This window comes from Azospira sp. MPR-LB4, assembly GCF_058809525.1.
This window is the reverse complement of the sequence record NZ_CM179521.1, coordinates 2453225-2508049: the sequence shown is the minus strand read 5'-3', so window position 1 is coordinate 2508049 and position 54825 is coordinate 2453225. Positions and strand designations below refer to the sequence as shown.

The window sequence follows — 54825 nt, the reverse complement described above, 5'->3', positions numbered from 1 at the left end:
CGGCGGGGAACTCGTTGTCCCTGTCGATCTGGGCCGCCCGGGGGGCGATTTCCTTGGCTGCGAAGGCGCGCACGGTGTCGCGCAGCATCTCGATGGTTTCACCGTGACCGAAGTCCAGGCTGGGAATGTGCATTTGTCTCGCTCCTTTGGATTTTTTCCTTTCCCAGACCACCCGTGGCTTTGTCGCCTTCGCCTCGCCGTGCTGTTCGCACTGTCTTCGGCTTGGCTTCGCGCCACGAGCGGCCTGGAAAAGGAATTGTTTTGTGATGCCGCTTGTTACGGCTTATTCCTTGTGGCTTGTCTCATGTTTTTCTTTTTTACCGTGCATGGTCATGATGGTCTGCTGCATGACCGCGCACAGAGTCTTCTTGCCGTCTTTCACCGCAAACACCTCGCCCCGGGTCACGGTCAGGGTGCGGCCGTATTTCAGCACCGTACCCTGGGCGATGAGCAGTTCCCCGTCGGCCGGGGCCAGCAGGTTCATCTTGTATTCCACCGTCAGCACGCTGGCGTCGGCGGGCGTCAGGGTGTTGGCGGCATAGCCGGCGGCGGAATCGGCAATCATGCCGACCACGCCGCCGTGGATGAAGCCGTGCTGCTGGGTCACCTCCGGCTTGTAGGGCAGGTGGATCTCCGTGTAGCCCGCCTCCACCACCGGCATGGTGGCCCCGATCAGGGCCATGGCCTGCTGGCGGTGGAAGCTGTCCCGCACGCGGGCGGCGAAATCCGGATCGCTGGGGTGGTGCATGTCGTCTCCTCCGGCGCATTGTTGCGCTCTCTGGGATGCTATTGAATGTTACGTTGACGTAAACGTCAACTACCGCTGAAAACCTTCAGCCGGCCGCCTTGCCGGCGCTGGCCGCTCCCTGGCTGCGGCCGGCCTTTTCCAGGGCTTCGGCCTCCACCAGATGCTCGCGGCAGACGGCTTCGATGGTCTCGATCTCGGCCAGAACGGCCTCGATGTCCTCCCGCTGCTGCTCCAGGGCGGCCCGCCGTTCCGACAGCACATCGAGCAGGCGGGTCAGCTGGTCGGTCTCGTCCCGGGCCACGTCGTACATGTCGATCAGGTCCCGGATCTCGGCCAGAGACAGGCCCAGGCGCTTGCCCCGCAGGGCCAGCTTGAGGCGGGTGCGGTCGCGCTTGGTGTAGACCCGGTTGCGCCCTTCCCGGTTGGGCGCGAGCAGGCCCTGGTCCTCCCAGAAACGGATGGTGCGGGGCGTGATATTGAACTCCCGGGCCAGGTCCGAAATGGTGAAGGTCGGGGTGGCGGCAGCAGGCTCGGCCGCTTCGCTAACGGTGCTCACGTCGGCGCATCTCCGGAGAAAGTGGGGCGGGTTGGGAAAAGTGACGGGAGAGTTAAACAGATGCCCCGCCATTTTTCAATCGATACGACGGATACCCGCCGCCGCCAAAGGCCGGCCGGGATCGCCCCGGGACCAGCCGTCTGTCATGTTGGCGTAAGGGAACTGGGCTTCAATGGCCCTTGTCCCGGGGTATAGTTAAAAACTCCAATAACGCCCCTGCCACCCCACTCCTGTCCATGAAACCATCGCTGCACCTGCCCTTTTCCGAGCCCCCGGCCCCCGGCACCACCCTGGAAGTGGCGCCCGGCATCCTCTGGCTACGCATGCCCCTGCCCTTCGTCCTCAACCACATCAACCTGTGGCTGCTGCGGGACGGCGACGGCTGGGTGGTGGTGGACACCGGCTTCGGCCTGCCCGACATCCAGGCCATCTGGGAAACGGTCCTGGCCGGCCTCGACGGCACCATCGCCGGCATCGTCGTCACCCATTTCCACCCGGACCACCTGGGCCTGGCCACCTGGCTGCAGGAGCGCTCCGGCGCCCCGCTGTACATGACCGCCGGCGAATACCTGACCGGCCACGCCGTTTGGCACGAAATCGGCGGCCACGGCACTGCCCCCATGCTGGCCCAGTTCCGCCTGCACGGCCTCGACGCGGAACGCTGCAGCGCCCTGGAGCAACGGGGCAACGGCTATCGCAAGGGGGTGCCGGCCATGCCCCAGACCTACCATCGCCTGTTCGACGGCGACACCCTGGAGATCGGCAGCCGGCGCTGGCAGATCATCGTCGGCCACGGCCATTCGCCCGAGCACATGTCCCTTTACTGTGCTGATTCCAACGTGTTAATTTCAGGTGACATGCTGTTGCCGAAAATTTCCACCAACATCAGCGTTTATGCGGTCACCCCCCGGGACAACGCCCTGGAGCATTACCTGGATTCCCTGACCCGCTTCGCCCGGGAATGCTCCGACGAATCCCTGGTGCTGCCCTCCCACGGCCTGCCCTTCAAGGGCATCCGCCAACGGGTGGACGACCTGCACGGGCATCACGATGAACGCCTGGCCGTGCTGGAGGAGAACTGCAGCGAACCCCGTAGCGCCGCCGAGTTGCTCGCCGCCCTGTTCCCGCGGGCCCTCGACACCCACCAGACCATGTTCGCCATGGGCGAGGCCATCGCCCACCTGAATTACCTGGAGCAATCCGGCCGCCTCACCTGCCAGCAGGGCGCGGACGGCATTCTCCGGTATGTCCGGAAACAAACCACGCATTGACCAAGAAGGGGATTCACGATGTCGCAGCAGACCCAACAGGAAGACCACAACCTCCCCAACCCGGCCGAGCTGGCCAAGTCCTACGCCGAAGTGGCCCAGCGCGCCTCCCGCCTGCTGACCCATTTCATGGAAAAGAAGGCCGCCGAGGGCATCAATCCGCCCAGTGACGAGATGGGCATCGCCAAGGCCTTCATGGACCTGTCCTCGCGCCTCCTGGCCAATCCCTACAAGCTGGCCCAGACCCAGATGAACATGATGTGGGACTACTTCTCCCTGTGGCAGGGCTCCATGCTCAAGATGATGGGTATGCCGATCCAGCCCATCGCCGCACCGGCCAAGGGCGACAAGCGCTTCCACGACGAGGACTGGGAACAGCATTTCCTCTTTGACTACATCAAGCAGTCCTACCTGATCGCCTCCCGCCACATCCACGACACCGTGTGCTGCGTCGAGGGCCTGCCGGACGAAGCCCAGAAGAAGGTGGCCTTCTACACCCGCCAGTATGTGGACGCCCTGTCCCCCTCCAACTTCGCCTTCACCAATCCGGAAGTGTTCCGCGAGACGGTGAAGAGCCACGGCCAGAACCTGGTCAAGGGCCTCAACAACCTGCTGCAGGACATCGAAGCCGGCGACGGCCAGCTGCGCATCCGCATGACCGACACCAGCGCCTTCGAGCTGGGCAAGAACGTGGCCACCACCCCGGGCAAGGTCGTCTTCCAGAACGACCTGTTCCAGCTGGTGCAGTACGAGCCCACCACCAAGGAGCAGTACAAGAAGCCCCTGCTGATCGTGCCGCCCTGGATCAACAAGTTCTACATCCTGGACCTGCGCGAGAAAAACTCCCTGGTGAAATGGGCCACCGACCAGGGCCACACCACCTACATCATCTCCTGGGTCAATCCGGACGCCCACCTGGCCCAGAAGACCTTCGAGGACTACGTCACCGAGGGCACCCTGGCGGCCATCGCCGCCGTGGAAAAGGATACCGGCGAGAAGCAGATCGACGTGGCAGCCTACTGCATCGGCGGCACCCTGCTGGCCACCACCCTGGCCTACATGGCGGCGAAGAAGGACAACCGGGTGGCCTCCGCCACCTTCTTCACCACCATGATCGACTTCTCCAACCCGGGCGAGCTGGGCGTCTTCATCGACGAGCAGCAGGTCTCCAGCCTGGAGCACAAGATGGCCGAGCGGGGCTATCTGGAAGGCAGCGAGATGGCCATGACCTTCAACCTGTTGAAGGCCAACGACCTGATCTGGTCCTTCGTGGTGAACAACTACCTGCTGGGCAAGGACCCCTTCCCCTTCGACCTGCTCTACTGGAACAGCGACTCCACCCGCATGCCCTACGCCATGCACAGCTTCTACCTGCGCAATATGTACATGGCCAACAAGCTGAAGGAGCCGGGCGGCATCAGCATCGCCGGGGTGCCCATCGACATTTCCAAGATCAAGGTGCCCGCCTACTTCATCTCCACCGTGGAAGACCACATCGCCCCGTGGAAGAGCACCTACCTGGGGGCCAAGCTGTTCTCCGGCCCGGTGCGCTTCGTTCTCGGCGGCTCCGGCCACATCGCCGGCATCGTCAATCCGCCGGCCGCCAACAAGTACGGCTTCTGGATCAACGACGCCGCCAAGCTGCCCGCCACCGCCGACGACTTCCTGGCCGGCTCCACCCAGCATCCGGGTTCCTGGTGGACCGACTGGAACGAATGGGTCACCGGCCTGGACGGCGGCAAGAAGGTGGCGGCGCGCAAGCCCGGCGCCGGCAGCCTCAAGGTGCTCGAGGAGGCCCCCGGCTCCTACGTCAAGTTCCGGCTCGACACCCAGAAGAAGGAATCGGCCTGATCCTGGCAGGCCGCAAAAGCAAAGGGCGCCGACGGCGCCCTTTTTTTTCAGCCGGCGTGCCGGCCGGCTCCGCCTACATCTGGGCCACCTGGTTGCGGCCGTGGCGCTTGGCCTGGTAAAGGGCGCTGTCGGCCCGGGCCAGCACCGCATCGAAATTCGGATCGCCGGCCCGGAAGCCGGTGACACCGATGCTGACCGTGTAGGCGATGGTGAGGCCGTTGCAGTGGGCCGGCTGGCCGGCGATGGTCTGGCACAGGCGCTGGCCCAGGGCGAGGCCGCCGTCCTGGTCGGTATCGGGGGAAAGGATGCAGAATTCCTCGCCGCCGATGCGGCCGAAGAGGTCCACCTGGCGCAGCAGGATGCCGGTGCGGCGGGAAAAGTCCCGCAGCACCGCATCGCCGACACCATGGCCGTAGGTGTCGTTGATGTGCTTGAAGTAGTCCAGGTCCAGCATCAGCACCGAGGCCGGATTGCCGGCCCGGTTGAAGCGCGCCATCTCCTGATCGGCCAGGCGCAGGAAGCTCTGCCGGTTGCATAGCCCGGTTAGGGCGTCGGTGGTGGCCAGCTGGCGCAGTTCGTCCTCCAGCTGCTTGGCCTGGGTGATGTCCAGCATGAAGCCGCTCCACACCGCCGACTGGCCCGGTTCGATGACGTTGGGGCGAGACGAGAGGCGCAGCCACTTCTGCCGCCCCGAGGGAGTGAGGATGCGGATCTCGCTGCTGAACTGACTGGCACTGCGGTTGGCGGCCTGTTCCTCCTGGCGCAGGCGGGGCAGGTCCTCCGGATGCACCAGCTGCCAGAAGCACTCCATGTTGGCCATCAGCACCTCGGCCGGCACTTCGAAAATCTCCTCGCAGCGGGAATTGAGGTAGAGGAAACGGCTGTCACCGTCGCCGTGCAGGATGTAGTCGTAGAGCACGCAGGGGACGGTGCGGGCAAGGCGCTCGAAGCGCTCCTGGCTGGCGGCCAGCTCCCATTCGGTGCGCTTGCGCTGGTCGATGTCGGCAATGTTGCCGACCAGGCCGGTGGTGCGGCCGTTGGCGTCCACCAGGGCCTTGCCGGTGAGGTTGCCCCAGAACTCGCTGCCGTCCCGGCGCCGGTAGAGGCGCTCCACGTCCACATGGCCGACACCCCGGGCCATGGTGTTGAGCATGTTCTGCCGCCCCGCCTCCCGTTCCTGGGGATGGATCAGGCTCACGTACTCGCTGCCCACCAGCTCGTCCAGGGTGTAGTGGAAAAGGTCGGCCATGCGGCGATTGGCATGGACGATGCGGCCGCTCATGTCGAGCAGGAAGATGCCGACGCTGGAACTGTCGTAAATCGCCTGCAGCAGCGAAGTGTCATCAGCGATGCGCTTCTTCATCCGTGGGGGCCCCTTCTTTGCGGCTGCCTTTATAAAGAAAGCGACAGCCTGGGAGCATGGTATTCCTCCTGCCGGGTTTCTGCACGGCCGGCGCTACCGTGCTAGCCTGAAGGCAAACGGCAGCATGGAAATACCCCACATGTACCTTCCCGACTACGATGGCGGCAGCATCGCCAACCTCATGGCCTCCCTGGCCCGGGCCTGCGGCAGCTGGGCCAGCCCCTGCCCGCCCCTGGCCGAACTGCCCCCGGCCCGCCTGGCCGCCGTCAGCAACCTGGTGCTGATCGTGGTGGACGGCCTCGGCTACGATCTGCTGGCAGAACGCCCCGGACCACTGCGGCCCTATCTGCGCGGCCATCTCACCTCGGTCTTTCCCAGCACCACCGCCGCCGCCATTCCCACCTTCATGACCGGCCTGCCTCCCAGCCGGCACGGCCTCACCGGCTGGCACATGTGGCTGCGGGAAGTGGGCGCCCTGCTCGCCATCCTGCCCCTCAGCGCCCGTCCCGGAGCGCCCCTGGCGGAGCCCCTGCCGCCCCGGGCCGAGCTGCCCCAACGCCTGTTCCGGCACGACACCCTGTACCAGACCATGGACCGCACCAGCTACGTGGTGTCACCCCATTTCATCGCCGACAGCCCCTTCAACCGCTACCACAGCCGGGGCGCCGTGAAGCAGCCCTACCACGGGCTCGACGGCCTCTTCGCCGCCCTCGGGCAGCTCACCGCCAAGGCCGGCCGCAAGTTCGTCTACGGCTACTGGCCCGACTACGACAGCGCCGCCCACGAACACGGCTGCCGCAGCCCCCAGGCCCTGGCCGCCATGGATGCCTTCGCCACGGCCTTCTGCGCCTGGCTGGAGCAGATCCGGGGCAGCGACACCCTGGTCCTGATCACCGCCGACCACGGCTTCATCGACTGCCCGCCGGAGCGGCAGATCGCCCTGGCCGACCATCCCCTGCTGGCCGAATGCCTGGCCCTGCCCCTGTGCGGCGAGCGGCGGGCCGCCTGGTGCTACCTGAAGCCGGGCAAGGCCCCCGTGTTCGAGGCCTACGTGCGCCAGCACCTGGCCCATGCAGCCCGGGCCGTGCCCCGGGAACAGCTGCTGGCCGAAGGCTGGTTCGGGCCCGGCCCCTGCCACCCCGAACTGGCGGCCCGCATCGGCGACTACGCCCTGCTCATGGCCGACGACTGGGTCATCCACGACACCCTGCCCGGGGAAGCGCCCTACACCCTGATCGGCCACCATGGCGGCCTCAGCCCTGCGGAAATGCGGGTGCCCCTGCTGGTGGCCCGGCCCTAGGCTGCGCCCATGCACGCGTGGAACCTGAGCCCGGCCCAGGCCCGGGCGCTGCAGCTGGAACTGGCGACCCGGGTGGAACGGCAGGACCGGCTCGGCCCCCTGCGACGGGTGGCCGGGGTGGACGTGGGCTTCGAGGACGGCGGCGCCGTCACCCGGGCCGCCGTGGCGGTGCTCGACTTCCCCGCCCTGACGCCGGCGGCCCAGGCGGTGGCCCGGGTGCCCACCACCTTTCCCTATGTGCCCGGTCTGCTCTCCTTCCGCGAAGGGCCGGGGGTGCTGGCGGCCCTGGAGCAGCTGGAGGCCCTGCCGGATCTCCTCCTGTGCGACGGTCAGGGCATCGCCCACCCGCGCCGGCTGGGCATCGCCAGCCACCTGGGAGTGCTGCTTGATGTGCCCAGCATCGGTGTCGGCAAAAGCCGGCTCACCGGCTGGCACGAGGCCGTGGGGCCGGAGAAGGGGGACTGGGTGCCCCTGTGGGACAGGCGGGGCGGCAGCGAAGTGATCGGCGCCGTGCTGCGCAGCCGCCGCGGCTGCCTGCCCCTGTACATCTCCATCGGCCACCGGGTCAGCCTGGCCACCGCCATCGAGCTGGTGCTGGCCTGCACGCCCCGCTACCGGCTGCCGGAAACGACGCGTCAGGCCCACCGCCTGGCCTCGGGCTGAGGCCGGCGCCGTGCCGCTGCAAGGGGAAGGTGAAAGGGAAACGGCGCCGGGCGGCTAGTCCCGGGCCGGCTGCTCGGCATCGTTGAGTTCGTAGGCGTCGGCCACGTAGCCGTGGCCCTTCATCAGGACCACGATGATGCAGGCGATGGCCAGGGTGAACACCAAGGTCCAGTGCAGGACGACGACGCTGATGGCCAGGATGTCGGCCGTCTGCAACTGCTTCCCCACCTGGGCCAGGGAGCCTTCCAGGGGCACCAGGCGCATGGCCAGGGCGGCCAGGGCCGGCAGCAGGGTGCCGATGAGGGCGATGCGGGGCAGCTTGCGCAGCAGGGTCCATTCGAAGCCCGAGGCTTCCCGCCGGCTGCCCGGCAGACGATGCAACATGCCCATGATGCCCTCCCGCAGAAACGGTGCCGCCGGCCGGCGGCACCTGTTCCTGAGAATAGCAAAAGGGGCCGGGGGTTCCCCGCGACCCGTTGCCGCAAGCCTCAGTCGGTGACCAGCCCGGCCACCGAGTCGGTCAGGCCCACGGCCAGGGTGCCCAGCTCGGCCACGGCCTGGCTGGAGGCGCGGATGGCGGCGTGGTTCTCCTCGGCCATGTCGGCGATCTCCTGGATGTTGCGGGCGATCTCGGTGCTGGCGTCGCGCTGGCCGGCGGTGGCATCCACGATGTCGCGCACGTGCTCGGCGGAACGGCCCACGGCGTGGCGGATTTCCGCCAGGCTGCGGGACAGCTCCTCCACCCGGCGGGTGCTGCCGTCCACCCGGGCGCTGTTGTCGTCCATGCCGGCCACGGCTTGATGGATGTCCTGCTGGATGGCGCTGATGGTGCTGCCGATCTCCCGGGTCGAGACGCCGGTGCGGTCGGCCAGCTTGCGCACCTCATCGGCCACCACGGAAAAGCCGCGGCCGTGCTCGCCGGCCCGGGCCGCCTCGATGGCGGCGTTGAGGGCCAGCAGGTTGGTCTGGTCGGCGATCTCCTGGATGGTCTGCACCACCTTGCCGATTTCCCGGCTGCGCTCCTCCAGGCTCTGGATCAGCTGCACGCTCTCGCGCACGCCGCTGACCACGCCGGCCATGTCGGCGGCGGCGGCCTCGGCCTGGACGGCGCCGCGGCCGGCAGCGGCGTCCGCCTCCTCGGTCATGCGCGCCGTCTCCCGGGCGTGTTCCGCCACTTCGGCGACGCTGACGCTCATCTGCTGCACCGCCGCCGCGGTGCGGGCGGCGGCCTCGCTCTGGCGGCCGGAGGCATGTTCCACCTGCTGGCTGGCCCGGGCCAGGTTGTCGCTGGCCTCCACCACGGCGCGGGCCGCCTGGCCGTTGCCGCGGATGAGGCCGGCGAAGGTTTCCGCCATGTGGTTGAAGCTGTGCCCGGCCTCGGCCACCTCGTCGCCGGAGACCAGTTCCACCCGGGCCCGCAGGTCGCCGCCGGCCATCACGGCGGCGGCGCCGCGCAGGCTGTGGATGCCGCGCATGATGGAGATGTAGGCGCCGGTAAAGCCGTAGACGATCACCAGCAGCAGCAGGGCGAGCCCCCCCAGCACCAGGTTGCGCACCAGCAGCAGCCTGCCCTGGCGCTCCGCCAGGAGACCGTCGATGGCCGGGGTCAGGGCCCGGGCCAGGTCCAGCACGGCGGCCATGGCCACGTCGCCCCGGGCGGCGTATTCGGCGGCGCCGATGTCGAAGTCGGTGGTGTCGATGACCTTGGTGGTGAGCACTTCCTGCAGGCCCAGGGAGGCGGTGCCGACATTGCCCGCCGGGCCTTCCAGGCCGGCCTTCAGCCCGGGCCGCAGCTGGGCGGCCTTGTCCACGTTCTCCAGGGTCCAGCCGATGAGGGGCTCCAGGCCGCCGCGCACCACCGTCAGCCGGTTGCGCAGGCCCGACTTGAGGCGCTTGCGCGCCACCGCGCCGAGGCCCGCATCCCGGGCCAGGCCCAGGCTTTCCACCAGCAGCGGCAGCTTCACCGAGAGGGTGTCCACCAGGGCGGCAGCGGCCACGTCGCCGTCCCGGCGCAGGCGGCTGCCGTCGGAGATCTGGCCGAGCCACTGGCGGCTCAGCTGGGACAGTTCCAGATAGGCCTCGAGACCGCCATCCGCCTCGTCTTCCGGGCGCAGGGCCGCCACCGCCTGCCAGCGGCCCTGCAGTTCGGCCCAGGCCGGGGCGGGACCGAGGGCGCCGGCCTGTTCCTGGGCCAGCTTGCCGACCCGGGCCAGGGCCTGTTCCACGGCGGCCCGGCGCTGGGGCAGGCGCTGCTGGAAATCCGCCTCGCCGGCGGCGGCGCCCTGGAAGGCGCCGTGCAGGTCATGCAGCGCCAGCATCAGTTCCAGGGCCGGCAACTGCAGGGCCAGCCCGGCCCGTTCCTGCTCCAGCTCGGCCAGGGCGCTCTGGCGGTCCGCCAGCAGCAGGCCGCCGAGGAGGATCAGGGGCAGGGCGAACAGGGCGCCGGTGGCCAGAAGCTTCTGGCGGTAGGAGAGGCGGCCAACCAGCCAGGCGGCGGGGGCGAATAGCGCTTTCATGGAGTCCGGTCCGAAAAAGTGTGACTTTTTTCAGGTTAACGGCCCAATGTGTCACGCCGATGAAATGCGTTTGTAATGATCACGGGCGCAGTGCCCGTCTGTCAGCAAAGAGGGACGGGCCTCTTCAGGACCCCTACCCCATGGTTCAGCACGGACGCGGGCCCGCGGGCATGGCAGCCGAAAAACCTTGCCCCCATTGGCTGACAGCCGGGCATCGTCTCAGTCGCCGGTGGGGGAGATGCGGAACTCCAGCAGGCCGTTGCCCTGACGCAGATGTTCGGCCAGGCGCTCAAAATTGTGCTTGCCGTAGGTCTTGATGATCATGCGGTACTCGTACACGGCGCCGGACTCGGACAGGCGGTAGCTCATGTTGGCGATACTGAAGCCGAAGCCCTGTAGCAGCTGCCGCACCGTATCCTCCACCGGGGCACCGCTGCCCGGATAGCGCAGAACCAAGTGGGCATAGGCCTGGCTCGGCACCCGGTACTCGATCCAGCGGAACAGGGCCAGGGTGCCCAGCACGGCGGCGGTGGAGATGAGGGCGGGAAAGTAGAAGCCGATGCCGTAGAGGATACCCAGGGCGGCGGTGATCCAGATGGAGGCGGCGGTGGTGAGGCCGCGCACCGTCAAGCCTTCCTTGAAGATGACGCCGGCGCCGAGGAAGCCGATGCCGGTCATGATGCCCTGGGCCATGCGGGTGGGATCGGTACGGATGGCTTCCAGGGGCATGGCGGTCATCCAGCGGCCCTGATAGGTGGTGACCACCATCAGCAGGGCCGAGGCCAGGCACACCAGGGCGTGGGTACGGAAGCCGGCGGGCCGGCCGTGGAAGCTGCGCTCCAGTCCCACCAGACTGCCGGCGACCCAGGCGCTGCCCAGGTGCAGGATGATTTCCAGGTAGTCGTTGGACATGGCATTCCTCCCTCTGGCTCAAGGGGAAAAAATGCCACCGCGCCGAAAGCGGGGCAAGCCCGGGTTTACCCCGGAGCGTGCTGGGGACTCAGGCCGTGCGGCCGGGACGGGGCAGGCCGGCAACCAGGGCGGAGAGGCGCTCCAGGCCGGGAATGCGGCCGACGCTGGGGGGCCACTCGATGGCGTCGAGCATGTTCTTCACCACCAGGCCCAGTTCGGTGTCGCCTTCGATGGAGAGCTGGCGATTGAAGAACAGGGTGTCCGGGTCCTCCTGGCGGCTGACCAGCTGCAGGTAGGCGGAGAGGTCGGCGCGGAAGGTCAGGTCGGGCTCGCCGGCGGCGCCGAAGACGGGACGGAACCAGCCGTTGGCGTAGGTGAAGCGGGCTTCGCCGCCGGTGTCGTTCACCGCCACCAGGAAGGTCTTGCCCGCCAGGCTCTGCAGGCTGTCTTCCGGCAACAGCTTCAGCTTGGCCGCGGTGTTGAGGCCGGAGACCAGGGCCAGGGCGTGGGGCCACTGGGGCAGGCGGGCACCGATCTTGGCGACGAACTCGGGCAGCTTGAAGGTGGGAATGGTGAAGTGGCTCATGTCAGGCTCCTGCATGCAGTTCGGTGGTGGCCGCCGCTGCCAGATCGATGCCGGCGCGGCCGAACCAGTAGCCGTCGCACAGGCCGTGCTCGGCCCACTGGGGCTGTTCCGCCACCTCTTCGCCGCGGCGGGCGCGCTCGAAGGCGGCGACGATGGCGGCAGTATGCGCCGGTTGGGGGCTGATGCGCACGGCGTCGATGCCCATCTGCGACAGTTCGGGCATCAGGTGCAGCAGGCTGTAGGTCTGGGCCGACATGGTCTGGATGCCGTTGATGACCAGGAAGGGCTGCTTTTCCCGGGTCAGCAGGGTCAGGCCCTCGCTGTGGTCCAGGCACTTGAACTGGCAGTCGTCCTTGTTCAGGTTGTAGTGCCGGGCGGTGAAGCAGCGGGCGGAGAAGGCCAGGGGAATCTTGCCGAAGGCGAAGACCTCCGTCTCCATGCCTGCCGGACGCGCCTGGTGCAGGGTCTGCACCAGTTCCCGGGTCGCCTCCAGGGGCGGCACCCAGCGCTTGGCGCCGAGGCCGGCGAAGTAGGCCAGGGCCGATTCGTTGTAGATGTTGAGGTGGGGGCCGCAGACGAAGGGCAGCTGCTTTTCCCGAGCCAGGCTGACGGCGCCCAGGTCGTTGGCCTCGAGGGAGCAGTTGCCCTCCTCCACCAGACGGCGCAGGGCCTTCAGGTCGCTTTCCGATTCCAGCAGGGCCTGGGCCGAGATCACCACCTCCTTGCCCGATTCGGCCAGGTCCCTGGCCAGGCCGATCCAGTCGCTGGTGCGCAGCTGCTGGCGGCGGGAGCACACCACTTCGCCCAGGTAGATGCGGTCCAGGGGCGTCTCCAGCATGGAGGCGTAGAAATTCATCACTTCCTGCTTGGGCCAGAACCACAGCAGGGGGCCGAGGGAGAGTTTCATGGTCATGTTCGTGCTTTCCTCTCTCAGCGCCAGGGCCGGTTGTAGGCGCCCAGGGTGGCCTGGTGGCCCTCGGAAACCTTGGTCAGTTCGGCCTGCCAGGAAGGCTTGACGCTGTAGCGGTCGTTGCCGTCCTTGAGGCTGTCCAGGGCGGCGCGCAGGGTGCGGGTGACCTGGGCGACGTAGGCCGGGCTGCGCTGGCGGCCTTCGACCTTGATGGCGCGGACGCCGATCTTGACGATCTCCGGCAGCACCGAGAGGACGTTGAGGGAGGTGGGTTCCTCCAGGGCGTAGTAGGTCTCGCCCTGGACCTCGAAGCGGCCCTTGCACAGGGTCGGGTAGCCGGCGTTTTCCTGGTCGCCGTAGCTGTCGATGAGGATGCCGTTGAGGCGGGCATCCATGCGGCCCGGATTCTTTTCCCAGCGCACGTACTTGGCCGGGGAACAGGCGCCGACGGTGTTGGGGGATTCGCCGCAGGCATAGGAAGAGAGCCAGCAGCGGCCCTCGTTCATGACGCAGAGGCTGCCGAAGCCGAACACCTCGATCTCCACCGGGGTGTTCTTGATGACGTGCTCTACCTGGGCCAGGGTCAGCACCCGGGGCAGCACGGCGCGGCGGATGCCGAATTCCTTGTGGCAGAAATTGACCGCCTCGTAATTGGTGGCGGAGCCCTGCACGGAGAGGTGCAGGTTGAGGTCCGGGTACTTCTCCCGGGCGTAGGCCAGCAGGCCCACGTCGGCCAGGATCAGGGCGTCCACGCCGAGGCCAGCGGCCACGTCCACCGCCTCCCGCCAGGCCTGCACGCGGCCGGGCTGGGCATAGGTGTTGAGGGCCAGCAGCACTTCCTTGCCGCGGCTCTGGGCGTAATGCAGCCCTTCGGCCATGGTCTTCTCGTCGAAATTGAGGCCGGCGAAGTTGCGGGCGTTGGTGTCGTTCTTGAAGCCCAGGTAGACGGTGTCGGCGCCGTTATCGACGGCAGCTTTGAGCGCCGGCAGGCTGCCGGCGGGGCAGACCAGTTCGGGCAAGGGATTGTTCGACATGGCAAAAATGGGGAATCCGGGGAAGCCGGGAGTATAGCCCCGCCCCCGCGCAACCCCTTGATTTCGGTCAAACAGGGGGCAGGGAGCGCCCGGCGGACTGCAGCCGGGCCGGGACAAACGTGTAAGCTGATGCGCTCCCCATGCCCCGAATGAATCCCATGAAGTGCGTCGATGCAGCCTGGAAAGCCCACGAGGCAGAACTGATGCGGTTCATCGCCGCCCGCCTGCCCGACCGGGAGGAGGCCCGGGACCTGCTCCAGGAGGTTTTCCTACGGGCGCTGCGGCAACCCGATGCCCTGTGCGGGGTGGAAAATCCCCGGGCCTGGCTGTTCCAGGTGGCCCGCAACCTGCTGATCGACCGCTTCCGCCTGCAGCGGCAGCAACTGCCCCTGGACGAAGACTGGCCCGCCGCCGAGATCCCCGAAGTCCCCCCGGTGGACAGGCTGGCCGACTGCCTGCCCCGGGTTCTCGGCGAACTGGCGGAGGCCGACCGGGAGGCCATCCGCCTGTGCGACATCGAAGGCCTGAGCCAGCAGGAATTCGCCCAGCGCCAGGGACTCTCCCTGGCCGCGGCCAAGTCCCGCGTGCAAAGGGCCCGCCGCCGGCTGCGGGCCCGCCTGGTGCAGGCCTGCCAGGTGCGTTTCGACGGCGAAGGCCAGGTCTGCTGCTTCGTGCCCCGGCCGCCCCTCCTTCCCCGGGACTAGCTGCATCCTTTTTGCCCCTGCTTCGTCTTCTGTGCGAGATGCCCCGTTGCCGGCCACGGCCGGGGCCAACACCGCCTTTCGCGAACAGGAGTGAAGATGAATGTGGAAATGAACACGGCGGCCCCGGCAAGGGGCCTGGGATGGCGCTGGCTATGCGGCACGGCGGCAGCCGCCGGACTTTGGTTCTGGCTCTACGGCAATCTGACGGCCATAGCCGATTTCGTCGTTGCCGCCCTGGGACAGAGCCGTCAGACGGCCCTGGGCGAAGCCCTGCACTTCTTCGTCTATGACACGCCCAAGGTCCTGCTGCTGCTGACCGGCATCGTCTTCCTGATGGGCGTGGTCCAGACCTTCTTCGCACCGGAGCGCACCCGCGCCCTGCTCTCCGGCAGGCGCACCGGGGTGGGCAACGTCCTGGCGGCCGGCCTGGGCATCGTCACGCCCTTCTGCTCCTGCTCCGCCGTGCCCTTTTTCATCGGCTTCCTCTCGGCGGGTGTGCCCCTGGGAGTGACCTTTTCGTTCCTCATCGCCGCCCCCATGATCAACGAGGTGGCCCTGGCCCTGCTCTTCGGCATGTTCGGCTGGCAGGTGGCCCTGCTCTACCTGGGACTGGGGCTGCTGGTCGCCATCCTGGCCGGACTGGTGATCGGCCACCTGAAGATGGAGGCCCACCTGGAAGACTGGGTGCGGGCGATCCAGGCGGGCGCCCCCGCCAGCTTTACCGGCGGCGGCATGAGCTGGGTGCAGCGGGGCCGCGCCGGCCTGGACCATGTGCGGGACATCGTCGCCAAGGTGTGGCCCTACGTGGTGGCCGGCATCGCCCTGGGCGCGGGCATCCATGGCTACGTGCCGGAGGACTTCATGGCCTCCTTCATGGGCAAGGACGTGTGGTGGGCGGTGCCGGCGGCAGTCGTGCTCGGCGTGCCCATGTACACCAACGCGGCCGGCATCATCCCGGTGGTGGAGGCCCTCATCGGCAAGGGCGCGGCCCTGGGCACAGTCCTGGCCTTCATGATGAGCGTCATCGCCCTTTCGGCGCCGGAGATGATCATTCTGCGCAAGGCCCTCAAGCCCCGCCTGATCGCCACTTTCGCCGGCGTGGTGGCCCTGGGGATCCTCCTCGTAGGTTACGTCTTCAACGCCGTTCTATAAGGAAGCATGATGAAAGAAGTGAAAGTCCTGGGCACGGGCTGTGCTAAATGCAAGACCCTGGTGGCCATGGTGGAACAGGCGGCCATGCGTACCGGCACCGCCATCGACCTGGAAAAAGTCGAGGACATGGCCCGCATCATCGGCTACGGCGTCATGGCGACGCCGGCCCTGGTGATCGAGGGCCGGGTGGTCCACAGCGGCAGCCTGCCGGAGGCTGGTGCCATCGACCGGCTGCTGCAGGAATCCTGACATTTCCGGTCCGCCAGGTGTCGGCGGCGTGCCAATGAAAAACCGGCTCCGGGTCGCCCCGGGCCGGTTTTCTCTTTTGATTGTTTCTCTGTTGGGGAGGTACGGAAGCTGGGAGAGTTACACCCCCGTACCGGTGCGACGAAACCGTGCAAGCTTTGCTGTCACGACCCGCCTTCGCTCCCCGTCGCACGGGAGAGTCGGCAGACCGGCGCTCAGAATTTGACCGCGATGTCCTCGTCCAGCAGCATGTACTGGCAGGCCAGGCGCCAGCCCGGGGCCAGGTCCTTCACCACCAGTTCGTCCAGCTCGGCCTGCTTGACCTTGCCGGCCAGCACCAGGGCGGTCTTTTCCTTTTCCGTCAGGTGGGCGGCCATGGGCTGCTTGTTGCCCAGGTGCAGCACTTCCACGGCGCAGGAGCCGCAGTTGCCGTCCTGGCACTCGAAATCCACGGGGATCTTGTGTTCCTTGGCCAGGCCGAGGATGGTGGAACGGTTGCCGGCCACGGCATACACGGTCACGTCCTTCTTCTGCTTGGGGGAGGAAAACGTCACGTTCGGCATTGAATCACTCCTGTAAAAAAATCCCGCCCGCCATCGAAGACCTGATGGACGGGCGGGCAGATCGTCACCGCACGACGTCGAAACTGGTGCCCTTCGGATCCTTGTCGAGCACGTCGAAGATCTTGTCGAGGATCTTCACGAGCACGTTGAGGCCGCCCTGGTAACCCCAGATGGGGAAGCGATGGTGGTGGTGCCGGTCGAAGATCGGGAAGCCGATCCGGATCAGGGGCACGCCCGTGTCACGCTCCAGGAACTTGCCGTAGGAGGAGCCGATGAGGAAGTCGGAAGGCTCGGTGGCGAGCAGGGAACGCATGTGCCACAGGTCCTTGCCGGCGTAGATCTTGGCTTCCTTGCCGAAGGGGCTGGCTTCCAGCAGGGCGCCGAGCTTGGTCTCGAAGTCCTTGGTGGAATTGGTGACCACGATGTGCTTGGGCTCGGCGCCGACTTCCAGGAGGAAGCTGACCAGGCCGTAGACCATGTCGGGGTCGCCGAACAGGGAGAAGCTCTTGCCGTGCAGATAGGCCTGGGAGTCGGCGATGGCGTCCACCAGACGGCCCCGTTCCTTTTCCAGCTCGGCCGGGATGGCCTTGCCGGTGACGCGGGAGACTTCCATGAGGAAGGCATCGGTGGCGGTGACGCCCACCGGGTTGTGGAAGGCGACGACTTCCTGGCCCTTTTCCTTGATGAACTCGCCGGTCTTGGCCGTGGAGAAGCCCTGCAGCAGGAAGGTGGCCTTGGCATTGACGGCGGCAATGCCGTCGTCGATCTTGGTGCCGCCGTCGTACATACGGAATTCGCCGTCGGCCGGGGTATCGAAGACGTCGGAGGGATCGGAGAGGACGGTGAAATCCACACCCATCAGGCCCAGCAGGCGCTTGATTTCCCGGTTGTTGCCGACGCAGTAGCCGTCGAAGCCGCCGTTCACGTTGATGGCGGCGCCTTCCTTGCGTTCCTGGCCGGCCCACAGGTTGGTCAGCACGCCCTTGAGCATGTTGTCGTAGCCGGTGATGTGGCTGCCGACGAAGGACGGGGTGTGGGCGAAGGGCACGCGGAAGTCTTCCGGAATGGAGCCCTTCTGCTTGGCGTTCTTGATGAAGCCGTCCAGGTCGTCGCCGATCACCTCGGCCATGCAGGTGGTGGAGACGGCGATCATCTTCGGCTTGTACAGCGCGTGGGCGTTTGCCAGGCCGTCGATCATGTTGTTCAGGCCGCCGAACACGGCCGCGTCTTCCGTCATGGAGTCGGAAACGCAGGAGGAAGGCTCCTTGAAGTGACGGTTCAGGTGGGAACGGAAGTAGGCGACGCAGCCTTGGGAACCATGCACATAGGGCAGGGTGCCTTCGAAGCCGGAGGCGCAGAGGACTGCGCCCAGGGGCTGGCAGGCCTTGGCCGGATTGACGGTCAGGGCTTCGCGCTTGAAGTTGATTTCCCGGTATTCCCAGGACTTGGTGAAGGCCTCGACTTCCTTGACCTTGTCGGCGGAAGCGCAGTCCTCGAACTGCTTCTTGCGGGCCATCAGGTCCTGGTATTCGGGCTGTTTGAACAGCTCGTTGTGGTCGAGCACTTTCTCAGCGGATTGCGGCATTTTGAATCTCCTTTTTACGCGCCGGGCGGTCATCCCCGCACCGACAGCGCTTCAAGTTTCCGGCTCCCCTAACCCTCTGCCGACCGGCAGCAGGCATGGGAGACGGACTTCGTACTTGCAGGCGGCCTGGGCTTACTTCTTCCAGGGGGCCTTGGTCATGCTCCAGACCGGGCTGTTGATGGCCATGTCCATGTCGCGGGCGAAGATGGCGAAGCCGTCGTAGCCGTGATACGGGCCGGAGTAGTCCCAGGAGTGCATCTGGCGGAAGGGGATGCCCATCTTCTGGAAGATGTACTTTTCCTTGACGCCGGAACCCACCAGGTCGGGACGGATCTTTTCGGCGAACTTCTCGAACTCGAAGCCGGTCACGTCGTCGTAGATCAGGGTGCCGTCTTTGACGTAGTGGGTGGTGCGCTGGTAGTCGTCGCCGTGGGCGAATTCGTAACCGGCACCGACCACTTCCATGCCCAGGTCCTCATAGGCGCCGACCACGTGACGGGGACGCAGGCCGCCCACGTACAGCATGACCTTCTTGCCCGTCAGGCGCGGCTTGTACTTGGCGATGATGCCGTCCACCATGGCCTGGTACTTGGCGATGACCTTCTCGGCGTTTTCCTTGATCGTGTCGTCGAAGTGGGAAGCGATTTCCCGCAGGGAGGCAGCGATCTTGGAGGGGCCGAAGAAGTTGTACTCGACCCAGGGAATGCCGTACTTCTCTTCCATGTGCCGGCTGATGTAGTTCATGGAACGGTAGCAGTGCAGCAGGTTGAGCTTGGCCTTGGGGGTCTTTTCCATTTCCGCCAGGGTGCCGTCGCCGGACCACTGGGCGATCACGCGCAGGCCCATCTCTTCCAGCAGGATGCGGGAGGACCAGGCGTCGCCGCCGATGTTGTAGTCGCCGATGATGGTGACGTCGTAGGGGGTGGATTCGAAGCCCTTGTTGTCGGCCTTGTCCAGGACCCAGTCGCGCACCATGTCGTTGGCGATGTGGTGGCCCAGGGACTGGGAGACGCCGCGGAAGCCTTCGCAACGCACCGGCACGATGGTCTTGGAGATTTCCTTGGTCTTCTTCTTGGCCACGGCCTCGATGTCGTCACCGATGAGGCCGATGGGACATTCGGACTGGATGGAGATGCCGCGGGCCAGGGGGAAGATTTCCGTGATCTCGTCGATCACCTTGTCCAGCTTCTTGTCGCCGCCGAAGACGATGTCCTTCTCCTGGAAGTCGGAGGTGACCTGCAGGACGGTGAAGTTGTCCACGCCGACGGTGCCGGAGGCGTAGTTGCGACGGGTGCCCCAGGAGTACTGGCCGCAGCCCACGGGACCGTGGGAGATGTGCACCATGTCCTTGATCGGGCCCCACACCACGCCCTTGGAGCCGGCATAGGCACAACCGCGGATGGTCATGACGCCGGGCAGGGACTTGATGTTGGACTTCACGCCGCAGTCGGGCTTGCCCTCTTCGTACACGTTGAGGTGCTTGGCGCGCTTCTTGGCGGCCTTCTCCGGGTAGGCTTCGAGCACCTCCTGGATCAGCGCCTGGTTGCGCGTTTTGTCGTCGAGTACCGCACTCATGTGATTCTCCTAAATATTGCGTTAGCCACAGAGATCACAGAGAGCACAGAGTTTTTTCGGGCGTCACAGTTGCTCCGTGACCTCTGCGCCCCCTGTGGCTCGTAGTCTTCAAGCGGCGGACTTGGACTTGCCGACGATGGACTCGTCTTCCTTGCTCATGATGCCGAACTCGAGCAGCAGGTCTTCCAGCTCGTCCATGGAGATGGGGGTGGGGATCACGCCGTTGCCGGCATTGGCATGGACCTTCTGGGCCAGGGCGCGGTATTCGCCGGCCTGCTTGGACTCGGGGTCGTACTCCAGCACGGTCATGCGGCGCAGTTCGGCGTGCTGCACCACGTTGTCGCGGGGGACGAAGTGGATCAGCTTGGTGCCGAGCTTCTTGGCCAGGGCGTCGGCCAGCTCGTATTCCTTGTCGGTCTTACGCTCGTTGCAGATCAGACCGCCCAGACGCACGCCGCCGGCATTGGCGTACTTCAGGATGCCCTTGGAGATGTTGTTGGCGGCGTACATGGCCATCATTTCGCCGGACATGACGATGTAGATTTCCTGGGCCTTGTTCTCGCGGATGGGCATGGCGAAGCCGCCACACACCACGTCGCCCAGCACGTCGTAGGAAACGTAGTCCACGCCGTCGTAGGCGCCGTTCTCTTCGAGGAAGTTGATGGCGGTGATAACGCCGCGGCCGGCGCAGCCGACGCCGGGTTCCGGACCGCCGGACTCAACGCAGCGGATGTCGCGGTAACCCACCTTCAGCACGTCTTCCAGTTCCAGGTCTTCCACGGAGCCGGCGTCGGCAGCCAGGGAGAGCACGGTGTCCTGGGCCTTGGCGTGCAGGATCAGACGGGTGGAGTCGGCCTTCGGGTCGCAGCCGACGATGAGGATCTTTTGGCCCATTTCAGCCAGGGCCGCCAGGGTGTTTTGGGAGGTGGTGGATTTGCCGATGCCACCCTTGCCGTAGAAGGCGATTTGACGCAATGCACTCATTTCATTTCCCCTCGATGGTTGAAGTCACAAAATCAATCCCGGCGGTGCCAGGCTTGACCTACTATGGCAAGGGCCGTGCCAGGTCCTCGTTTGCGCCGCAATGCCTTGATACGACTGGAAAATGTGTTTTGTACCGGGCCCTCGCGGCCATGTTGCGAACACGACAAAGGCCCCCGCCCCTGTCGTAAAGACCGCATTCCCCGGCCCCGGACGACGCCCCCAAAGCGGACCGAGCCAGGAGGCGCGCCGGATGGACCTCGCCGCCACCCCACGGCCGGGAGGTCCGTCCCTCCTGCCTCCCCGGCCGGGCATCGCCCAGGCCGCCGCCCTCGCCGGCCGGGTGCGCCAGAACGGGGAATAGATGTTGCTTATGTGCCGGGCATGAAGCCCGACCTGCCCACCGTCCCCCTCGCCCCGCCGCCCCCCGGCCACAGCACCAACCTGGTGGGCGTGCCCTCGGGCCTCCTCGCCAGCCCCGCCTTCAACGAGCACCCCCTGCGCCTGCACATCAGCGGCGTGCGGGAGACCAGCCCGGCCCTCTTCCGCATGCTGGAGGATTCCACCTGCGCCGAGGAGGCCATGGACGCCTTCCAGAAATACATGGCGGCCGTGTTCGGGGTGAACGAGGGGCCGGAGCGACGGCCCCGGGACGACGGCACAGCGCGGCCCGGCCCCCGCCTGTTCCGCTCCAGCTACCGGCGCCTGCTGCAGGGCTGGGGTTTCGATGCCAACAACCCGGAAGGGGCGGTGCTCAAGGGCTGGGTGGAAAGCCGCTTCGGCCTGTTGCCCACCTTCCACAAGGAGCCCCTTGGCCGCTATCCCTCCCGGGCCTGGATGACCTATGTGGAAGAGAAGATGTGCGCCCGCTTCCACAACAACTCCATCCAGCTGCAGCTGGACCTGCTCTACGAGTACTGCCAGTGGATGCTGGCCCGCTACATCTTTCCCAGCCGCCGCCACCTGACCCTCTACCGGGGCGTTAACGACCTCTCCGAACACCACGTGGTCAGCACCCTGTCGCGGCGGGAGGCCATCGTGCGGCAGAACAACCTGATCTCCTTCACCGACGACCGGGAGGTGGCCGACCAGTTCGGCGACACCATCCTGGAAGTGCAGGTGCCCCTGGTGAAGATTCTCTTCTTCAACGGCCTCCTGCCCGGCCCCGTGCTCAAGGGCGAAGGCGAATACCTGGTGATCGGCGGCGATTACCGGGTGCAGATGAGCTACTACTGAAGGAGCCTGCGCCGTGTTCCTCACCCAGCCCCGCCATCCCCCCGCCCCGCCCGGCTCCCTGCTCGACCGGGTGCGGGCCGCCTACCTGGGCTTTGCCATCGGCGACGCCCTCGGCGCCACGGTGGAATTCCTCACCCCCGGCGAAATCGCCGCCCAGTACGGCGTGCATGAACACATCACCGGCGGCGGCTGGCTGCGCCTGAAACCCGGCCAGATCACCGACGACACCCAGATGAGCCTGGCCCTGGGCGACGCCATCCTGGAACACCCGGAATGGAACCTCACCTGCGTCGCCGAACACTTCCTCGCCTGGCTGAAAACCAAGCCCATCGACGTGGGCAACACCTGCCGCCGCGGCATCGTCCGCTACATGCACAAGGGCACCCTGGAATCCCCCTACAGCGACGGCGACGCCGGCAACGGCGCCGTCATGCGCAACCTGCCGGTGGTCATCGCCACCCTGGGGGACGACGACGCCTTCGCCCGCTGGAGCCTGGAACAGGCCCACCTGACCCACAACCATCCCCTCTCCGACGTGGCCACCCTGACCCTGGGCTGCATGACCCGGGCCCTGCTGCGGGGCGAAGGCAAGGAGCGGGCGCGGCAGCTGGCCGACGCCCTGGTGGCCGGCCACCGCAACTTCCGCTTCGATCCCTACCCCAAGCGGGCCACCGGCTATGTAGTGGATACCCTGCAAACCGTCTGCCACGCCTTCTTCAGCACCGACAGCTTCGAGGCCTGCCTGGTGAAGACGGTGAACCTGGGAGGCGACGCGGACACCAACGGCGCCCTGGCCGCCATGCTCGCCGGCGCCCACTACGGCAAAGCCGCCATTCCCTTCCGCTGGCTGCGGCGCCTGGACCGGCACGCCCGCATGGCCGTGGAAGCCCAGGCAACGGGCCTGCTGGCCCTGTCCCAGCGCCGCGCCGCCCCCTGAGCCATTCCCCGGGCACCCCTCCCGGGGGTCGGCAGCCGGCGCCATATGCGCTATGGTTACGTCTCTTACGGCGCAACCCCCAAGGGCATTTCCCATGACCACCGGCTCCAGCGATCAGCACCAGGTTTTCGAACAAATCGGCAAGATGACCCGGGACCTGCACGAAACCCTGCAGGCCCTGGGCCACGACAAGGCCCTGGAACGCACCGTGGACGCCATTCCCGACGCCCGGGAGCGGCTCAACTACGTGCTCTCCATGACCGAACAGGCCGTCTCCCGCGTGCTCAACGCCGTGGACAGCATCAGTCCCACCCAGGACCGGGCCCAGGAAGGCGCCCGCCAGCTCCTCGCCGACTGGGAGCGGGTGGCCGACAAGCGCAAGGATTCCCGGGACTACCAGGAAACCCTGGCCCGCACCCGGGCCTACCTGCAGCAGAGCGACGCCGAGGCCGCCGCCAACAAGGCCCAGCTCACCGAAATCATCCTGGCCCAGGAATTCCAGGACCTCACCGGCCAGGTCATCAAGAAAATCGTGGACCTGGCCCAGGACATGGAAAGCCAGCTCCTCACCCTGCTCGCCCGCACCGCCCCCGGCGAAGGCAAGCAGCCCAAGGACGGCCTCCTCAACGGCCCCGCCATGGATTCGGACAAGAACCAGAAACAGGCCTTCGGCTCCCAGTCGGAAGTGGACAACTTCCTCGAGAGCCTGGGGTTCTAGAACGGGGAGGCTCCACCATGCCGACCGGGAATGATTCGCCGGCCGACCCAAGAAAAAAGGCTGCCCGAGGGCAGCCTTTTTCATATCGCCACCGCTGGGGCGAGTACTCCTGATAAATGGGTGCTTTCACAGCAGTTCCCGGATGGCATCGCACACCTCCCGCCGGGGTGCCAGGCCCAGGACGGACTGGAGCTTGGTGACGGGATAGCGGGTGCGCACCCGCATGGCGTCGATGCGCTCCGGCGTCAGGGGCAGGCGCAGGAAGGGGCTGGCCAGGGCGACAATGCGCCGCACCAGGGTTTCATTGAGGCGCAGGCGGGGACGGCGGACCCCTGCGGCATCGGCGATGGCATTGACCAGATCGCCGTAGGCGCAATCGTTGGAGAGATTGAAGACATGGCCCCGGGCCCGGGGATCGCAGCCGCAGGCCAGCAGCGTCTCCACCACGTCATCCACATGGATGTAGGTGGCCACCACGTCGTCCGGGCCGATGTAGAAAAACAGGCCCTTGCGGATGAAGGCGATCATGGAGCGGAGGGACTGGTTCGGCATGTCGGCGCCGAAGACGTTGGCCGGACGCAGCAGGGTGCAGGTGATGTAGCCTTCCCGGGCGGCATCCAGCACCAGCTGGTCGGCCTCGGTCTTGGTGACTTCGTATTCGCCCACCGGCGCCGGCGCCGTTTCCTCGTCCACGATGCGGGGCTGATGCCGGTCCGGCCGGCGGTCGGGCCCGTAGGCGCCGACGCTGCTCAGTTGCACCCAGTGCAGGGGCTGGCCGCCGGCGGCAAACTGCTGCCTGGCGGCTGCCAGGAGACGGGCCGTGCCATCCACATGGAGGGGCCGCATCCGGGCTGTGTCGTTGATTTCGCCGGCGCAGTGGAACAGCACCCGGGCCCCGGCCAGGAATCCACCCAGCGCCACCTGGGGATCGGTCAGGTCCCCGGCGTGAAAGCTGAGGCCCTGGGGGGCGCCGGTCACCCCGACGCTCTTGCGGGTCAGGGAGCGAACCTGGTCACCCCGGGCCAGCAGGGCTGCTGTCAGGCGTTTGCCGATGAAACCGGAGCCGCCGGTGATGCAAACTTCCAAGGGAAGGGTCCTTTCCAGAAGAGGGGCGAAATGCTGATCAGGCGCAAGCATACAAGACGGAGCCGCCCTGAGGTCGCCCGGGCACTCCCGTGCCGGCCCGGAGAGCTGCCGGAGGGCGGCCCGTCGGTCCCCTGGCGACTGGGCCGGCGATGGCCGGAAGGAAGGACAAATGGAGGATTTTTTTGTATCTTTGCCCTTCCCCATCCCGTCCGCTCCGTCCATGTCGCCCCTCTTTCTCGACGACCTAGCCCCCGGCCAGCGCTTCACCACGCCAGGCATCACTCTCACCGAAGCGGAGATCATCGACTTCGCCTGGCGCTACGATCCCCAGCCCTTCCATCTGGATGTGAACGCCGCCGCGGAATCGCCCTACGGCGGGCTCATCGCCAGCGGTTTCCAGAGCCTGGCCCTGGCTTTCCGCCTGTTCATCCAGAGCGGCATCTTCAGCCGCTCGAGCATCGGCTCCCCGGGCATCGACGAGCTGCGCTGGCTGGCGCCGGTGCGGCCCGGCGATACCCTGCATACGGAAATCGAGGTGCTGGAGGTAAAGCCCTCTTCCTCCAAGCCGGACCGGGGCATCGCCCGCCTCAAGTACGTGGCGGCCAATCAGCGCGGCGAGGCGGTGCTGAGCTTCATCGTCATGCACCTGCTCAAGCGGGCCGGCGCGTGAAGCCGGAGGACCTGCAACTGCTGGTGACCCGGGAGATGCCCTTCGGCAAGCACAAGGGCACGCTCATCGCCGACCTGCCGGGCAACTACCTCAACTGGTTCGCACGGGAGGGCTTTCCCCCCGGCGAGATCGGCCGGCTGCTGGCCCTGATGCAGGAGATCGACCACAACGGCCTCTCCCATCTGCTCCAGCCCCTGCGCCAGGGGCGCTAGCGGCGCCACAACACAGGGCCCCGGCGGGGCCCTTTTCTTTTCAATGGATGTTGAAGCAGCCCGCCGTCTCGGCGTCGTCGCCCAGGCGCGCCAGTTCGCGCCGGATGTGGCGCAGCAGCTGGCTGCCCACGGGCAGGCAGTCCTTCGGCCGCACCTGCCAGCCGTCGGGACCGGGGCTGATGTCGGCCACGGTCTCCGCCAGCATTTCCGGGATGCCGTCCTCAATGCCGTAGTAGCGCTCGATCCAGCGGATGCGATGGAAGGGGGCGGCGGCCAGGAGGGCTGGATGCTGGGTCAGGGCGGCGGCGATGACCCGGTCGATGGCGACGGAAATGGAGACGCCCGGGTTCTCCGGCAGTTCGTGCAGGATGGCCAGGATGCCCTCCCCCTCCGGCGGCGCCGCCAGGGTCAGGCCGCACAGGGAGGGCCGGCCGCCGAGGCGGTAGCGCACCAGCAGCATGGGACTCAGGCCACCGCGCAGTCCAGGGCGGCCTCCAGGGCCGCCGCCACTTCGGCCAGGGGCCGGTCGATGACCGTGATGCCCTGCTCGGCGATGAAGCGCAGTTCGTTGCGGGTCAGCTCCGCCGCCGGCAGCACGGCGAAGTGGGGGCCGGCGGAGCGCTTCATCACCTGGCGCGCGTAGGTGCGGGTCAGCTGGTCGCGGAAGCGGCAGCCGAAGAAGACGAAGCCCCGGCTGGCGCGGCGGCTTTTCACCGCCTCGGGGATGGGGGTCTGGATGTCGATCTCCGTCAGCACTTCGACGAAGTCGGAATCGGAGATGATGAAGTTGCCCGCCGGCTGCACCCCGCCCAGGGGCTTGTACACCAGGGTGCGGCAGGCCGCCGCCCCGGCCTCGGGGAGGGGGGCGCCGGCGGCGTCGTAGCAGAGATACCAGCCTTCCCGCACCTCGGCCCGGCTGACACCCTGGATCTGGGCCCAATCACTGTTGCCGGCGAAGGCGCCGGCGAGGGCCGTGTCATAGCCCGTGTCCACCACCATGGGCGGCGCCAGGCGGGCCAGCAGGCGGTAGAAGGCGGGCACTTCGGCCGGGGTGGCGAAGGCCTCCAGCATCAGCTTGCGCAGGGTCTTGCGATGGCGGAAGTTCTCGATGTACTGGGCCGTGGCCGTGGGGTTGCGGCGGATGCGCGAAGGCACCGTGGCCCGCTTGGAGAGGAAGGCGGCGAGAGCCTCCGGCGCCAGGGGCAGGGCGGCGTTGGCCGGTGCCAGCAGCACCGCCTCGGCCCCCAGGTAGGGAATCAGGGCGCCGCTGCCAAGACCGTCGGCAACGGTGGCGAGCAGACCGTCGGTGCTGTCGGCGCCCATGGTCTTCACTCCTCGCTCAGCTTGGCGGCTTCGATGGTGATGGGCATGGGGGTGTCCACCGCCATCTCCGGCAGCTGCAGCTTCCAGCCGTTGCCCAGGGTGATCTGGCCGCCCCACAGGGTGGCCTTCTCGGTGAACACCACGTCCTGCTCCAGGTCCTTCTTGGGGACGTAGACCGACAGGTTGCCGTTCTTGTCCTTGCGCAAGGTGATTTTCATGTTGCCCTCTCCCACTTGGTCTAAAGATTCGATTTCGCGTCCCTTCATGCCGACCAGGCAGCCCCGGTCCACGAAGTCCACGCCGTAGATGTAAAACTGCTGCAGAAAGGTGCCGATACTGGTGACGTAGCCCACGTCCCCCTTGTGTACCAGCACCTCGCCGATTTCCCTGAGGGGATAGGTGCCGTCGTTCTTCACATACTTCCGGGCGACGACTTTCTCGCCGAAATGGAACTGGGGCGGGCCATCCAGTTCCACCACATCGCTGTCCCGGGCCGACATGATCCCGGCCTCAGCCCTTGTGGCTGGAGCAGCCAGCCATGGCACCCTGGGGCGCCTGGTCCCGCTTCATGAAGGTGACCACGCCGACGCCGCCCGCGGCGGCACCGTCACCGGCCCCGCAGCCGCAGACGTGGGGGCCGTTGGGGTTGGTGAAGGAGAGGCCGGAGGACGAGGGGCTTTCCTTGAAGTCGATGGTGTAGCCGTGCAGCAGGCTGCAGCTCTCGGCGGTGAGGAACAGGAGGGCCCCGTTCTGCTCGATCACCGTGTCGCCGGGCGTCGGCGTCTCGGCCACGGTGAAGCTGGAATCGAAGCCGGAACAGCCGCCGGGCTTGACCGAGAGGCGGAAACCGGCGGACGCCGAGCCTTCGCCGAAACGCACCATCTGGCGCATGTACTTGGCGGCGCGGGGCGTGATGTTGACGCACATATCCTTACCTCCGGGGGTTGGGGTTTTTTTGTTTAGCCACAGAGGGCACAGAGAACACAGAGCAACGTCGACAACTTCCCGCGCTGCCGGCCTGACCTTCGGGCACAGCGCCCAGGGATTTTCCCTCTGTGTTCTCTGTGTCCTCTGTGGCTGCCTTCAGGCCTGGTAGCGCGGCACGCTCTTGTCCACGACGATGCAGTCGGCCGGGCAGGCGGCGATGCACTGGGGATCGTCGTAATGACCGATGCACTCGGTGCAGCCGTCAGCCTTGATGGCGAACAGGCCGTTCTTCTCGTAGATGGCGTCGTTGGGACATTCCTGTTCGCAGGCACCGCAGGCGGTACAGGCGGAGGCGTTGATCTTGTAGGCCATGATGGGCTCCTTGTCTTAGGGGGTGACGGATGGGTTGGATGGCCTCAGGCGACCAGGCTGGTGGCGCCCTGGCGCCGCTCCAGACGCTGCTGGAACCAGGCCAGGGCCGAGGCTTCGATGTATTCGTGGGCGTAGTCCTGCACCGGCTCGATGCCCGCGGCCTGCAGTTCCTTCATGGGGCAGTGGCCGATCTTGGCCACCAGAACGGCGGCGCAGTCCTGGAGGGCGTCGAGGATGGAGGGCATGGCCTCCTCTTCCTCGTAGCCGCCGGCACAGTAGTGCTCCACCTTGCGATGGCCGACGAACTTGGCGCCGGCGGCGGAGACTTCGTACACCTGGAACTCGCTGGCGTGGCCGAAGTGCTGGTTGATGCGGCCACCGCCCTTGGTGGCCACGGCCACCAGGGCCTTCTCCGAAGCGCCGGCCAGGCCGGCCTTCTTTTCAGCTTCGGCGGCACGCTGATCGGCCCGCTCCTTCTCTACGAAGTCCCGGTAGGCCTGGCGGGCGGTGGGGTCGTAGGTGGCGGCAATGGCGTCCAGCTTGTCGCTGGTGAATTCCTGGCTGCGGTCCTCCCCCAGCATGCCGACGGCGTCGGCGCGGCACTGGCGGCAGTGGCGCATCAGCTTCATGTCGCCTTCGCACTCGTCCTGCAGGGCCTTCAGTTCGGCGGCGGTGGGGCCGCGCTGGCCGGTGAGGCCGAAGTGGGTACCGTGGGCCGGGTCGGAAATGAGCGGCATGATGTTGTGCAGGAAGGCGCCCTTGGCCTTCACCACCTTGTTCACTTCCTTCAGGTGATGGTCGTTGATGCCGGGGATCAGCACCGAGTTCACCTTCACCAGGATGCCGGCGGCGGTGAGCATCTCCAGGCCCAGCATCTGCCGCTCGTGCAGGATCCGCGCCGCTTCCAGGCCGTGGTAGCGCTTGTGGTTGTGGAAGATCCAGGGGTAGATGTGCTGGCCCACTTCCGGGTCCACCATGTTGATGGTGATGGTGACGTGGTCCACATTGAACTTCTTGATGGTCTCCACGTGGTCCGGCAGGGCCAGGCCGTTGGTGGAGAGACAGAGCTTGATGTCCGGCGCGCTCTGCTGGATCAGCTCGAAGGTCTTGAAGGTCTTGGCCGGATTGGCCAGGGCGTCGCCCGGGCCGGCGATGCCGACCACGGAAAGCTGGGGAATCTCGGCGGCCACCGCCAGCACCTTCTTGCCCGCCATTTCCGGGGTCAGCTTCTCGCTTACCACGCCGGGGCGGGATTCGTTGGCACAGTCGTACTTGCGGTTGCAGTAGTTGCACTGGATGTTGCAGGCCGGGGCCACCGCCACGTGCATGCGGGCGAAGTGGTGGTGGGCCTCGCTGCTGTAGCAGGGGTGGTCCTTCACCTTCTCCCAGATATGGGCGGGCATGTCGGCCGGACCTTCGCCGGAGCCGCAGCTGGAGGAGCTGCAGCCGCCGGCGGACGCGGCGCCGCTGTGGGCGGAAGCGATGGGGATGATGCGGCGGGAAGCCGGGGCTCCTGCCGCCGTTCCACTCATGCCGCTCATGCCAGTTTGGGCGCTCGGGTTCTGCATGGTCCGCTCCTGTCGGGGTTGGGGCTCGTTGTCTCGGGGCCCTTGACTGCAGGCCCTGCAACACCCCTAGAGCAACCCATGTGCCAGGTCCGGAATTTCCATTTTTATTGATATTAAACAGTCACTTGGGCAACCGGTGTCGGCTTGTACCCTTTGTCGCGGACACGACGCCCCTGTATCGAAGCCGACAATGGCCCGGGACGCCGAGCGCCCCTCGTCGTGCCGCCGAAACCCGCGTGGATAGGGCATCTCCAAGGCATGACCGGCACTGGCACAGTTCTCGCACTGGTGGTGGCGTCATTCAATCCAACCTACTTATCCCTTGAGGCTGCCATGACCCAAAACGCCGTACTCTCCAAACTCTCCGGCAAACTGCTCTCCCCCCTCATCAGCGGCCCCACGGGCAAGGCCGGGCGCTTCGGCTTCCGCGGCGAACTGGGCCTGGAATTCCCGGAAAGCGTCGCCGGCGAAGCCCGTCCCCCCATCACCAAGGCCGACCAGGTGATCCTGGCTGCCGAAGGCGAACAGCTGGTGTTCTTCGCCGCCCACGTGGACTCCCTCGCCCACCTGGACCACATCGTCGCCATGATGGGCGATTCCCTGGTGCCCGCCGGGAAGTACTTCCTCTTCGCCGGCAACGTGGACTTCTCCAAGAAGTACGCCGTGGAAGTGGGCGGTGTCAGCTGGAACGTGTATCCCCTGGACGAAGCCACGGTGTGGAATGAGCTGCTGGACCTGCTCTACCTGGAACGCAGCGACCTGAAGAAGGCCTCCGCCGAAGCCAAGGTGGATGCGGTGGTGGATGCGGCGGCCAAGTACAACGGCAAGCTGCCGGTGATCCCCTACGCCCAGGCCCTGGCCGAAATGGGTCCGGTGAAGGTGGCCGAGAACCGCCCCGTCTGATCTCTCCTCGGTCCGCACCCTGCCCCCGGGGCGCGGACCTTTTGCTTACGTCGCTCCCGCCGGCGGCCGTTCCCAGCCACGGGTGCAAGCCAGGGCCGGCCTTCCGGCCGGGAGTGGCGTATCCCTTTTTGACGCTTCCCGACGGCAACGGCCATGGCCCACGTCATCTTCTACGAAAAGCCCGGCTGCGGCGGCAATGCCCGGCAGCGGGCCCTGCTCCAGGCCGCCGGCCACACCCTGACGGTGCGCGACCTGCTGGGCGAGCCATGGACGGCAGCCACCTTGCTGGCCTTCCTCGAGCCCCTGCCGGTGAGCGAGTGGTTCAACCGGGCCGCTCCCCGCCTCAAGAATGGTGAAGTGCAGCCCGAAACCCTGGGCCGGGATGCTGCCCTGGCCCTGCTGCTGGCCGAGCCCCTGCTGATCCGCCGCCCCCTGTTGCAGGTGGGGGATGAACGAAGGGTGGGTTTCGATACGACGGCCATCGCCCAATGGATCGGCCTGGAAGGCGCAGGGGATAAGGATGTCGGCGAGGGCTGCCCCAAGGGCGAAGAGCACCGGCCCTGTCCGCCGCCCACGGCCTAGAATCGCCGTCCCATAAGACCCTCCGGGCATCTCCCGGATGAGCCGCACCCTACCCCGCGCCCCGCCCGAATTCCGCCAACGACCCGGCCCGGGGTGGCGAACCACCCGGCCGACCTGGCGCACCGATCGCTATGGACGGGGTACGCCGGAAGCTACAGGCGCTTCACCTCGATATTGAATTTCTTCAGGGCGTAGCCGATCTGCCGCGGCGTCAGGTTGAGCAGCCGGGCCGCCTTGGCCTGGACCCAGCCGCAACGTTCCATGGCCTCGATCAGCCGTTCCCGTTCCGAGACGAAGGCGTCGCTGCCTTCGGCCAGGTCGTCGTCGCCGTAGTCGGGCGGTGCCGCCGCAGGCATGGCCGGCCGGGCCGGCGCCGCCACCACCGGAATGGGGTCGCGGAAGTGAACCGGCTGGGATTGGGGCTGGATCGGCTCCCGGGCCGGGAAGGTGGTGTGGCCGCCGGGATGGGTGCCCGGCATGTCCATCACCGGATGGCAGGCCCGGGAGGCGGAGGATTCGAGCAGCACGGAGGAGAAGCACTGGCCCTTCTGGCAGCGCATGTCCGACTCCCGGATGAGGGCGCCCCGGGTCATGGTGGCGGCCCGCTCGATGCAGTTCTCCAGCTCCCGCACGTTGCCCGGCCAGTTGCAGTGCTGCAGGATCTCCACCGCACCGGGCGTGATGGTCAGCTTGCGGTTGTTCTCCCGGTTGAAGCGGGAAAGGAAGAAGTCCACCAGCAGGGGGATATCCTCCTTGCGCTCCCGCAGGGGCGGCAGCAGGATGGCCACCACATTGAGGCGGAAATAGAGGTCGGCGCGGAAGTCGCCCTTCTGCACCATTTCCTCCAGGTTGCGGTTGGTGGCGGCCACCAGGCGGAAGTTGGCCTTGTGGGTCTTGTTGCCGCCGACCCGCTCGAACTCGTGCTCCTGCAGGACGCGCAGCAGCTTGGCCTGGAAGGAGGAGGAAATGTCGCCGATCTCGTCCAGGAACAGGGTGCCGCCGTCGGCCATCTCGAAGCGGCCCTTGCGCTCGGCAGTGGCGCCGGTGAAAGCGCCCTTCTCGTGGCCGAAGAGTTCGGATTCGAGCAGGGTCTCCGGCAGGGCGGCACAGTTCACCTTGACGAAGGGGCCCTTGGAACGGGGCGACAGATAATGGATGGCGTGGGCGATGGCCTCCTTGCCGGTGCCCGACTCGCCCCGCAGGAGGATGGTGGAGTTGCCCGGTGCCGCCTGGTGCACGTCGGCGAACACCTCCTTCATGCGCTTGGAGCGGCCGATGACGTTTTCCACGTCGTACTTGCCCTGCAACTGCTTCTGCAGGCGGTGGGTCTCCAGCATCAGCTGGGCCCGCTCGGCGGCAATGGCCTGGTGCAGCTTGAAGGTCTGGCCCACCAGGCTGGCCACCAGGGACAGCAGGCGCACGTCCCGGTCGAAGCTGGCGGGCTTGGAGGCGCCGGGAGGCCGGTCCACGCTGAGCACGCCCACCACCTCGCGGCCGATCTTCACCGGCACGGCGATGAGGGCCACCCCGGCGCACTGGGACAGGTCCCGGCCGGTACGGTTGATGAAGACCGGGTCGGCGGTGATGTCGGGCACCACCATGGGGCTGCCGTGCTTGAGCACCTGGCCGACGATGCCGCTTTCGGCGTCGAGGATGATGTCTTCCTGGACGGCAAAAGGCACCCCGGCTGCACCAAGTACGTGCAGTTTTCCTTCGCCCTGCACCATGCTGACCATGGCATGCCTCATGTGGAGGTGGGTCAGCATGACGTTGAGCGCCTCCCGCACCGACTTCTGGAAGTCCAGCGAGGAGGTGAGAATCTTGCTGATCTCATAGATGGTGACCAGTTCCAGGTCAGCATCCCGATCCAGTTTTGTTGCCGTCATAACCAGCTCCTGAAGAGTTCTTCTGCCTCCCCCGCGAACTCTTTTTCTTGTGCCTGAATCAGAGCAGGTTCCATGCCACGATCGTGACCTAATTCACGCTTGGCCCCCGTCGCCGCCGCCCACCACCTCCACCCGGTTGCGGCCGCCCGCCTTGGCCCGGTACAGGGCCTGGTCGGCCCGGGCGATGAGGGCATCGGCCTCGTCCCCCTCGCCCCGATAGCTGGCCAGGCCGACGCTGACGCTGACCGCAATCTCCAGCACCACGTTGCCGGGCAGCACCACCCGCACCGGCGCCGCGCCGACGGCCGCCCGCAGGCGCTCGCCCACGGCCGCCAGGTCCTCCTCCCGGGTCTGGGGCAGGATCACCAGGAATTCCTCGCCGCCGTAGCGGATCGGCACGTCGGCCTTGCGGATGGTGTCCATCAGGCGCCGCGCCGTCTCCCGCAGCACCTGGTCCCCCGCCGGGTGGCCGTGGCTGTCGTTGATGCGCTTGAAGTGGTCGATGTCGAGCATGGCCACCGCCAGTTCGATCTCGTGGCGGCGCGAGGCGTAGGCCGCCTCGTCGAGCCGGGCCAGGCCGTAGCGGCGGTTGCGGCAGCGGGTCAGGGGATCGGTGACGGCGCCGGTGTAGTTGCGCGAGTTTTCCACCGCCAGGGTCAGGTGGCCGCCCAGGTTGGCCAGCAGTTCCTCGTCGGCCTGGACCCGGGAAGCCCCTTCCATACTGCACACCAGGAGGCCGGAAAGGCGGCCGCCGCTGCCCAGGGGCACGGCGAAATGCAGGGCGCCGCCGCCCACGCCCAGTTGCAGTTCCAGGCTGGCCACCGCCGCCTGGGCCATGGACAGGGGAAAGCCGTCCAGGGCCTCCCGGGCCAGGAGCTCCTGGCCCAGCAGGGCCGGCGCCAGGGCGCCTTCGCCGGTGAACAGGGCATCGCTGCGGTCACTGGCGCAGACCCAGGTGCCGTCGGCCGATTCGGCGAAGAAGGCGACGAAGGCCGGCGCCAGCTTCTGTTCCAGGACCCGCACCACGGTGGAGGCCACCGCCGACATTTCCATGTTGCGGGAGACCTCCACCACCAGGGTGTACAGCAGGCCCGACTCCAGGTTGGAGGATTCAAGACGGGCCACCTGGTCCTCGATGCGGTCCACCATGTGGTTGAAATGGGCCGCCAGATGGCCCAGTTCGCCCCGTTCGGCCACCGGCGCCCGGGCCTGCAGGTCGCCGCCGGCCAGGCGCCCGGCCGTATCCACCAGCACCTCCACCGGCTCCAGCACGGAGCGGCGGAATAACCAGTAGATCAGCACCAGGGACACCAGGCCGCAGGCCAGGCCGATCAGCAGCAGGCCGCGGCGCCGCTCGGCGGCAGCCTGATTGAGGGGAGTCAGGTCGAAATCCACCAGCACCAGGCCCCGCAGCTTTTCCCCCGGGTCCTGGTGGCAGCCCTTGCATTCGGGCCGGGCCGGCACAGCGCTGACCACCCGCAGCCAGTGCTGGCCCGCCGCATCCACCACGGCCCGGGTGACGGGAAACTGTTCGGGCACCATGCCGTCGCAGCCGGGGCAGGCCGGGTTGCCGGCCACCTCGATGCTGCCGCCGCGCAGGGACGGGTCAGTACTGGCCTTGACGCTGCCGTTGCGGGCCAGCACGGAAATGCGGCCGACGCCGGCCGTCTCGATGTAGGTGGAAGCTTCCCGGGTGACGCCGTCCCAGGCCGCGGCACCGCCGCCGGCCAGCATGCGCCGCACCAGGCCCTCGGCCACCAAGCTGGAAATCTTGTGGGCGTGGGCCGTGTGCTGTTCGCCGTAGAGGCGCTCCTCCTGCCGGGTCACCAGCCAACCCACCACCACCAGGGCCGCCACCAGCACCAGCATGGCGCCGACGCCGATGCGCACGGAAATGCGCTGCCACCAGGGCACATGTCCGGGCACCTCCCGGCCGGGGTACGCTCCTGCCACCACGATCCCACCTCCCTTGATCCCGCCGGGTTGTTCCCGGTTCTAGGCGTTTGGCATTGTACGCCGGCCGCAGCGCGGGAGGGTCATGGCAGCACGGTGGTCAGGCGCCCTCCGCCTCCGCCAGGTGGGCCAGCAGGGCATCCACCACCCGGGCATCGAAACGGCTGCCGCGGCCCAGGGCCAGCTCCCGCAGCCCCTCTTCCCGGGAACGGGCGGCCCGGTAGGGGCGGTGGGAAATGATGGCGTCGAAGACGTCGGCCACGGCGATGATGCGGGCTTCCAGGCAGATGTCCTCGCCCGCCAGCCCCTGGGGATAGCCGCTGCCGTCCACCCGTTCGTGGTGCTGGTGCACCATGTCGGCGATTGGCCAGGGAAAATCGATGCCGCACAGGATTTCGTAACCCACCTGGGGGTGGTAGCGGATGATTTCCAGTTCCGGCGGCGACAGCTTCCCCGGCTTGCCGAGAATGTCGAGGGGGACGGATATCTTGCCGATGTCGTGGATACGGGCGCCCAGCTGCAGCCCCTGGCGCTGCTCTTCATCAAGCTCCAGGCGGCGGGCGATGGCCTCGCACAGGGTCGCCACCTGGTTCTGGTGGCCGGCGGTGTAGGCGTCCCGCTTCTCGATGGCCAGGGCGATGGCATCCACCGTCCGGCTGAAGGAGGCCGCCAGCTGGGCGCTGTGGTGCAGGGCCGCTTCCTGGGCGGCGCGCAGGGGCGTCAAATCCTCGTGGGCCACCACGGCCCGGATCGGGCCGCCATCGTCGGGGAAAGGGGAAACGGTGAGCAGGAACCAGCGCCGCTCCGTGGGCGAGTGGCAGGGATACTCGATCTGGAACTTGGGCGACCGCCCCTTGAGCACGGCCCGGATGCCGCCGGCAATGCGGCGGGCCAGTTCCATCTCTTCGGCACTGCACCGGGCACAGGGCTGGCAGCCCTGCATGCCGTCGAGCAGTTGCAGGTAGTTGAGGCCCAGGCCGTAGCCGGGGGAACGGCCGCAGTTGCTGTCGGCGAAGCGTTTCCAGGCCTCGTTCACCGCCACGATGGTGCCCGCTCCGTCGAGCAGGGCGATATGGGCGGTCATGGCGTCCATGATGGGCCGGAAGCGGGCTCCGGCTTCCTCGAATGGCGGCCTGGCAACGGGCTCCCCCAGGGACGGGAGGGGTTCGCAGAGTGTCATGATGGCTTGGCCTATTACTTATGGCTTAGTTCATCATACGCCTTTGATGCGGCCAAACCAGCCCTTGCGGTGGCCGCCCGGCGGACTAGAATGCGGCCCGTTGCCCGGCCGCCCGGCCGGCTCCCCAACCTGCCCGGCAGCACCCGGAGAACGACCATGAAGATCAACGACATTCCCCTCGGCGGACGTTTCGTCCTGGAAGGCCAGACCTACGTCAAGACCGGCCCCATGATGGCCCGCGGCGAAGGCGGCGAAACCCGGGTGGTGCCCCGCTACATGGTGCTGCAGGCCGCCGACGGCGCCGTTGCCGGCACCCCTGCCGCCGCGGCGCCGGCGGCGGACCGGGCCGCCCTGGGCCAGGCCTGGTCCCGCTTCTACGCCGAATGCCGCCAGCTGGTGCCGCCCCAGGCCCAGGGCCAGCTGGAAGCCGCCCGGCAGCGCTTCCTCGCCGCCAGCGGCCTGGAGGACGGGCAATAGGGCCGGCCGCGGGAAATGCCGGGAGCGGAAACAGGACGGAAGGGAAAAGGGACGGCGGAAATGAAAATGGACACCCGGAGGTGTCCATTTTCTGAAACTTGGCGCGCCCGGCGCGATTCGAACGCACGACCCCTGCCTTCGGAGGGCAGTACTCTATCCAGCTGAGCTACGGGCGCAAAAGGGACGGCAAGAATACCCGGTTTTTCCCCGGGCGTCCATGCCCGCCCTTGGGATCACTCTGACTTTGCGGATATAATTCGCCCCTCGCACCCTCCCCCCGGCATGAAATAAAAGGAATTTTCCCCATGGCTGACCAACAAAACCACTCCAGCAAGTCCATCATGTACTGGTCGATCGCGATTGCGATCGTCCTCATGGTGGCCCTCGTTCCCCTGTCCAAGCTGGGCAAGGGCACCGCCGGCGGCGCCAGCGCCGAAGACGCCGATGCCCGCATCGCTCCCGTGGCCAAGGTGGCCCTGCAGGTGGCCAGCGCCGCCGCTCCCGCCGGCCCCGTCGATCCCAAGGCCACCTACAACGGCGTCTGCGCCGCCTGTCACGCTTCCGGCGCTGCCGGCGCTCCCAAGGCCGGCGACAAGGCTGCCTGGGCTCCCCGCATCGCCGCGGGCAAGGACACCCTGTACAAGAACGCCATCGGCGGCAAGGGCGCCATGCCTCCCAAGGGCGGTTCCAGCCTGAGCGACGACGACTTCAAGAAGGTGGTGGATTACCTGGTCGGCCTGTCCAAGTAAGCCGCGACGGACCGGAGCTTTCCGGTCCCGCAAAAAAGGGCGCCGGATCGCAAGATCCGGCGCCCTTTTTTCATGCTGCAGCGGCCTTCGGGTTGGCCGCGTAAACCTTACTTCTTGGCGGGTTCGGCAGGCTTTACTTCGGGCTTGGCGGCCTCGGCCTTTTCAGCCTTCTCGCCGGCCTGCTCGGCCTTCTTCTCCACCTTCTTGTGGCCGTGCTTCACGGCCGGCTTGGCCTCGGCCTTCGCTTCCGCCTTCACTTCGGCCTTCGGTGCTTCCACCGCAGCCTTGGCCGGTGCGGCAGCAGGCGCCGCAGGAGTAGCGGGGGTGGCCGGCGTGGCGGGAGCCTGGGCGAAAGCGGTACCGAAAGCAGCGAAGAGGGCAACAGCGATGAGGTTCTTGGTCATTTCTCTATCTCCTGAAATTTGGCTTGTCCTTCCGGTCGCGAAACCATTTCGCTCCCTTGAGGGCAATAACGCCAACCACCAACTTCCGGTTTGCAGGTGAACGGTAACTCCCCGTAACGCCGTGTAACGCGGCCGGGAGCAGGAATAGGGAAAGAGACGGGACGGGCTCAGCTTTCGCCGCTGCCCAGCATGTTGCGCAGGTTGGCGAAGCGGGCCTTGCTGGTGGCCTTGTCCGGCTCGGCGGCCGCCTTGCCGCCGCTGATGCGCAGGTCGTTGCCCATTTCGGCGATGAAGCGGGAGGGTTCGCAGGGATACATTTCCTTGCCCTGCTTGCGCTTCTCGCACCAGGAGAGGTGCAGGTGCTGCCGCGCCCGGGTGATGCCGACGTACATCAGGCGCCGTTCCTCCTCCACCGTGCCCGACTCGACCGAGCTGCTGTGGGGCAGGATGCCCTCCTCCACCCCCACCAGGAAGACGTTCTTGTATTCCAGGCCCTTGGCGGCGTGCAGGGTGGACAGCTGCACCGCGTCGAACTCGCTGTCCTCGTTCTGCTTGTCCAGCATGTTGATGAGAGCGATGGTCTGGGTCAGGTCGATGAGGGTCTTTTCGTCCTTCTCGCCCTTGCCCGCCAGCCACTGGGAAAACTCCCGCACGTTGCCCCATTTGCTGTCGGCGGCCCGGGTCTCCTCGTGGTCGTAGAGCCAGGCCTCGTAGCCGATGGCGGTGAGCATGTCGTTCAGCACTTCGCCGGCGGGCTCCCGCAGTGCCCGCTGCTCGACCCGGTTGATGAACTCGCAGAACTGCAGCAGGGGCTCCAGCTGGCGGTGGCTGACGCGCTGGGCGAAGCCTTCCTCGAAGGCGGCGGCGAAGAGGGAGATGTGGCGTTCGCCGGCATAGGTGCCGAGGGCCTCCAGGGTGGTGCCGCCGACGCCCCGCTTGGGCGTGGTGACGGCGCGGATGAAGGCCGGATCGTCGTCCTGGTTGGCCAGCAAGCGCAGGTAGGCGATGACGTCCTTGATCTCGGACTTCTCGAAGAAGCTGGTGCCGCCGGACATGACGTAGGGCACCCGGTTGTTGCGCAGGTGGGTTTCGAACAGCCGGGCCTGGTGGTTGGAGCGGTAGAGGATGGCGTAGTCGGAGAACTTGCTGCGCTTCTCGAACTTGTCGGCTAGCAGCTTCATCACCACCGACTCGGCCTCGTGCTCGTTGTCGCGGCAGACGCTGCCGCGGATGGCCTCGCCGTGGCCCAGGTCGGACCACAGCTTTTTCTCGAACAGCTTTTCGTTGTTGCCGATGACGTTGTTGGCGGCCTGCAGGATGCGGGCGGTGGAGCGGTAATTCTGCTCCAGCATGATCAGCTTCAGGTTGGGATAGTCCCGCGGCAGGCCCCGCAGGTTTTCCACATCGGCGCCGCGCCAGCCGTAGATGGCCTGATCGTCGTCGCCCACGGCGGTGAACATGGCCCGGGGCCCGGTCAGCAGCTTCAGCAGCTGGTACTGGCAGGCGTTGGTGTCCTGGTATTCGTCCACCAGCAGGTAGCGCAGGCGGTTCTGCCACTTGTCGCGGATCTTCGGGTGTTCCTGGAAGAGCTGCATCGGCAGCAGGATCAGGTCGTCGAAATCCACCGCCTGGTAAGCCTTGAGGGTGGCGGCGTAATCCCGGTAGGCCTTGGCGGCGAGGACCTCGATCTCGCTCTTGGCCTCGGCGGCGGCCTGGTCCGGCGACTTCATGGCGTTCTTCCAGCCGGAGACGAGCCACTGGATGCTGCGGATGGTGGCCTTGTCCACGCTGGCCGAGAGGTCGGCGAAGATGCTGTAGCAGTCGGTGGAATCGAAGATGGAGAACTTGGGCTTGTAGCCCAGGGCCTTGGCCTCCTCCCGCAGGATGCGCACGCCCAGGGAGTGGAAGGTGCAGATGGTGAGGCCGGCGGTGGAGCCGCCCTGGAGCAGCTGGCCGACCCGTTCCTGCATTTCCCGGGCCGCCTTGTTGGTGAAGGTGATGGCGGCGATGTTGGCCGGGTTCATGCCGCATTCCTGGATCAGGTAGGCGATCTTCTGGGTGATCACCCGGGTCTTGCCCGAGCCGGCGCCGGCCAGGACGAGCAGGGGGCCGTCCAGGTAGTAGATGGCTTCGCGCTGGGGCGGATTCAGGCTGTGCAGGGGAACGGGGCTGGACACGGGATCAGGGGGCTTTCGGCAGGGCAGAAACGCCGCGCCCCGGCAGAGCGGGGCGCGGGTGATTCGGTGGGGCAGATTTTAGTCCATTTCGGAGCGGCCTGTGCCGCGCCGGGAGGCATTGCCAGGAAGAAGGAGGGACGCCACTCTCCGGCATGCACCGCCGGAAAGCCGCGTCCCTCCTGACTCCCGGGCCGGGTTACTTGAGCAGACTGCCGAAGACCTTGCCGATGACCTTGCTGCCGGTGCCGATGGGGTCCTTGCGGATGGCCTTCTCCTGCTCGGCGATGATCAGGTAGAGGCCGTCCAGGGCCTTGCGCGTGACGTAGTCGTCCAGGTTGGCGTCCTTGGCGTCGATGAGGTGGAACTTGGCGGCCTTGCCGGCGAACTGGTTGTACTTGTCCGCCAGCTGCACCTTGGCCGTGGCCTTCTTGACGATGGGCAGGAACTTTTTGGCCAGGGGCTCGGAGGTGCTGCGCTTGAAATACTGGGTGGCCGCATCGTCGCCGCCGCCGAGGATGCCCTGGGCGTCCTTCACGCTCATTTCCTTGACCGCCTTCACCAGCAGGGGCTTGGCTTCCACCACCGCCGCCTCCGCCGCCCGGTTCATGGTTTCCACCAGCTGGTCGGCCTGCTTGCCGGCGCCGAATTTCTTCATCATCTCGGCGGCATCCTCCAGGGCGCCGGGCAGGGGAATGCGCACCTTGTCGTTGCCGAGGAAGCCGTCGGTCTTGCCCAGCTGGCTCACCGCCACCTCGGCGCCCCGGGTCAGGGCTTCCTTGAGACCGGAGACGGCCTCGCCGTTGCTCACCTGGGCGGCGGCCGGCATGCTGATGACAAGGGCCGTCAAAATGCCCACAATGCAGCGTCCGCCGAAGCGATTGATGACCGTGTTCAATTCCATAGCCTGCTCCTGATGATGATGTCCCGGGGCCACAAGCTTATCCTGCTGCTCGCCGTGCTCGCAATGAGCGGCGCCATGCTGACCTTTCTCGGCAAGCGGCAGGCCGCCCCGGCGGTCGAACTGAAGGTGCTGGGCGCCCCCGGCGTCAGCCTGGCCCAGCTGCGCGGCAAGGTGGTGATCCTGCAGTTCTGGGCCACCACCTGCGGCGACTGCGACCACACCCTGGCCGAACTGGCCCAGCTGCACCGCCGCTACCAGGCCCGGGGCCTGGAGACCCTGGCGGTGGCCATGGTTTACGACCAGCCGCGCCAGGTGGCCAGCTACGCCTACGCCAACAGCCTGCCCTTCCGCGTCGCCCAGGACGATGGCAGCGCCGCCCGGGGTTTCGCCCTGGGCAGTGCCAATCCGCCCCTGACCTTCCTCCTCGACCGCAGCGGCCGCATCGCCCAGCGCCTGCCCGGCAAGCCCGATCCCGGCCGCCTGAGGGCCATGGTGGAAAAGCTGCTGGCGGAACGGCCTTGAGGAAACCCCCCTGGCCACAGAGGGCATCCCCCAACGGGACTTCCTTCAGGGCGCAGAAATCACAGCGGGGAAAAACCCTGGGCGGCACGGCCTGATGCACCCCAGGCGTGATGGTGGCATTGTCTTTCCTCTGTGATCTCTGTGCCCTCTGTGGCTAAAAGCAAGCCCTCACCGCCGCAGCTTGCGGTAGAGGGTCCGTTCGCTGACTCCCAGGGCCGGGGCCAGGGTGCGCACGTCGGCGCCCGGGCGGGCCATCAGCCAGGCCAGATAGCGCTGCTCCAGTTGCGCCAGGGGCAGCGGGCCCGGCACCCGGAAACTGTCGTCCGCCCCGCCGCCCACGCCCTCCGCCAGGGCCTTGCTCTCGCCGCCGTCATCCGCCACCTCGGCCAGCTTGGCGGCGCTGATTTCCTCGCCGTCGCTCATCAGGGTGGCCCGTTCGATGAGGTTGCGCAGCTCCCGGATGTTGCCTTCCCAGTTGCGGCCCGCCAGCCAGGCCAGGGCCTCGGCGGAGAAGTGGCGGCCGGGCCGGTGGTCCACCCGCTCCAGCAGGGAGGCGGCCAGCAGGGGAATGTCCTCCCGCCGTTCGGCCAGGGACGGGGTGTGGATGGGAAAGGTGTTGAGCCGGTAGTAGAGGTCGCGGCGGAAACGCTCCTGGCGCACCATTTCCTTCAGGTCCCGGTGGGTGGCGGCCACCAGGCGGAAGTCGGCGCGCAGGGTGTCCACGCCGCCGACCCGACGGTAGGTGCCGGTCTCCAGCAGGCGCAGCAGCTTGACCTGGAGGGCCGGCGGCAGTTCGCCGATCTCGTCCAGGAACAGGGTGCCGCCGCTGGCCGACTCCACCAGACCCAGCTTGCGGAAGGCGGCGCCGGTGAAGGCGCCCTTCTCGTGGCCGAACAGTTCGCTCTCGAACAGGTTTTCGGTGAGGCCGGTGCAGTCCACCGCCACGAAGGGACTGTCCCGCCGCCCGCTGGCCTCGTGCACCGCCTGGGCCACCAGTTCCTTGCCGGTGCCGGTTTCCCCCAGCAACAGCACCGTGGCCTGGGCCGGCGCCACCCGCAGCACCTTTTCCAGCATCTGCTGGAAGGCCGGCGAGCGCCCCACCAGGCCCTGGGCGGCCGGCCGGCTGCTGGCCTGCTGCACCATGCGCAGGGTTTCGACGAAGTAGACGATGCGCCCTTCCTGGTCCCGCACCGGCGTGGTTTCCACGTCCACGTGCTCCTCGCCCCGGGGCGTGTGGTGCAGGTGCAGGACGCGGCGGGAGGCGCCCTCCTCCTGGGACAGCTTGAGGGGGCAGGATTCTCCGGCCTGGTCGCAGGGCACGGTGAAGTGGTGGGAAACCTCGTAGCAGCGCCGCCCCAGGATGGAGGCGACGCCGCCGCTGCCGCTGCCGGCGTATTCCCGGCGGTAGGCCTTGTTGGCGGCGACGATGCGGTAATCCGCGTCCATCACGATGCGGGGCTCGGGCAGGCCGTCGAGGAAGGAGATGAGCTCGTTGAGCTGGCTGGCCGAATAATCCATGGGCGAATCTTCTGCCGATTCTGTCAGTTGTGCAATTATTTGCCGCCATATTTGACAAGCAATGGCCCGCAAGCGCCCGCCCCGAGCCCCGGACAAAACACAAGCCATTGATTAAATGGAAACTCCAGGCAGGCGCCGGGGCTGGCACGGCTCTTGTTATGGAATGGACAGGAAACCGGTTTCAAGCCCCGTCCGCAGCCTCTCCGACACGGCATCCTCCCCTCCCGGGCGTGGGACAAGACTCCGGTTTCCACCACTTTCCAACCAGGAGTCGTTTGTGTTCATTTTCCGGCAGCTGCGGGACAGCAGCAGCGCCACCTACACCTACCTGATCGGCTCCCGGGCCAGTCGGGCAGCCCTGCTGGTGGACCCGGTGGCCGAGCAGTCGCCCCTCTACCTGGGCCTGCTGGGCGAACTGGAACTGAACCTGGCCTGCGTGGTGGACACCCACCTGCACAGCGACCACCTTTCCGCCGCCCCCACCCTGATCCGGCATACCGGCTGCCTCTACGCCGCCGGCCTGTGCAGCGGCATCGGCGGCACCGACCGGCAGCTGGCCGACGGCGACAGCCTGGACCTGGCCGACCTGCACCTGGAAGTGCTGGCCACCCCGGGCCACACCCCCGGCTGCATCACCCTGCTCTGGGAAGACCGCCTGCTGACCGGCGACGCCCTGCTCATCGGCAGCTGCGGCGCCACCGGCGAACCGGGCGGCAATGCCGGCACCCATTACGACAGCGTCACGCGAAAACTGCTGCCCCTGCCCGACGAACTGTTAGTCTTCCCCGGCCACGACCGGGACGGCCGCCGCGTCAGCTGCATCGGCGACGAGCGCCAGGGCAATCCCCTGTTCTGCGGCATCAGCCGCGACGAATTCATGGCCCAGGACCGTTCCCAGCCCATGGGCGAACGGGCCGAGGCCATGCTTGCAGCCAATCGCCAGGGCGGCGGTTCGGTCCTGCGTGAACGGTCGCCCGTATCTCCAAATAACTAAAGCCCGAGAGGAAATGATCCATGAGCGCTAACGCCCCAGAGCAGCCGCAGCCCGACAACGGCGATACCGGCAGCCTCTACGAAAAGCACAAGACGATCCACGCCCGCACCGCCCACGGTCGCTTCGCCAACTGGCGGATCTTCCTGGTGCTGTTCACCCAGCTGCTGTTCTACGGCACCCCCTGGCTGATGTGGAACGACCGCCAGGCCGTGCTGTTCCACCTGGTGGAGCGCAAGTTCTACATCTTCGGCCTGGTGCTGTGGCCCCAGGACGTCTTCTACCTGGCCATCCTGCTCATCATCTCGGCCTACGGCCTGTTCCTGGTGACCGCCGTCGCCGGGCGCCTGTTCTGCGGCTACGCCTGTCCCCAGACGGTCTACACGGAAGTGTTCATGTGGATCGAGAACTGGATCGAGGGCGACCGCCCGGCCCGCATGAAGCTGGAGAAGGCGCCCATGGACGCCCGCAAGCTCCGCATCAAGGCCACCAAGCACGCCCTCTGGCTGATCCTCTCCGTCTTCACCGGCTTCACCCTGGTGGGCTACTTCACTCCCATGAGCGAGCTGCTGACGGAGCTGAAGACCTTCAGCTTCGGCCCCTGGGAGACCTTCTGGACCTTCTTCTACGGCGGCTTCACCTACATGATGGCCGGCTTCATGCGCGAGCAGGTGTGCAAGTACATGTGCCCCTACGCCCGCTTCCAGAGCGTCATGTTCGACCCGGACACCCTGATCATCACCTACGATCCCGAGCGCGGCGAACCCCGGGGCACCCGCAAGAAGGGCGCCGATCCCAAGGCCCTGGGCCTGGGCGAGTGCGTCGATTGCGGCATCTGCGTCCAGGTCTGCCCCACCGGCATCGACATCCGCAACGGCCTGCAATATGAGTGTATCGGCTGCGCCGCCTGTATCGACGCCTGCGACGAGGTGATGGACAAGGTCAATTACCCCCGGGGCCTGATCCGCTACTCCACCGAAAACGCCATGGCCCGCCATCTCACCAAGAAAGAGATCCTGGGCCACGTGGTGCGGCCGCGCATCCTCCTCTACTCCGTGATCCTGGCCGCCATCACCCTGACCACCGCCTGGTTCATCGCCCACCGCATCCCGCTCAAGGTGGACGTCATCCGCGACCGCGGCGCCCTGGCCCGGGAAACGGACATGGGCCTGATCGAAAACACCTTCACCCTGCGTTTCATGAACACCGACGAGCAGGCCCACCGCTACCGCATCAAGGCCACCGGCCTGGATGGCCTGGAAGTGGGCGGCGCCGCCGAAGTGGACGTGCCGGCAGCCACCACCACCTCCCTCATGACCTCCCTGCAGGTCCAGCCCGACGCGGGCAAGAAGGGCTCGAACCCCATCATGTTCGAGATCGAGGCCATGGATGGCTCCAACATCCGCATCCGGGAAAAAGCCGTCTTCATGCTTCCCTGAGAGCCTCTGACGAGGCTTCCATTCGGCCGGGTCGGCATCAGCCTTCCCGGCCTTTTTTTTGCCCGCAATTTGTCGAGAAATGCCAACTATTTCAGGGTTTCCCCTCTGCCTTTTGGCGTAACTTGGCCCCCATGCTGCAATGCAGCGGTGTGAGCCAAATAACAAGACAGGGGGTTGCATCATGATTTACCGGCTGCTGATGATGGGTCTGGTCCTTTCCTGGGGTGCCGTGCAGGCGGCCGACAACAGCGCTTCCGCCGCCCGCGCCTTCTGCGACAGCGGCAAGCTGGCCAAGGGTGCCGAAATCGCCGTGTTCCGCGGCTGCCTGGGCTGCCATACGGTGGACAGCAAGCGCATCGGCCCTTCCTACCAGGAGATCGCCAAGAAGTACCCCCACACGCCGGACGTGGTGGCCCAGCTGGCGAAGAAGATCCGCGACGGGGGCAAGGGCAACTGGGGCGAACTCTCCATGCCGGCCAACCCGGTGAGCGAGGCCGAAGCCCAGACCCTGGCTGAATGGGTCCTCTCCCTGGACGAGCCGCCGGCGCGCTACAGCAGCAATCCCTGAGCCCTAACTCCGGGGCCCGAGCATGGCCTCGGGCCGCACCCAGGCATCGAACTCCTCGGCCGTGACGTAGCCCAGGGCCAGGGCCGCCTGGCGCAGGGTGCTGCCGTCGCGGTGGGCCTGCTTGGCCACTGCCGCCGCCCGTTCGTAGCCGATGTGGGGCGCCAGGGCCGTGACCAGCATGAGGGAGCGTTCCAGCAGCTCATCCATGCGCTCCCGGTTGGGCACGATACCCACCACGCAATGGCGGCTGAAGCTTTCCATGGCATCCCCCAACAGGCGCGCGCTCTGCAGGAAGTTGTGGGCCAGCAGGGGCTTGAACACGTTCAGCTCGAAATTGCCGGAGGCGCCGCCGATATTGATGGCCACGTCGTTGCCGAAGACCTGGGCGCAGACCATGGTGAGGGCTTCGCACTGGGTGGGGTTCACCTTGCCCGGCATGATGGAGCTGCCCGGCTCGTTTTCCGGCAGGGCAATCTCCCCCAGGCCAGAGCGGGGACCGGAAGCCAGCCAGCGCAGGTCGTTGGCGATTTTCATGAGGGCCCCGGCCAGGGTCTTGAGGGCGCCGTGGGCAAAGAGCAGGGCCTCGTGGCCGGCCAGGGCGGCAAAGGGATTGGCTGCCGGCACGAAGGGCTGGGAGCAGCCATGGGCGAGCTTCTCCGCCACCCGTGCCCCGAACTCCGCATGGGTATTGAGTCCCGTGCCCACCGCCGTGCCGCCCGCCGCCAGTTGCCGCAATCCGGGCAGGGAGGCCTGGATGCCGCGCTCCGCCTGCTCCAGCTGGGCGACGTAACCGGAGAACTCCTGCCCCAGGGTGATGGGGGTGGCGTCCTGCAGGTGGGTGCGGCCGATCTTGATCAGGTCAGCGAATGCCTCCGCCTTGGCCGCCAGGGCCTGGCGCAACTCCGCCAGGGCCGGCAGCAGGCGGCCGTCCACGGCCAGGGTGGCCGCCACGTGGATGGCGGTGGGAAAGATGTCGTTGGAGGACTGGCCCAGGTTCACCTGGTCATTGGGATGCACCAGGCGCCCTTCGCCCCGGGGGCCGCCGAGCAGCTCCGAAGCCCGGTTGGCCAGCACCTCGTTCATGTTCATGTTGCTCTGGGTGCCGGAGCCGGTCTGCCACACGGAAAGGGGAAATTCCGCCGGGTGCCGACCCGCCAGCACCTCATCCGCCGCCGCCGCGATGGCCCCGGCCACGGGCGGGGGCAACAGACCCAGTTCACCATTCACTTGCGCCGCCGCCTGCTTGACCAGGGCCAGGGCACGGATCAGTTCAGGCGGCATGGTCTCGCTGGAAATGGCGAAGTGTTCCAGGGAACGCTGGGTCTGGGCGCCCCACAGGCGTTCCGCCGGCACGGCGATGGGACCGAAGGTATCGTGTTCGAGACGCTGGGACATGGGCCTTGCTCCGCTTGCACTGCCGGATTGGACCGGTGCCGGGCCGGAGGGTTGCGGCGCGGAGCTTCAGCCGGCGGCCCGCAGCCAGTCGGCCACGGTGCCGGCGGTGGGAATGCGGCCGGAGGACACCAGCTTGCCGTTGATCACCAGGCCCGGCGTCTGCAGCACGTCGTGGGCGATGATCTCGCCCATGTCGGTGATCTTCAGCACCTCCGCCTCGACGCCGGCCAGGGTCACCGCCTGCCGCGCCACCTCCTCCAGTTTCTTGCAGTTGGCACAGCCGGGGCCAAGCACTTTGATGGTCAGCATGGTCACACTCCTTTTGCGGAAAAACGGTTGGCCGCCGCCAGCAGCAGGCCCAGGCCGGCCATGGCGCCACCGATGCCCAGGACCAGCAGCAGGGGCGGGGCGCCATCCACCCAGGCGCCGTAGGTGAGGCCGGCGGCAGCGCTGAACAGGGCCACCAGGCCCACATAGGTCCAGGTCTTGGTGCGGCCGATGATGGCGGTGATGATGAGGATGCTCTGCAGGGACAGTTCCGGGTCCGACATCAGGTAGGCCAGCAGGGGGCCCCGGTGCATGCCCAGGTCGAGGAACATCTTGGCGATGGGCACCTCCACCAGGGTGGGGAAGTACATGAAGACGCCGAAGCCGACGCCAGCCAGATTGCCCAGCAGGGTGTTGCTGCCGGCCACCATCTCGATCCATTCCGGCCGCAACACCACCCGGATCATGCCGACGACGAAGACGCCGATCACCAGCAGGGGGAATATCTGTTTGACGAAGCGCCAGGACTCCCACAGCCAGGCCCGGCGATCCTCCGCCGTCAGGTGGCGGCTGCCCAGCCAGGTCAGTACGGCCAGAGCCAGGGCGACGCCGAGGAACTTGCCGCCCAGCCCCAGGCGCAGGCCGCCGGGCACCGCCTGCACCGAGAGGGCGGCCACCAGCAGGGTCAGGGCCACCAGGGAGAGGCACAGGCGGGTCCAGCCGTTGGCCCCGGCCTCGATGTTCTCCAGGCCTAGGCGGGCGCTGAGGCCGATGCCGCCGAGCAGGCCGATGAGCAGCACGCCCTGGAGGGAGACGCCCTCCTCGCCGCGGCTGGCGTCATAGGGCACCAGGCGGTCGAGCAGGGCCTGCCAGTCGGCGCTGCCGGCCCAGGCCAGATCGAACTGCCACAGGCTGCCGGTGAGCAGGCCGACCTTCAGGGTACCGGCCAGGAGCAGGCCGATCCACACCAGGAGGAAGGCCAGGGCGCCCCGGGACAGGCCGGCGGCGGCCTGGGCGCTGAACAGGGCGTCCGTGGCCCGGTCCCGGGCACTGTCGTCGGCGCGGAAGAGCAGGGCCATGATCAGGCCGATGCCGATGGCGAACGTCAGGGACAGCAGCAGCCGGGCCACGGCCAGGTCCACGCCGATGATGCCGCCGGTGTAGACCAGGGCCAGGATGTTGGCCGCCGGCGCGAAGAAGAGGAAGGTGGTGGCCGGGCCGAGGCCAGCCCCCTTGCGGTAGATGCCGGCAAAGAGGGGCACGATGGTGCAGGAGCAGACCGCCAGCACCGAACCGGCGGCGGCGGCGGCCGGGTAGGAGACCGTCTTGGGTGTCTGCCGCCCGAGAAAGCGGGTGATGGTTTCCTTGGGAATGAGGGCCGCCATGGCCCCGGCAATGCAGAAGGCCGGCAGCAGACAGAGCAGCACATGAGCCGCCAGGTAGGCCGCCAGGTTCCCCAGGCCGCCCCGGATCAGGGCTTGCAACAGCGACAGCAGGTCTTCCAAGACTATCCTCCGCCAAGACTCACCCCCCCAATGGTACGCCCCGCGGCGGGCCGAGGTAAGCGGCGACGGCAGCGACTCAGGGGCGGGCGGTCCGGGCTGCCACCTTCTGCCGCCAGCGGCGCAGGCCGGTGTAGAACAGCAGCAGGGGCAGCAGGCCGGCCAGGGCCGTCAGCAGGCGTCCGGGCAGGCCGAAGGCCTCGCCGTTGTGCAGGGGATGGAGCCAGTTGAAAAGGCTGTCGGCGACGCTGCCCTGCTCCGGCCGGCGCAGGGCCAGGACTTCACCGCTGGCGGCGTCGATCCACATCAGGGTGTGGGGAAAGCGCCGGCTCGGGTCCCCCGGCTGGTAGATGCGCAGGCGGTAGTTGCCGCCGCCCGCCGGCGGCGTCTCCAGCCAGCGCACCTCGCCCCCGGGCAGGTGTTGGCGGGCGATCTCCAGGGCCTGCTGGGGAGCGATGAGGATGGCGCCGGATTCGGCCGCAGGGGCCGGCAGCGCATCCACGGGCGAGAACAGGGCGAGGACGGGCTTGAACCAGGCCGGCTGCTCCAGCATGGCGCCGCTCAGGGTCAGCAGCAGCAACAGGGGCAGGCCGTAAATGCCGCCGAGGACGTGCCAGTCGTAGATGCGGCGCTGGCTGCTGCGCCCCGCCCCCGGCCGCAGGGCCGCCCCCAGGCGCCTGGGCGACGGCCACCAGAGATAGACGCCGAGCCCCAGCAGGAGCAGCAGCAGGAGGGAAGCGGCGCCGAGCAGGGTGCGCCCGCTGCGGTCCAGCAGCAGGGTGAAATGGAGGTCGTAGAGCCAGGTGGCGGCGAAGTCGCCCCAGAAGCGCTGGCTGGTGATCTGCAGGCGGTAGGGGTCCACCGTCACCAGCAGGGGGGCGAAGCCCAGGCCGGCCTTTTCCTCGGGCTGGTAGTAGCGGGCCGTCAGCGGCTGCCCGGGGTCCATGGGCAGTTCCAGGCGCCAGCCGCCGTTGCGCCCGGGATGGGCCGCTTCGAGCAGGGCGTAAATCCGGTCCAGGGATTGGGGCTGGCAGGGAGTGCCGGCGGGAGACTGGCACGGCGGCGGCGCCACCACCAGTTCCGGGTTGAGCAGCCGGTCCCCTTCCACATAGAAGACCAGCAGGGAGCCAGTGAGGCCGAGCAGGCAGAACAGCAGGCCCAGGCTCAGGCCCAGCCACTGGTGCAGAGCCAGCAGCCAGGCCCGGCAGCGCCGTCGCCAGGACCTCATGCCGCCTCCAGGGGGTCCGCCGGCCGGCCTCAGAACTTGACGTTGACGGTGGCGTAGGCGGCCCGGCCGTCGCCCCGGGAATGCAGGTCGCGCACCGTGTTGTCGTACCACCAGACGTACTCGTAGTAGCGGTCGGCCAGGTTCTTGATCTGGAATTCCAGGGTGGTATCGCGCCGCAGCTGGTAGGCGGCGGAAACGTTGAGCAGGTTGTAGCCGCCGAACTTGGCGGTGCTGTTGGTGCGCTCCAGGTAGTAGCTGCTCTGGCCGTTGGCCCACAGGGACAGCTTCAGGTCCGGCGTCGCCTGGTAATCCGCCCCCAGGGAGTAGATGCGGTGCGGCACGTGGTCCACTTCCTTGCCCTGGGAGGCCGGATTGGCGGCCTCGGCCTGGGTGATGATGGCCCGCTGGAAGGCGACGCCGCCCCACAGGCGCCACTGGCTGCCGAGTTTGGCGGACAGTTGCAGGTCCAGGCCGCGGCGGCGGGTGTCGCCGATGTATTCGGAGTCGTTGGAAGCGCCGTTGAGCACCCGGCGGGCCTCGTTGCTGGCCTTCTGCTGCCACAGGGCCACCCGCCCTTCGACCCCAGCGACGGGTGCCAGCTTCAGCCCCAGTTCCCAGCCGTCGTTGAGGGAGGGTTCCATGTTGTCGCTGCGGCCCACCTTGTAGGAGCCGGTGCCGACACCCACCTGGAAGGTGCGACCGGCGTTGCCGTAGAGGCTGTAGCGGGGGTCCGGGGTATAGACGACGCTGAACTTGGGCTGGTTGATGAGACCGTAGTCGTTGATGTCGTAGGTGCGGCCGTTCAGGTTATTGGTGTAGCTGCCGCGGATGGCGTCCACCCGGTAGCCGGGAATCAGCTTCCACTGGGGCGTCGGCTGAATCACCGCCTGCACATAGGCGCCATAGATGTCGAAATCGAAGGCCTGGTTCCAGCGGGTGGTGGTGCGTACCCGGTTGGCGGTCAGGTAGCGTTCGCTGTGGTTCTCCTGCCACTGGGCGTCGACGCCGCCTTCGATGGCCACCGCATGGGCCCAGCTGACCTCGGGACGATAGGTGAGGTTGGAGAGGAAGCCGTAGTGGTTTTCCTCGGTCAGGCGTTCCTGCTGGGAGGCCGCGGCGGAGAAGCGCACCCAGCGCTTGTCCGTGTATTCGTTGGCATAGACCCGGGTGGTCCAGTAGAGGCGGTCGTTGATGGCCGTCTCCAGGTGGCCGCTGACCTGGTTCATGCGGCGAATGCCACCGTCAGTGGCATTGCGGGCCAGGGACTGGTCCGGGTTGTTGCTGTTCTCTCCCGCCGTCAGATAGCCCGGCTCCTGGGCCTCGCTCTCGTAGTGGCGGGCAATCAGGCCGACCCGGGTGGAACCGCTGTCGGGGGTGTAGAACCACTTGCCGGCGAAGGTGGAGCGGTCGGCCTGGCTGTGGTCCCGCTGGCCGTTGCTGTGCTGGGTGGCGACGAAGTAGTTCTGGGACAGGCCGTCCTGCTCGATGGCCTTGGACAGCTGCAGCTCGTTGCTGCCGAAGCTGCCGGCCCCCAGGCGCAGGCGGGTGTCGTTGCCGCCGATGCGGGTGATCACGTTGGCGTTGCCGGCAATGCTGTGCAGGCCGTTGCGCGAGTCGTTGGTGCCGCGCACCACTTCGATGGCGTCGATGTCCTGGGCGAAGACCATGTCCAGGTAGGGCATGTTGCCGTCGTTGCTGTTGCTGGGGATGCCGTCGATGAGCAGCTTCACCGCGTTGATCTCGCCCTCGCCGTTGAAGCCGCGGATGGAGAACTTGCCGCCCCAGTTGCCCTGGCCGAAGCTGGTGACCTGGGCCCCAGGCACCAGATTGAACAGTTCCCAGGCGAACTTGGCGTTGCGCGATTCCAGGTTCTCGCCCGCCAGCACGTCCACCGAACTGAGGATGCGGCGGGTCGGCAGGGGACCTTCTTCCTGGCCCCGCACCGTCACCTCGCCCAGGACCAGGGAAGCATCGCCGGATTGGGCCAGGGCGGTCAGGGTGAAGGAACCGAGGCAGCAGAGGGAAACGGCGCGGGCGATCTGGGTCAGCATGGGGCCACCGGGGCAAAAAAGGAGGGGCGATTATAGGAGCCGCCCCTGCCCTGGCCCTGCGACAAAAAGTCGCATTTCCGTACGGTGTTGTACGGGGTTATGCCTCCTTCATTGAGGCTGCCGGCGGCCCCGCCTCCTGCAGACGGGGTTCGGCGTCGATCAGGGCCTGCAGGGTATGCAGGGCCTCTTCCAGGTTGAAGTCGTCGATCTGGGCGGCCAGGGTGCGCACCTCCGCCCCCAGGGCGGCCTCCAGCGTGGGGCGCAGACTCTGGAAGGTGCGGGAGGCGTCCAGGTCGTCCACCGCCAGCTGGCGCTGCAGGACCTCCACCTCCCGGCCCAGCTGTGCCCAGTCGATGCCCGGGGCCGCTGCCTCAACCGCTCCCTCCAGACCTGCGAGGGCCGCATTGAATTCGGCCAGGGCCCCTTCCAGCCGGGCCAGGCGCGCATCCACCTCGGCCTGGGGCAGGCTGCCGCGCAGGGCCTCTTCCAGGGCCAGGGTGTGGGCCTGGATGGCAGCGAGTCCGAGGGAGCCGGCCAGGCCCTTGAGGGTATGCACCACCCGGGCGGCCTCGGCCGTTTCGCCGAAACCGAGACAGGCTTCGATGCGGCGGCCGTCGCCGCCGTGGTCGACGGAAAACTTGCGCAGGAACTGGGCCAGCCGGGTCCGGTTGCCCCGCACCACCCGCAGGGCCTGGGCCAGCTCCAGGCCGGGAACGGCCTCCAGGGCGGCTGCCAGGGCATCGGCCGTCGCCGCCGGCGCCTCGGCGGCAGGCAGCGGCGGCCGCACCACCACGTCCCGGCCGGGTTCGGGCAGCCAGCGCAGCAGGGTGCCGTAGAGCTGGTCCGGGTCCACCGGCTTGGCCACATGGTCGTTCATGCCGGCGGCGATGCACAGGTCCCGGTCTTCGCTGAAGGCGTTGGCGGTCATGGCCAGGATCGGGGTGCCGGCATAGCCCGGCAGGGCCCGGATCTGGCGGGAGGCCTCCAGGCCGTCCATCACCGGCATCTGGATGTCCATCAGGATCAGGGCGTAGGCCTTGCCCCGGGCCAGTTCCAGGGCCTCCTTGCCGTTCTCCGCCAGGTCCACCGCCAGGCCCACGTGGCGCAGCAGTTCCAGGGCCACCTCCTGGTTGAGGGGATTGTCCTCCGCCAGGAGGATGCGCTGGTTGCGGTAGCGGGCCAGGCTGCGCTCCATCTCGTCCCCCGGGCTGCGGGACAGGGGCGGGGTGTCGCCGAAGGCCCCTTCCAGGGCCACCAGGACGCTGGCCGGCGTCACCGGCTTGGCGATGAAGGCGGCAAAGCCTGCTTCACTCAGGGCCGTGGCGGGGATGTCCTTGGCGGCGCTGACCAGCAGCTGCTGGGGCTGCACGTTGAGGGGCAGGGTCCGGATGCACCGCCCTGTCTCCAGCCCGTCGGGCGGCGGCATCAGCCAGTCCAGCAGCACCAGCTGGTAGGGGTCCCCCAGCCGGTCCGCGGCCAGGACCGCATCCAGGGCCGCCTCGCCGGAAGCCGCCGTATCCACCCGGGTGCCCAGGGCCGCCAGGGTGTGGGCCAGGGATTCCCGCGCGTCCTCGCTGTCGTCCACCGCCAGGGCCCGCAGATTGCGGGGCAGGCAGGGCGGCAGCTCCAGATGGTCGTGGGCGGCGACGCTGCCGAAGGGGGCCTCGATCCAGAAGGTGCTGCCCTTGCCCGATTCGCTGTCCACCCCGACCCGGCCGCCCATCATCTCCGCCAGACGCCGGGAAATGGCCAGGCCCAGGCCGGTGCCGCCGTACTGCCGGGTGGTGGAGACGTCGGCCTGGGTAAAGGCCTGGAACAGGCATTGCTGCTGCTCCCGGCTGAGGCCGATGCCCGTGTCCGCCACCTCCAGTCGCACCCACAGGCTGTCGGCCTCCTGGCGGGCGACGTAGCCGCGCACGACGACGCTGCCCCGCTCGGTGAACTTCACCGCATTGCCGACGAAGTTGAGCAGCACCTGGCCCAGGCGCAGGCCGTCGCCGTGCAGGGCGGGAGGCAGGCGGGCGATGTCCACCACCACCTCCAGGCCCTTGGCCTCGGCCTTCTCGGCCACCAGGGTGCACACGTTGTGGATGACCCGGTCCACCTCGAAATCCGTCGGCTCCAGGCTCATCTTGCCGGCCTCGATCTTGGAGAAGTCCAGGATGTCGTTGATGATGCCCAGCAGGTGGTGGGCGGCGTTGCTGACCTTGTCCAGCTGCTGGCGCTGGCGCTCGGTGGCGATGTCGCGGCGGATCAGGTGGGTGAGGCCGATGATGGCGTTCATCGGGGTGCGGATCTCGTGGCTCATGTTGGCCAGGAAGGAACTCTTGGAACGGTTGGCCGCCTCCGCCGCCTCCTTGGCCGCCGCCAGCTCGGCGGTGCGGGCCGCCACCAGTTCCTCCAGCTGGTTCTGGTAGCGCAGCAGGGCCCGCTCGTTTTCCTTGGCCTCGGTGATGTCGGTCCACACCGAGGAGAGATAGTCCCGCCCGTTCAGGCGCAGCACCTTCACCGTCACCCAGAAATCCCGCAGGCTGCCGTCCTTGTGGCGGCGCTGGTTCTCGAAGGCCGCC

At 67.3% G+C, this 54825-nt stretch carries 54 protein-coding genes and 1 tRNA gene (2 of these 55 only partly in view); 20 read left to right on the top strand and 35 right to left on the bottom strand.

The genetic code is table 11. From position 1 onward, the window contains the following. From AC3QLZ_RS11815 to AC3QLZ_RS11805, 3 genes are all read right to left on the bottom strand, one after another. Positions 1 to 133, bottom strand: the 5' portion of a protein-coding gene (locus AC3QLZ_RS11815) for an isovaleryl-CoA dehydrogenase (protein ID WP_014236081.1). The gene continues 1040 nt to the left of window position 1, outside the view; only the first 133 of its 1173 coding nucleotides appear in the window; the start codon lies at positions 131 to 133; its stop codon lies beyond the left edge, outside the window. A 150-nt stretch (positions 134 to 283) separates the two neighbouring features. Then, positions 284 to 748, bottom strand: coding sequence for a PaaI family thioesterase (locus tag AC3QLZ_RS11810; RefSeq protein WP_014236080.1), 465 nt, complete (start codon positions 746 to 748; stop codon positions 284 to 286). Between the two features lie 85 nt (positions 749 to 833). Continuing rightward, entirely contained in the window at positions 834 to 1304 is a 471-nt protein-coding gene (locus AC3QLZ_RS11805) for a MerR family transcriptional regulator (protein WP_014236079.1), read from the bottom strand. 236 nt (positions 1305 to 1540) lie between these two features. Here AC3QLZ_RS11805 and AC3QLZ_RS11800 point away from each other — a divergent pair, with 236 nt between their 5' ends. Together AC3QLZ_RS11800 and AC3QLZ_RS11795 are read left to right on the top strand one after the other, a co-directional pair. Continuing rightward, positions 1541 to 2575 carry an MBL fold metallo-hydrolase gene (locus AC3QLZ_RS11800; RefSeq protein WP_014236078.1) on the top strand — a complete coding sequence of 345 codons (1035 nt, stop codon included), beginning with the start codon at positions 1541 to 1543 and terminating at the stop codon, positions 2573 to 2575. An 18-nt stretch (positions 2576 to 2593) separates the two neighbouring features. After that, positions 2594 to 4423: a PHA/PHB synthase family protein gene (locus AC3QLZ_RS11795; RefSeq protein ID WP_014236077.1), complete on the top strand. Its 1830-nt coding sequence runs from the start codon at positions 2594 to 2596 to the stop codon at positions 4421 to 4423. Positions 4424 to 4496: 73 nt separating this feature from the next. Here AC3QLZ_RS11795 and AC3QLZ_RS11790 read toward each other — a convergent pair whose 3' ends face one another. After that, a complete protein-coding gene (locus AC3QLZ_RS11790; RefSeq protein WP_014236076.1) occupies positions 4497 to 5786 on the bottom strand; it encodes a sensor domain-containing diguanylate cyclase in 1290 nt (429 codons plus the stop codon). Positions 5787 to 5910: 124 nt separating this feature from the next. Between AC3QLZ_RS11790 and AC3QLZ_RS11785 the strand changes: the two genes are divergently transcribed. After that, a complete protein-coding gene (locus tag AC3QLZ_RS11785) occupies positions 5911 to 7086 on the top strand; it encodes an alkaline phosphatase family protein (protein WP_043797770.1) in 1176 nt (391 codons plus the stop codon). 9 nt (positions 7087 to 7095) lie between these two features. Continuing rightward, entirely contained in the window at positions 7096 to 7749 is a 654-nt protein-coding gene (gene nfi, locus AC3QLZ_RS11780) for a deoxyribonuclease V (RefSeq protein WP_014236074.1), read from the top strand. Positions 7750 to 7803: 54 nt separating this feature from the next. Here nfi and AC3QLZ_RS11775 read toward each other — a convergent pair whose 3' ends face one another. From AC3QLZ_RS11775 to ubiU, 6 genes are all read right to left on the bottom strand, one after another. Beyond that, a complete protein-coding gene (locus AC3QLZ_RS11775) occupies positions 7804 to 8139 on the bottom strand; it encodes a hypothetical protein (protein ID WP_014236073.1) in 336 nt (111 codons plus the stop codon). Between the two features lie 98 nt (positions 8140 to 8237). Further along, positions 8238 to 10265: a methyl-accepting chemotaxis protein gene (locus tag AC3QLZ_RS11770; RefSeq protein WP_014236072.1), complete on the bottom strand. Its 2028-nt coding sequence runs from the start codon at positions 10263 to 10265 to the stop codon at positions 8238 to 8240. Between the two features lie 219 nt (positions 10266 to 10484). Continuing rightward, positions 10485 to 11177, bottom strand: a complete 693-nt coding sequence (locus AC3QLZ_RS11765) for an MgtC/SapB family protein (protein WP_014236071.1) — start codon at positions 11175 to 11177, stop codon at positions 10485 to 10487. An 88-nt stretch (positions 11178 to 11265) separates the two neighbouring features. Further along, the gene (ubiT, locus tag AC3QLZ_RS11760) at positions 11266 to 11763 is read right to left on the bottom strand and encodes a ubiquinone anaerobic biosynthesis accessory factor UbiT (RefSeq protein ID WP_014236070.1); all 498 of its coding nucleotides are present in this window, start codon (positions 11761 to 11763) and stop codon (positions 11266 to 11268) included. A 1-nt stretch (position 11764) separates the two neighbouring features. Then, on the bottom strand, positions 11765 to 12676 hold the full coding sequence (locus AC3QLZ_RS11755; protein WP_014236069.1) for a U32 family peptidase: 912 nt from the start codon (positions 12674 to 12676) through the stop codon (positions 11765 to 11767). 17 nt (positions 12677 to 12693) lie between these two features. Beyond that, the gene (gene ubiU / locus AC3QLZ_RS11750; protein WP_014236068.1) at positions 12694 to 13707 is read right to left on the bottom strand and encodes a ubiquinone anaerobic biosynthesis protein UbiU; all 1014 of its coding nucleotides are present in this window, start codon (positions 13705 to 13707) and stop codon (positions 12694 to 12696) included. A 140-nt stretch (positions 13708 to 13847) separates the two neighbouring features. Here ubiU and sigZ point away from each other — a divergent pair, with 140 nt between their 5' ends. The 3 genes from sigZ (at position 13848) to AC3QLZ_RS11735 (ending at position 15812) form a co-directional block, all read left to right on the top strand. Then, the gene (sigZ, locus tag AC3QLZ_RS11745; protein WP_014236067.1) at positions 13848 to 14411 is read left to right on the top strand and encodes an RNA polymerase sigma factor SigZ; all 564 of its coding nucleotides are present in this window, start codon (positions 13848 to 13850) and stop codon (positions 14409 to 14411) included. A 96-nt stretch (positions 14412 to 14507) separates the two neighbouring features. After that, the gene (locus tag AC3QLZ_RS11740; RefSeq protein ID WP_014236066.1) at positions 14508 to 15563 is read left to right on the top strand and encodes a permease; all 1056 of its coding nucleotides are present in this window, start codon (positions 14508 to 14510) and stop codon (positions 15561 to 15563) included. Between the two features lie 9 nt (positions 15564 to 15572). After that, positions 15573 to 15812, top strand: coding sequence for a thioredoxin family protein (locus tag AC3QLZ_RS11735; protein WP_014236065.1), 240 nt, complete (start codon positions 15573 to 15575; stop codon positions 15810 to 15812). A gap of 212 nt (positions 15813 to 16024) precedes the next feature. Here AC3QLZ_RS11735 and AC3QLZ_RS11730 read toward each other — a convergent pair whose 3' ends face one another. The 4 genes from AC3QLZ_RS11730 to nifH all read right to left on the bottom strand — a co-directional run bounded on the left by AC3QLZ_RS11730 (position 16025) and on the right by nifH (position 20516). Then, on the bottom strand, positions 16025 to 16372 hold the full coding sequence (locus AC3QLZ_RS11730) for a 2Fe-2S iron-sulfur cluster-binding protein (RefSeq protein ID WP_014236064.1): 348 nt from the start codon (positions 16370 to 16372) through the stop codon (positions 16025 to 16027). Between the two features lie 64 nt (positions 16373 to 16436). Beyond that, positions 16437 to 17957: a nitrogenase molybdenum-iron protein subunit beta gene (gene nifK / locus AC3QLZ_RS11725; protein WP_014236063.1), complete on the bottom strand. Its 1521-nt coding sequence runs from the start codon at positions 17955 to 17957 to the stop codon at positions 16437 to 16439. Between the two features lie 132 nt (positions 17958 to 18089). Further along, complete coding sequence (nifD, locus tag AC3QLZ_RS11720; RefSeq protein ID WP_014236062.1) at positions 18090 to 19532, bottom strand: nitrogenase molybdenum-iron protein alpha chain; 1443 nt, start codon at positions 19530 to 19532, stop codon at positions 18090 to 18092. Between the two features lie 108 nt (positions 19533 to 19640). Continuing rightward, positions 19641 to 20516 carry a nitrogenase iron protein gene (nifH, locus tag AC3QLZ_RS11715; protein WP_014236061.1) on the bottom strand — a complete coding sequence of 292 codons (876 nt, stop codon included), beginning with the start codon at positions 20514 to 20516 and terminating at the stop codon, positions 19641 to 19643. 381 nt (positions 20517 to 20897) lie between these two features. Between nifH and AC3QLZ_RS11710 the strand changes: the two genes are divergently transcribed. From AC3QLZ_RS11710 to AC3QLZ_RS11700, 3 genes are all read left to right on the top strand, one after another. Next, positions 20898 to 21749, top strand: coding sequence for an NAD(+)--dinitrogen-reductase ADP-D-ribosyltransferase (locus tag AC3QLZ_RS11710; RefSeq protein ID WP_014236060.1), 852 nt, complete (start codon positions 20898 to 20900; stop codon positions 21747 to 21749). A gap of 13 nt (positions 21750 to 21762) precedes the next feature. After that, on the top strand, positions 21763 to 22686 hold the full coding sequence (gene draG, locus AC3QLZ_RS11705) for an ADP-ribosyl-[dinitrogen reductase] hydrolase (RefSeq protein ID WP_014236059.1): 924 nt from the start codon (positions 21763 to 21765) through the stop codon (positions 22684 to 22686). Between the two features lie 94 nt (positions 22687 to 22780). Next, on the top strand, positions 22781 to 23404 hold the full coding sequence (locus tag AC3QLZ_RS11700; RefSeq protein WP_014236058.1) for a protein phosphatase CheZ: 624 nt from the start codon (positions 22781 to 22783) through the stop codon (positions 23402 to 23404). Between the two features lie 126 nt (positions 23405 to 23530). On the opposite strand, the gene AC3QLZ_RS11695 is transcribed toward AC3QLZ_RS11700, so the two are convergent. After that, entirely contained in the window at positions 23531 to 24490 is a 960-nt protein-coding gene (locus AC3QLZ_RS11695; RefSeq protein WP_014236057.1) for an NAD-dependent epimerase/dehydratase family protein, read from the bottom strand. A 169-nt stretch (positions 24491 to 24659) separates the two neighbouring features. Here AC3QLZ_RS11695 and AC3QLZ_RS11690 point away from each other — a divergent pair, with 169 nt between their 5' ends. Next, positions 24660 to 25160: a MaoC family dehydratase gene (locus tag AC3QLZ_RS11690; RefSeq protein ID WP_014236056.1), complete on the top strand. Its 501-nt coding sequence runs from the start codon at positions 24660 to 24662 to the stop codon at positions 25158 to 25160. Further along, positions 25157 to 25372 carry a DUF3820 family protein gene (locus AC3QLZ_RS11685; RefSeq protein ID WP_014236055.1) on the top strand — a complete coding sequence of 72 codons (216 nt, stop codon included), beginning with the start codon at positions 25157 to 25159 and terminating at the stop codon, positions 25370 to 25372. The genes AC3QLZ_RS11690 and AC3QLZ_RS11685 overlap by 4 nt, the downstream gene beginning before the upstream one ends. A 40-nt stretch (positions 25373 to 25412) precedes the next feature. Here AC3QLZ_RS11685 and AC3QLZ_RS11680 read toward each other — a convergent pair whose 3' ends face one another. The 6 genes from AC3QLZ_RS11680 to nifB all read right to left on the bottom strand — a co-directional run bounded on the left by AC3QLZ_RS11680 (position 25413) and on the right by nifB (position 29562). After that, entirely contained in the window at positions 25413 to 25832 is a 420-nt protein-coding gene (locus tag AC3QLZ_RS11680) for a hypothetical protein (protein ID WP_014236054.1), read from the bottom strand. 5 nt (positions 25833 to 25837) lie between these two features. Then, positions 25838 to 26695: an SIR2 family NAD-dependent protein deacylase gene (locus AC3QLZ_RS11675; RefSeq protein WP_130459555.1), complete on the bottom strand. Its 858-nt coding sequence runs from the start codon at positions 26693 to 26695 to the stop codon at positions 25838 to 25840. Between the two features lie 5 nt (positions 26696 to 26700). Continuing rightward, positions 26701 to 27195, bottom strand: coding sequence for a putative nitrogen fixation protein NifT (gene nifT, locus AC3QLZ_RS11670; RefSeq protein ID WP_014236052.1), 495 nt, complete (start codon positions 27193 to 27195; stop codon positions 26701 to 26703). 10 nt (positions 27196 to 27205) lie between these two features. Further along, positions 27206 to 27622, bottom strand: coding sequence for a HesB/IscA family protein (locus tag AC3QLZ_RS11665; RefSeq protein ID WP_014236051.1), 417 nt, complete (start codon positions 27620 to 27622; stop codon positions 27206 to 27208). A 156-nt stretch (positions 27623 to 27778) separates the two neighbouring features. Next, positions 27779 to 27994: a 4Fe-4S binding protein gene (locus tag AC3QLZ_RS11660; protein WP_014236050.1), complete on the bottom strand. Its 216-nt coding sequence runs from the start codon at positions 27992 to 27994 to the stop codon at positions 27779 to 27781. A 44-nt stretch (positions 27995 to 28038) separates the two neighbouring features. After that, positions 28039 to 29562, bottom strand: coding sequence for a nitrogenase cofactor biosynthesis protein NifB (nifB, locus tag AC3QLZ_RS11655; protein WP_014236049.1), 1524 nt, complete (start codon positions 29560 to 29562; stop codon positions 28039 to 28041). A 333-nt stretch (positions 29563 to 29895) separates the two neighbouring features. Between nifB and AC3QLZ_RS11650 the strand changes: the two genes are divergently transcribed. After that, complete coding sequence (locus AC3QLZ_RS11650; RefSeq protein ID WP_014236048.1) at positions 29896 to 30465, top strand: hypothetical protein; 570 nt, start codon at positions 29896 to 29898, stop codon at positions 30463 to 30465. Positions 30466 to 30618: 153 nt separating this feature from the next. Continuing rightward, positions 30619 to 31047 carry an ArsC/Spx/MgsR family protein gene (locus AC3QLZ_RS11645; RefSeq protein WP_014236047.1) on the top strand — a complete coding sequence of 143 codons (429 nt, stop codon included), beginning with the start codon at positions 30619 to 30621 and terminating at the stop codon, positions 31045 to 31047. A 152-nt stretch (positions 31048 to 31199) separates the two neighbouring features. Here the strand turns inward: AC3QLZ_RS11645 and nifA are convergent, their stop codons facing one another. From nifA to AC3QLZ_RS11630, 3 genes are all read right to left on the bottom strand, one after another. Beyond that, positions 31200 to 32933, bottom strand: a complete 1734-nt coding sequence (gene nifA, locus AC3QLZ_RS11640; protein ID WP_014236046.1) for a nif-specific transcriptional activator NifA — start codon at positions 32931 to 32933, stop codon at positions 31200 to 31202. Positions 32934 to 33026: 93 nt separating this feature from the next. Beyond that, positions 33027 to 34889 carry a GGDEF domain-containing protein gene (locus AC3QLZ_RS11635; RefSeq protein ID WP_014236045.1) on the bottom strand — a complete coding sequence of 621 codons (1863 nt, stop codon included), beginning with the start codon at positions 34887 to 34889 and terminating at the stop codon, positions 33027 to 33029. 97 nt (positions 34890 to 34986) lie between these two features. Continuing rightward, positions 34987 to 35979, bottom strand: a complete 993-nt coding sequence (locus AC3QLZ_RS11630) for an HD domain-containing phosphohydrolase (RefSeq protein WP_416243373.1) — start codon at positions 35977 to 35979, stop codon at positions 34987 to 34989. A gap of 243 nt (positions 35980 to 36222) precedes the next feature. Between AC3QLZ_RS11630 and AC3QLZ_RS11625 the strand changes: the two genes are divergently transcribed. Further along, positions 36223 to 36543: a hypothetical protein gene (locus AC3QLZ_RS11625; RefSeq protein WP_014236043.1), complete on the top strand. Its 321-nt coding sequence runs from the start codon at positions 36223 to 36225 to the stop codon at positions 36541 to 36543. Between the two features lie 99 nt (positions 36544 to 36642). On the opposite strand, the gene AC3QLZ_RS11620 is transcribed toward AC3QLZ_RS11625, so the two are convergent. Then, positions 36643 to 36719: transfer RNA gene (locus AC3QLZ_RS11620), tRNA-Arg, on the bottom strand. 129 nt (positions 36720 to 36848) lie between these two features. Between AC3QLZ_RS11620 and AC3QLZ_RS11615 the strand changes: the two genes are divergently transcribed. Next, positions 36849 to 37292 carry a c-type cytochrome gene (locus AC3QLZ_RS11615; RefSeq protein WP_014236042.1) on the top strand — a complete coding sequence of 148 codons (444 nt, stop codon included), beginning with the start codon at positions 36849 to 36851 and terminating at the stop codon, positions 37290 to 37292. Between the two features lie 107 nt (positions 37293 to 37399). Here the strand turns inward: AC3QLZ_RS11615 and AC3QLZ_RS11610 are convergent, their stop codons facing one another. The 3 genes from AC3QLZ_RS11610 to AC3QLZ_RS11600 all read right to left on the bottom strand — a co-directional run bounded on the left by AC3QLZ_RS11610 (position 37400) and on the right by AC3QLZ_RS11600 (position 40774). Further along, on the bottom strand, positions 37400 to 37696 hold the full coding sequence (locus AC3QLZ_RS11610) for a hypothetical protein (protein ID WP_014236041.1): 297 nt from the start codon (positions 37694 to 37696) through the stop codon (positions 37400 to 37402). Positions 37697 to 37863: 167 nt separating this feature from the next. Next, entirely contained in the window at positions 37864 to 39873 is a 2010-nt protein-coding gene (locus AC3QLZ_RS11605; RefSeq protein WP_014236040.1) for a UvrD-helicase domain-containing protein, read from the bottom strand. A gap of 196 nt (positions 39874 to 40069) precedes the next feature. Further along, positions 40070 to 40774: a DUF4197 domain-containing protein gene (locus AC3QLZ_RS11600; protein WP_014236039.1), complete on the bottom strand. Its 705-nt coding sequence runs from the start codon at positions 40772 to 40774 to the stop codon at positions 40070 to 40072. Positions 40775 to 40786: 12 nt separating this feature from the next. On the opposite strand from AC3QLZ_RS11600, the gene AC3QLZ_RS11595 reads away from it, so the two are divergent. After that, the gene (locus tag AC3QLZ_RS11595) at positions 40787 to 41296 is read left to right on the top strand and encodes a TlpA family protein disulfide reductase (protein WP_050804257.1); all 510 of its coding nucleotides are present in this window, start codon (positions 40787 to 40789) and stop codon (positions 41294 to 41296) included. 168 nt (positions 41297 to 41464) lie between these two features. Here the strand turns inward: AC3QLZ_RS11595 and AC3QLZ_RS11590 are convergent, their stop codons facing one another. Further along, entirely contained in the window at positions 41465 to 42814 is a 1350-nt protein-coding gene (locus AC3QLZ_RS11590) for a sigma-54 interaction domain-containing protein (protein WP_014236037.1), read from the bottom strand. Positions 42815 to 43091: 277 nt separating this feature from the next. Here AC3QLZ_RS11590 and AC3QLZ_RS11585 point away from each other — a divergent pair, with 277 nt between their 5' ends. The 3 genes from AC3QLZ_RS11585 to AC3QLZ_RS11575 all read left to right on the top strand — a co-directional run bounded on the left by AC3QLZ_RS11585 (position 43092) and on the right by AC3QLZ_RS11575 (position 45812). Next, positions 43092 to 43808: an MBL fold metallo-hydrolase gene (locus AC3QLZ_RS11585; RefSeq protein ID WP_014236036.1), complete on the top strand. Its 717-nt coding sequence runs from the start codon at positions 43092 to 43094 to the stop codon at positions 43806 to 43808. 20 nt (positions 43809 to 43828) lie between these two features. Beyond that, positions 43829 to 45244 (top strand): cytochrome c oxidase accessory protein CcoG, encoded by a 1416-nt coding sequence (ccoG, locus tag AC3QLZ_RS11580; protein ID WP_014236035.1) that lies wholly within the window; start codon positions 43829 to 43831, stop codon positions 45242 to 45244. A 181-nt stretch (positions 45245 to 45425) separates the two neighbouring features. Beyond that, positions 45426 to 45812, top strand: coding sequence for a c-type cytochrome (locus AC3QLZ_RS11575; RefSeq protein ID WP_014236034.1), 387 nt, complete (start codon positions 45426 to 45428; stop codon positions 45810 to 45812). 3 nt (positions 45813 to 45815) lie between these two features. Here AC3QLZ_RS11575 and fumC read toward each other — a convergent pair whose 3' ends face one another. From fumC to AC3QLZ_RS11545, 6 genes are all read right to left on the bottom strand, one after another. Then, complete coding sequence (fumC, locus tag AC3QLZ_RS11570; protein ID WP_014236033.1) at positions 45816 to 47207, bottom strand: class II fumarate hydratase; 1392 nt, start codon at positions 47205 to 47207, stop codon at positions 45816 to 45818. Positions 47208 to 47273: 66 nt separating this feature from the next. Then, positions 47274 to 47516 carry a thioredoxin family protein gene (locus AC3QLZ_RS11565; RefSeq protein ID WP_014236032.1) on the bottom strand — a complete coding sequence of 81 codons (243 nt, stop codon included), beginning with the start codon at positions 47514 to 47516 and terminating at the stop codon, positions 47274 to 47276. A gap of 2 nt (positions 47517 to 47518) precedes the next feature. Then, positions 47519 to 48979: a permease gene (locus AC3QLZ_RS11560; protein WP_014236031.1), complete on the bottom strand. Its 1461-nt coding sequence runs from the start codon at positions 48977 to 48979 to the stop codon at positions 47519 to 47521. Between the two features lie 76 nt (positions 48980 to 49055). After that, entirely contained in the window at positions 49056 to 50204 is a 1149-nt protein-coding gene (locus tag AC3QLZ_RS11555) for a PepSY-associated TM helix domain-containing protein (protein ID WP_014236030.1), read from the bottom strand. Positions 50205 to 50233: 29 nt separating this feature from the next. Then, entirely contained in the window at positions 50234 to 52255 is a 2022-nt protein-coding gene (locus AC3QLZ_RS11550; RefSeq protein ID WP_014236029.1) for a TonB-dependent receptor, read from the bottom strand. A gap of 97 nt (positions 52256 to 52352) precedes the next feature. Further along, positions 52353 to 54825 carry the 3' portion of a PAS domain S-box protein gene (locus tag AC3QLZ_RS11545; protein WP_014236028.1) on the bottom strand. 1820 nt of this gene lie beyond the right edge of the window, so 2473 of the gene's 4293 nt are visible here — the last part of the coding sequence; the start codon falls outside the window, past its right edge; its stop codon occupies positions 52353 to 52355.

Excerpts from the sequence above, each read along its gene's own strand:
- AC3QLZ_RS11740 (WP_014236066.1), top strand. The coding sequence starts at position 14,508 with ATGAATGTGGAAATGAACACGGCGGCCCCGGCAAGGGGCCTGGGATGG.
- AC3QLZ_RS11610 (WP_014236041.1), bottom strand. The coding sequence starts at position 37,696 with ATGACCAAGAACCTCATCGCTGTTGCCCTCTTCGCTGCTTTCGGTACC.
- AC3QLZ_RS11735 (WP_014236065.1), top strand. The coding sequence starts at position 15,573 with ATGAAAGAAGTGAAAGTCCTGGGCACGGGCTGTGCTAAATGCAAGACC.
- AC3QLZ_RS11730 (WP_014236064.1), bottom strand. The coding sequence starts at position 16,372 with ATGCCGAACGTGACGTTTTCCTCCCCCAAGCAGAAGAAGGACGTGACC.
- AC3QLZ_RS11785 (WP_043797770.1), top strand. The coding sequence starts at position 5,911 with ATGGAAATACCCCACATGTACCTTCCCGACTACGATGGCGGCAGCATC.
- AC3QLZ_RS11615 (WP_014236042.1), top strand. The coding sequence starts at position 36,849 with ATGGCTGACCAACAAAACCACTCCAGCAAGTCCATCATGTACTGGTCG.
- sigZ (WP_014236067.1), top strand. The coding sequence starts at position 13,848 with ATGCCCCGAATGAATCCCATGAAGTGCGTCGATGCAGCCTGGAAAGCC.
- AC3QLZ_RS11565 (WP_014236032.1), bottom strand. The coding sequence starts at position 47,516 with ATGCTGACCATCAAAGTGCTTGGCCCCGGCTGTGCCAACTGCAAGAAA.
- AC3QLZ_RS11810 (WP_014236080.1), bottom strand. The coding sequence starts at position 748 with ATGCACCACCCCAGCGATCCGGATTTCGCCGCCCGCGTGCGGGACAGC.
- AC3QLZ_RS11595 (WP_050804257.1), top strand. The coding sequence starts at position 40,787 with ATGATGATGTCCCGGGGCCACAAGCTTATCCTGCTGCTCGCCGTGCTC.
- AC3QLZ_RS11700 (WP_014236058.1), top strand. The coding sequence starts at position 22,781 with ATGACCACCGGCTCCAGCGATCAGCACCAGGTTTTCGAACAAATCGGC.
- AC3QLZ_RS11795 (WP_014236077.1), top strand. The coding sequence starts at position 2,594 with ATGTCGCAGCAGACCCAACAGGAAGACCACAACCTCCCCAACCCGGCC.
- fumC (WP_014236033.1), bottom strand. The coding sequence starts at position 47,207 with ATGTCCCAGCGTCTCGAACACGATACCTTCGGTCCCATCGCCGTGCCG.
- ccoG (WP_014236035.1), top strand. The coding sequence starts at position 43,829 with ATGAGCGCTAACGCCCCAGAGCAGCCGCAGCCCGACAACGGCGATACC.
- AC3QLZ_RS11775 (WP_014236073.1), bottom strand. The coding sequence starts at position 8,139 with ATGGGCATGTTGCATCGTCTGCCGGGCAGCCGGCGGGAAGCCTCGGGC.
- AC3QLZ_RS11770 (WP_014236072.1), bottom strand. The coding sequence starts at position 10,265 with ATGAAAGCGCTATTCGCCCCCGCCGCCTGGCTGGTTGGCCGCCTCTCC.
- AC3QLZ_RS11675 (WP_130459555.1), bottom strand. The coding sequence starts at position 26,695 with ATGGGCGCCGACAGCACCGACGGTCTGCTCGCCACCGTTGCCGACGGT.
- nifH (WP_014236061.1), bottom strand. The coding sequence starts at position 20,516 with ATGAGTGCATTGCGTCAAATCGCCTTCTACGGCAAGGGTGGCATCGGC.
- AC3QLZ_RS11790 (WP_014236076.1), bottom strand. The coding sequence starts at position 5,786 with ATGAAGAAGCGCATCGCTGATGACACTTCGCTGCTGCAGGCGATTTAC.
- AC3QLZ_RS11575 (WP_014236034.1), top strand. The coding sequence starts at position 45,426 with ATGATTTACCGGCTGCTGATGATGGGTCTGGTCCTTTCCTGGGGTGCC.
- AC3QLZ_RS11650 (WP_014236048.1), top strand. The coding sequence starts at position 29,896 with ATGACCCAAAACGCCGTACTCTCCAAACTCTCCGGCAAACTGCTCTCC.
- AC3QLZ_RS11555 (WP_014236030.1), bottom strand. The coding sequence starts at position 50,204 with ATGAGGTCCTGGCGACGGCGCTGCCGGGCCTGGCTGCTGGCTCTGCAC.
- AC3QLZ_RS11625 (WP_014236043.1), top strand. The coding sequence starts at position 36,223 with ATGAAGATCAACGACATTCCCCTCGGCGGACGTTTCGTCCTGGAAGGC.
- AC3QLZ_RS11630 (WP_416243373.1), bottom strand. The coding sequence starts at position 35,979 with ATGGACGCCATGACCGCCCATATCGCCCTGCTCGACGGAGCGGGCACC.
- AC3QLZ_RS11590 (WP_014236037.1), bottom strand. The coding sequence starts at position 42,814 with ATGGATTATTCGGCCAGCCAGCTCAACGAGCTCATCTCCTTCCTCGAC.
- AC3QLZ_RS11710 (WP_014236060.1), top strand. The coding sequence starts at position 20,898 with ATGAAGCCCGACCTGCCCACCGTCCCCCTCGCCCCGCCGCCCCCCGGC.
- AC3QLZ_RS11660 (WP_014236050.1), bottom strand. The coding sequence starts at position 27,994 with ATGGCCTACAAGATCAACGCCTCCGCCTGTACCGCCTGCGGTGCCTGC.
- AC3QLZ_RS11665 (WP_014236051.1), bottom strand. The coding sequence starts at position 27,622 with ATGTGCGTCAACATCACGCCCCGCGCCGCCAAGTACATGCGCCAGATG.
- ubiU (WP_014236068.1), bottom strand. The coding sequence starts at position 13,707 with ATGTCGAACAATCCCTTGCCCGAACTGGTCTGCCCCGCCGGCAGCCTG.
- AC3QLZ_RS11600 (WP_014236039.1), bottom strand. The coding sequence starts at position 40,774 with ATGGAATTGAACACGGTCATCAATCGCTTCGGCGGACGCTGCATTGTG.
- nifD (WP_014236062.1), bottom strand. The coding sequence starts at position 19,532 with ATGAGTGCGGTACTCGACGACAAAACGCGCAACCAGGCGCTGATCCAG.
- nifB (WP_014236049.1), bottom strand. The coding sequence starts at position 29,562 with ATGCAGAACCCGAGCGCCCAAACTGGCATGAGCGGCATGAGTGGAACG.
- AC3QLZ_RS11800 (WP_014236078.1), top strand. The coding sequence starts at position 1,541 with ATGAAACCATCGCTGCACCTGCCCTTTTCCGAGCCCCCGGCCCCCGGC.
- AC3QLZ_RS11765 (WP_014236071.1), bottom strand. The coding sequence starts at position 11,177 with ATGTCCAACGACTACCTGGAAATCATCCTGCACCTGGGCAGCGCCTGG.
- AC3QLZ_RS11755 (WP_014236069.1), bottom strand. The coding sequence starts at position 12,676 with ATGACCATGAAACTCTCCCTCGGCCCCCTGCTGTGGTTCTGGCCCAAG.
- nifK (WP_014236063.1), bottom strand. The coding sequence starts at position 17,957 with ATGCCGCAATCCGCTGAGAAAGTGCTCGACCACAACGAGCTGTTCAAA.
- AC3QLZ_RS11645 (WP_014236047.1), top strand. The coding sequence starts at position 30,619 with ATGGCCCACGTCATCTTCTACGAAAAGCCCGGCTGCGGCGGCAATGCC.
- nifT (WP_014236052.1), bottom strand. The coding sequence starts at position 27,195 with ATGTCGGCCCGGGACAGCGATGTGGTGGAACTGGATGGCCCGCCCCAG.
- AC3QLZ_RS11550 (WP_014236029.1), bottom strand. The coding sequence starts at position 52,255 with ATGCTGACCCAGATCGCCCGCGCCGTTTCCCTCTGCTGCCTCGGTTCC.
- ubiT (WP_014236070.1), bottom strand. The coding sequence starts at position 11,763 with ATGAGCCACTTCACCATTCCCACCTTCAAGCTGCCCGAGTTCGTCGCC.
- nifA (WP_014236046.1), bottom strand. The coding sequence starts at position 32,933 with ATGACGGCAACAAAACTGGATCGGGATGCTGACCTGGAACTGGTCACC.
- AC3QLZ_RS11690 (WP_014236056.1), top strand. The coding sequence starts at position 24,660 with ATGGAGGATTTTTTTGTATCTTTGCCCTTCCCCATCCCGTCCGCTCCG.
- nfi (WP_014236074.1), top strand. The coding sequence starts at position 7,096 with ATGCACGCGTGGAACCTGAGCCCGGCCCAGGCCCGGGCGCTGCAGCTG.
- AC3QLZ_RS11680 (WP_014236054.1), bottom strand. The coding sequence starts at position 25,832 with ATGCTGCTGGTGCGCTACCGCCTCGGCGGCCGGCCCTCCCTGTGCGGC.